Source organism: Mucilaginibacter mali, from assembly GCF_013283875.1.
Lineage (GTDB): Bacteria > Bacteroidota > Bacteroidia > Sphingobacteriales > Sphingobacteriaceae > Mucilaginibacter > Mucilaginibacter mali.
In genome coordinates, this window is sequence record NZ_CP054139.1 from 2,359,379 (window position 1) to 2,417,049 (window position 57,671).

The 57,671-nt window shown below is 44.6% G+C and carries 47 protein-coding genes (2 of these 47 running past the window's edge); 12 read left to right on the forward strand and 35 right to left on the reverse strand.

Translation table 11 applies throughout. The features are described from left to right. Both HQ865_RS09970 and serC read right to left on the reverse strand, forming a co-directional pair. Positions 1-367, reverse strand: the 5' end (the start) of a protein-coding gene (locus tag HQ865_RS09970) for a D-2-hydroxyacid dehydrogenase (protein ID WP_173414760.1). It extends 587 nt beyond the left edge of the window; only the first 367 of its 954 coding nucleotides appear in the window; the start codon lies at positions 365-367; its stop codon lies beyond the left edge, outside the window. A gap of 81 nt (positions 368-448) precedes the next feature. Beyond that, on the reverse strand, positions 449-1,516 hold the full coding sequence (gene serC, locus HQ865_RS09975) for a 3-phosphoserine/phosphohydroxythreonine transaminase (RefSeq protein ID WP_173414761.1): 1,068 nt from the start codon (positions 1,514-1,516) through the stop codon (positions 449-451). A gap of 292 nt (positions 1,517-1,808) precedes the next feature. Here serC and HQ865_RS09980 point away from each other — a divergent pair, with 292 nt between their 5' ends. Next, positions 1,809-3,011 carry an MFS transporter gene (locus HQ865_RS09980; protein WP_173414762.1) on the forward strand — a complete coding sequence of 401 codons (1,203 nt, stop codon included), beginning with the start codon at positions 1,809-1,811 and terminating at the stop codon, positions 3,009-3,011. Between the two features lie 59 nt (positions 3,012-3,070). Here HQ865_RS09980 and gldC read toward each other — a convergent pair whose 3' ends face one another. From gldC to HQ865_RS10010, 6 genes are all read right to left on the reverse strand, one after another. After that, on the reverse strand, positions 3,071-3,400 hold the full coding sequence (gldC, locus tag HQ865_RS09985) for a gliding motility protein GldC (protein ID WP_173414763.1): 330 nt from the start codon (positions 3,398-3,400) through the stop codon (positions 3,071-3,073). 4 nt (positions 3,401-3,404) lie between these two features. Further along, positions 3,405-3,680, reverse strand: a complete 276-nt coding sequence (locus HQ865_RS09990) for a hypothetical protein (protein WP_173414764.1) — start codon at positions 3,678-3,680, stop codon at positions 3,405-3,407. Between the two features lie 14 nt (positions 3,681-3,694). Continuing rightward, complete coding sequence (locus tag HQ865_RS09995) at positions 3,695-5,038, reverse strand: DEAD/DEAH box helicase (protein ID WP_173414765.1); 1,344 nt, start codon at positions 5,036-5,038, stop codon at positions 3,695-3,697. A gap of 118 nt (positions 5,039-5,156) precedes the next feature. Then, a complete protein-coding gene (locus HQ865_RS10000; RefSeq protein ID WP_173414766.1) occupies positions 5,157-5,606 on the reverse strand; it encodes a DUF3592 domain-containing protein in 450 nt (149 codons plus the stop codon). An 84-nt stretch (positions 5,607-5,690) separates the two neighbouring features. Then, the gene (locus HQ865_RS10005) at positions 5,691-7,319 is read right to left on the reverse strand and encodes an acyl-CoA carboxylase subunit beta (protein WP_173414767.1); all 1,629 of its coding nucleotides are present in this window, start codon (positions 7,317-7,319) and stop codon (positions 5,691-5,693) included. 470 nt (positions 7,320-7,789) lie between these two features. After that, positions 7,790-8,374 carry an LOG family protein gene (locus tag HQ865_RS10010; RefSeq protein WP_173414768.1) on the reverse strand — a complete coding sequence of 195 codons (585 nt, stop codon included), beginning with the start codon at positions 8,372-8,374 and terminating at the stop codon, positions 7,790-7,792. A gap of 165 nt (positions 8,375-8,539) precedes the next feature. Here HQ865_RS10010 and HQ865_RS10015 point away from each other — a divergent pair, with 165 nt between their 5' ends. Further along, positions 8,540-8,911, forward strand: coding sequence for a PH domain-containing protein (locus tag HQ865_RS10015; RefSeq protein WP_173414769.1), 372 nt, complete (start codon positions 8,540-8,542; stop codon positions 8,909-8,911). Positions 8,912-9,033: 122 nt separating this feature from the next. On the opposite strand, the gene guaB is transcribed toward HQ865_RS10015, so the two are convergent. The 5 genes from guaB to HQ865_RS10040 form a co-directional block, all read right to left on the reverse strand. Next, positions 9,034-10,506, reverse strand: a complete 1,473-nt coding sequence (guaB, locus tag HQ865_RS10020; protein ID WP_173414770.1) for an IMP dehydrogenase — start codon at positions 10,504-10,506, stop codon at positions 9,034-9,036. Positions 10,507-10,611: 105 nt separating this feature from the next. Beyond that, the gene (locus tag HQ865_RS10025) at positions 10,612-11,010 is read right to left on the reverse strand and encodes a type II toxin-antitoxin system VapC family toxin (protein ID WP_173414771.1); all 399 of its coding nucleotides are present in this window, start codon (positions 11,008-11,010) and stop codon (positions 10,612-10,614) included. Beyond that, positions 11,007-11,243 carry a type II toxin-antitoxin system Phd/YefM family antitoxin gene (locus tag HQ865_RS10030; RefSeq protein WP_237073784.1) on the reverse strand — a complete coding sequence of 79 codons (237 nt, stop codon included), beginning with the start codon at positions 11,241-11,243 and terminating at the stop codon, positions 11,007-11,009. The genes HQ865_RS10025 and HQ865_RS10030 overlap by 4 nt, the downstream gene beginning before the upstream one ends. A gap of 63 nt (positions 11,244-11,306) precedes the next feature. Then, positions 11,307-12,584: a M16 family metallopeptidase gene (locus tag HQ865_RS10035; RefSeq protein WP_173414772.1), complete on the reverse strand. Its 1,278-nt coding sequence runs from the start codon at positions 12,582-12,584 to the stop codon at positions 11,307-11,309. Positions 12,585-12,638: 54 nt separating this feature from the next. Then, on the reverse strand, positions 12,639-13,901 hold the full coding sequence (locus HQ865_RS10040) for a M16 family metallopeptidase (RefSeq protein ID WP_173414773.1): 1,263 nt from the start codon (positions 13,899-13,901) through the stop codon (positions 12,639-12,641). Between the two features lie 133 nt (positions 13,902-14,034). On the opposite strand from HQ865_RS10040, the gene HQ865_RS10045 reads away from it, so the two are divergent. Further along, on the forward strand, positions 14,035-14,604 hold the full coding sequence (locus HQ865_RS10045; RefSeq protein ID WP_173414774.1) for a hypothetical protein: 570 nt from the start codon (positions 14,035-14,037) through the stop codon (positions 14,602-14,604). 35 nt (positions 14,605-14,639) lie between these two features. On the opposite strand, the gene HQ865_RS10050 is transcribed toward HQ865_RS10045, so the two are convergent. The 12 genes from HQ865_RS10050 to HQ865_RS10105 all read right to left on the reverse strand — a co-directional run bounded on the left by HQ865_RS10050 (position 14,640) and on the right by HQ865_RS10105 (position 39,561). After that, entirely contained in the window at positions 14,640-14,984 is a 345-nt protein-coding gene (locus HQ865_RS10050) for a phosphoribosylpyrophosphate synthetase (RefSeq protein ID WP_173414775.1), read from the reverse strand. 64 nt (positions 14,985-15,048) lie between these two features. Continuing rightward, the gene (locus HQ865_RS10055; protein ID WP_173414776.1) at positions 15,049-17,331 is read right to left on the reverse strand and encodes an ABC transporter permease; all 2,283 of its coding nucleotides are present in this window, start codon (positions 17,329-17,331) and stop codon (positions 15,049-15,051) included. A 101-nt stretch (positions 17,332-17,432) separates the two neighbouring features. Beyond that, a complete protein-coding gene (locus HQ865_RS10060; protein WP_173414777.1) occupies positions 17,433-19,889 on the reverse strand; it encodes an ABC transporter permease in 2,457 nt (818 codons plus the stop codon). 82 nt (positions 19,890-19,971) lie between these two features. Then, entirely contained in the window at positions 19,972-22,362 is a 2,391-nt protein-coding gene (locus HQ865_RS10065; RefSeq protein ID WP_173414778.1) for an ABC transporter permease, read from the reverse strand. Positions 22,363-22,463: 101 nt separating this feature from the next. Then, positions 22,464-24,839, reverse strand: coding sequence for an ABC transporter permease (locus HQ865_RS10070; RefSeq protein ID WP_173414779.1), 2,376 nt, complete (start codon positions 24,837-24,839; stop codon positions 22,464-22,466). A gap of 99 nt (positions 24,840-24,938) precedes the next feature. Further along, the gene (locus tag HQ865_RS10075) at positions 24,939-27,416 is read right to left on the reverse strand and encodes an ABC transporter permease (RefSeq protein WP_173414780.1); all 2,478 of its coding nucleotides are present in this window, start codon (positions 27,414-27,416) and stop codon (positions 24,939-24,941) included. A gap of 162 nt (positions 27,417-27,578) precedes the next feature. Next, positions 27,579-29,957 carry an ABC transporter permease gene (locus HQ865_RS10080; RefSeq protein WP_173414781.1) on the reverse strand — a complete coding sequence of 793 codons (2,379 nt, stop codon included), beginning with the start codon at positions 29,955-29,957 and terminating at the stop codon, positions 27,579-27,581. A gap of 108 nt (positions 29,958-30,065) precedes the next feature. Further along, entirely contained in the window at positions 30,066-32,435 is a 2,370-nt protein-coding gene (locus HQ865_RS10085) for an ABC transporter permease (protein WP_173414782.1), read from the reverse strand. Between the two features lie 108 nt (positions 32,436-32,543). Beyond that, positions 32,544-34,913: an ABC transporter permease gene (locus HQ865_RS10090; protein ID WP_173414783.1), complete on the reverse strand. Its 2,370-nt coding sequence runs from the start codon at positions 34,911-34,913 to the stop codon at positions 32,544-32,546. 99 nt (positions 34,914-35,012) lie between these two features. After that, positions 35,013-37,382: an ABC transporter permease gene (locus tag HQ865_RS10095; protein ID WP_173414784.1), complete on the reverse strand. Its 2,370-nt coding sequence runs from the start codon at positions 37,380-37,382 to the stop codon at positions 35,013-35,015. 101 nt (positions 37,383-37,483) lie between these two features. Then, positions 37,484-38,161, reverse strand: a complete 678-nt coding sequence (locus HQ865_RS10100; RefSeq protein ID WP_173414785.1) for an ABC transporter ATP-binding protein — start codon at positions 38,159-38,161, stop codon at positions 37,484-37,486. 149 nt (positions 38,162-38,310) lie between these two features. Beyond that, the gene (locus HQ865_RS10105; protein ID WP_173414786.1) at positions 38,311-39,561 is read right to left on the reverse strand and encodes an efflux RND transporter periplasmic adaptor subunit; all 1,251 of its coding nucleotides are present in this window, start codon (positions 39,559-39,561) and stop codon (positions 38,311-38,313) included. A 410-nt stretch (positions 39,562-39,971) separates the two neighbouring features. Between HQ865_RS10105 and HQ865_RS10110 the strand changes: the two genes are divergently transcribed. The 4 genes from HQ865_RS10110 to HQ865_RS10125 all read left to right on the forward strand — a co-directional run bounded on the left by HQ865_RS10110 (position 39,972) and on the right by HQ865_RS10125 (position 43,541). Beyond that, a complete protein-coding gene (locus HQ865_RS10110; RefSeq protein ID WP_173414787.1) occupies positions 39,972-41,327 on the forward strand; it encodes a sigma-54-dependent transcriptional regulator in 1,356 nt (451 codons plus the stop codon). Further along, a complete protein-coding gene (locus HQ865_RS10115; protein ID WP_173414788.1) occupies positions 41,317-42,666 on the forward strand; it encodes a sensor histidine kinase in 1,350 nt (449 codons plus the stop codon). The genes HQ865_RS10110 and HQ865_RS10115 overlap by 11 nt, the downstream gene beginning before the upstream one ends. A gap of 125 nt (positions 42,667-42,791) precedes the next feature. Further along, positions 42,792-43,319 (forward strand): NADPH-dependent FMN reductase, encoded by a 528-nt coding sequence (locus tag HQ865_RS10120; protein ID WP_173414789.1) that lies wholly within the window; start codon positions 42,792-42,794, stop codon positions 43,317-43,319. A 9-nt stretch (positions 43,320-43,328) separates the two neighbouring features. Then, on the forward strand, positions 43,329-43,541 hold the full coding sequence (locus tag HQ865_RS10125) for a VF530 family protein (RefSeq protein WP_173414790.1): 213 nt from the start codon (positions 43,329-43,331) through the stop codon (positions 43,539-43,541). Positions 43,542-43,544: 3 nt separating this feature from the next. Here HQ865_RS10125 and HQ865_RS10130 read toward each other — a convergent pair whose 3' ends face one another. Beyond that, complete coding sequence (locus HQ865_RS10130; protein ID WP_173414791.1) at positions 43,545-44,036, reverse strand: hypothetical protein; 492 nt, start codon at positions 44,034-44,036, stop codon at positions 43,545-43,547. A gap of 321 nt (positions 44,037-44,357) precedes the next feature. After that, the gene (locus tag HQ865_RS10135; protein WP_173414792.1) at positions 44,358-45,140 is read right to left on the reverse strand and encodes a hypothetical protein; all 783 of its coding nucleotides are present in this window, start codon (positions 45,138-45,140) and stop codon (positions 44,358-44,360) included. 141 nt (positions 45,141-45,281) lie between these two features. Between HQ865_RS10135 and htpG the strand changes: the two genes are divergently transcribed. Then, positions 45,282-47,171: a molecular chaperone HtpG gene (gene htpG / locus HQ865_RS10140; RefSeq protein ID WP_173414793.1), complete on the forward strand. Its 1,890-nt coding sequence runs from the start codon at positions 45,282-45,284 to the stop codon at positions 47,169-47,171. Between the two features lie 186 nt (positions 47,172-47,357). Continuing rightward, on the forward strand, positions 47,358-47,861 hold the full coding sequence (locus HQ865_RS10145) for a DUF4251 domain-containing protein (RefSeq protein ID WP_173414794.1): 504 nt from the start codon (positions 47,358-47,360) through the stop codon (positions 47,859-47,861). Positions 47,862-47,867: 6 nt separating this feature from the next. On the opposite strand, the gene HQ865_RS10150 is transcribed toward HQ865_RS10145, so the two are convergent. From HQ865_RS10150 to HQ865_RS10185, 8 genes are all read right to left on the reverse strand, one after another. Further along, entirely contained in the window at positions 47,868-48,488 is a 621-nt protein-coding gene (locus HQ865_RS10150) for an ATP-binding cassette domain-containing protein (protein ID WP_173414795.1), read from the reverse strand. After that, complete coding sequence (gene modB / locus HQ865_RS10155; protein WP_173414796.1) at positions 48,485-49,156, reverse strand: molybdate ABC transporter permease subunit; 672 nt, start codon at positions 49,154-49,156, stop codon at positions 48,485-48,487. Before modB ends, HQ865_RS10150 begins: the two co-directional genes overlap by 4 nt. Positions 49,157-49,161: 5 nt before the next feature. Next, the gene (gene modA / locus HQ865_RS10160; RefSeq protein WP_173414797.1) at positions 49,162-49,914 is read right to left on the reverse strand and encodes a molybdate ABC transporter substrate-binding protein; all 753 of its coding nucleotides are present in this window, start codon (positions 49,912-49,914) and stop codon (positions 49,162-49,164) included. Positions 49,915-50,156: 242 nt separating this feature from the next. Continuing rightward, complete coding sequence (locus HQ865_RS10165) at positions 50,157-52,469, reverse strand: FdhF/YdeP family oxidoreductase (RefSeq protein ID WP_173414798.1); 2,313 nt, start codon at positions 52,467-52,469, stop codon at positions 50,157-50,159. Beyond that, on the reverse strand, positions 52,462-52,821 hold the full coding sequence (locus HQ865_RS10170; protein WP_173414799.1) for a DUF7009 family protein: 360 nt from the start codon (positions 52,819-52,821) through the stop codon (positions 52,462-52,464). Before HQ865_RS10170 ends, HQ865_RS10165 begins: the two co-directional genes overlap by 8 nt. Positions 52,822-52,828: 7 nt before the next feature. Beyond that, the gene (gene fdhD / locus HQ865_RS10175; protein ID WP_173414800.1) at positions 52,829-53,674 is read right to left on the reverse strand and encodes a formate dehydrogenase accessory sulfurtransferase FdhD; all 846 of its coding nucleotides are present in this window, start codon (positions 53,672-53,674) and stop codon (positions 52,829-52,831) included. A gap of 233 nt (positions 53,675-53,907) precedes the next feature. Next, complete coding sequence (locus HQ865_RS10180; RefSeq protein ID WP_173414801.1) at positions 53,908-54,408, reverse strand: FKBP-type peptidyl-prolyl cis-trans isomerase; 501 nt, start codon at positions 54,406-54,408, stop codon at positions 53,908-53,910. A gap of 33 nt (positions 54,409-54,441) precedes the next feature. Continuing rightward, positions 54,442-56,445 carry a thioredoxin domain-containing protein gene (locus HQ865_RS10185; protein ID WP_173414802.1) on the reverse strand — a complete coding sequence of 668 codons (2,004 nt, stop codon included), beginning with the start codon at positions 56,443-56,445 and terminating at the stop codon, positions 54,442-54,444. A gap of 112 nt (positions 56,446-56,557) precedes the next feature. Here HQ865_RS10185 and HQ865_RS10190 point away from each other — a divergent pair, with 112 nt between their 5' ends. The 3 genes from HQ865_RS10190 to HQ865_RS10200 form a co-directional block, all read left to right on the forward strand. Next, positions 56,558-56,839, forward strand: coding sequence for a type II toxin-antitoxin system RelE/ParE family toxin (locus HQ865_RS10190; RefSeq protein WP_173414803.1), 282 nt, complete (start codon positions 56,558-56,560; stop codon positions 56,837-56,839). Position 56,840: 1 nt separating this feature from the next. Next, entirely contained in the window at positions 56,841-57,134 is a 294-nt protein-coding gene (locus tag HQ865_RS10195; protein ID WP_173414804.1) for a HigA family addiction module antitoxin, read from the forward strand. 89 nt (positions 57,135-57,223) lie between these two features. After that, on the forward strand, positions 57,224-57,671 hold the start of the coding sequence (locus HQ865_RS10200; RefSeq protein WP_173414805.1) for a M1 family metallopeptidase. The gene runs 1,523 nt beyond the window's last position; 448 of the gene's 1,971 nt are visible here — the first part of the coding sequence; the start codon lies at positions 57,224-57,226; its stop codon lies beyond the right edge, outside the window.

Consider the following 57,671-nt stretch of genomic DNA (forward strand, 5'->3'; position numbering starts at 1 on the left):
GCATTTTGCGGTTGCTGTCCTGTAAAAAGCGGATCCCGGTGAACAGGTGCGCGAACACCAGCTCGGCTACGGATAATGATGATGAAGCCGGGGTATTATAAGTAGGGATGCCTTTTTCTTTAGCATACTCCACATCAATATTATCAACACCTACACCACCACGACCGATAACTTTCAGGTTAGGGGTAGCATCAATCAGGGCTTTACGCACTTTAGTAGCGCTGCGTACGGTAATTACATCGTACTCGTTTAAACGTGCAGGCAGTTCATCCTGCGGGATATTGTTGGTATCAACAGTAAAACCTGCTTCTTCCAGCAGTTTTTTACCAATCGGGTCAATACCGTCGTTAGCTAATATTTTGATCATTTCATTCCAGTTATTAGAGATTAGAGATTAGAGATCAGGCTGAAACCTACTAATCTCTAATCTCTAATCTCTGGTCTCTAATTACTTATTCTTCTCTGCAAATTCCTGCATGGCTTCAACCAGTACGTATACGCTGGTAATTGGCAACGCGTTGTAAATGGATGCACGGAACCCGCCTGCGCTGCGGTGGCCTTTAATGCCCTCAATACCGCGTTCTTCGGCAAATTTCAGGAATGGCTTTTCGTGCTCAGGGTTTTCTACCAGGAAACAAACGTTCATGTGCGAACGGTCTTCTGGTACGCAAACACCTTTGAATAATGGGTTACGGTCAATTTCTTCGTAAAGTACGCGGGCTTTTTCCTCGTTCTCTTTTTGTATGGCCTCAACACCACCTTTAGCTTTTAACCACCGCAGGGTAAGCATCGATACATAGATGGCAAACACCGGCGGGGTGTTATACATCGAGCCACCATCGATCTGTGCCTGGTAATTAAACATCGATGGTATCTTACGGTCAGCTTTGCCCAGTAATTCGTCTTTAACTATCACCAAAGTAGTACCGGCAGGGCCCATATTTTTCTGCGCGCCGGCGTAGATCAAACCAAAATCGGCAACGTTAACCTTGCGGCTGAAAATATCCGACGACATATCGCAAACCACCGGTATCGGCGATGCAGGGAACTCCTGTAACTGCGTACCGTAGATGGTATTGTTTGATGTAAGGTGCAGGTAAGCGGCATCGGCAGGTACGGTAAAATCTTTAGGGATATAAGTAAAGTTTTTATCCTTAGCAGTCGCGATAACTTCTACATCGCCAAAGTATTTAGCTTCTTTTAGCGCCTTGTTGGCCCATACGCCGCTTTCTACATAGGCCGCCTTGCCGCCTTCCGGCAACAGGTTGTATGGTACCATAGCAAACTGGGTGCTGGCACCACCCTGTAAAAACAGTACAGAATAACCTTCCGGCACGCCTAATTCTTCTTTAACAAGTTTAACAGCTTCGTTTAAAACACCCTCAAACTCCGGCGATCGGTGCGATATTTCAAGGATAGATAAACCAATTCCGTTGAAATCCAGCACGCCGGCGGCGGCTTGTTTTAATACCTCTTGTGGTAGGATGCCCGGTCCGGCACCAAAATTATGTTTCATGTTATAATTGATTAAATGATACCCCTATTTTAGCCATAGGGTTTCAAGACGCCCCGAAGTTAAATAATTGTAATATAATTTTGATGATAAAATATCCTATTTGTTGCAAAAAAATCAGAAATGTGGATAATTTTATAAGTCTTTCATAATTTAACATCAAAATACCCACTATTCCAGTCGGCATTATCGAATATTTTGCCATATTGATAATTTTTTCCACATCGGGGTTATTCCTTCACAAACAACATTCAAATGATATATCAAAAGGGCGGTAAACCTATCTTTGTTTCAGATGTTATCCCCTATCCAATTATATAAGCAAGCATATTCCGGTCTTTCCATTAATAGCTGGTACTTGTCGCTGGTTATCCTTATTAACCGAAGCGGCACCATGGTTATCCCTTTCATGACCATTTATTGTACACAGCAGTTACATTTCACAATTGTACAAGCCGGTTACATTTTGGGGATATTCGGCTTAGGTTCCATCAGCGGCGCTTTTTTAGGCGGTAAGCTCACCGATAAATATGGTTTTTATGATGTGCAGGTAGGCGCCTTGCTATTAGGCGGCTTGTTGTTTATTACTTTAGGATTCCAGCGTACATTTCCTACACTGGCTGCCTTCACCTTTATTCTAAGTCTTTGTAACGAAGCTTTTCGGCCGGCAAATTCTACGGCTATCGCCTATCACAGTTCGCCTGAGAATAAAACGCGGTCCTACTCGCTTAACCGCTTGGCTATTAATCTGGGATGGTCGGTTGGTGGCGCAATCGGCGGCTTCCTGGCATCAATCAATTATCATTTGTTGTTTTGGGTTGATGGCTGCACCAATATACTGGCGGCCATATTTCTATTGAAGCTATTGCCACGCTCTGGCTTTACAAAAACCACCAAAGTGGTATCCGGCGAAAATATCCCCACATCGGCCTATCGGGATAAAATATACCTGGCCTTTATAGCCATGGCCATATTATACGCCACCTGCTTTTTCCAGCTGTTTACTATACAACCCTTATTTTACAAAACCGAGTGGCACTACAGCGAACGCTTTATTGGCGGGTTGATGGCATTGAACGGGATATTAATAGCCTTGTTCGAGATGGTGATCATCAGCAACCTTGAAGGGAAAAGGCATCCGCTGCGTTATATTATTATAGGTGTTATGGTTACCGGGATAGCTTTTTTAAGCCTTAATTTATTACCGCCAGTCGTATGGTCTGGCATAGTGGTATTGGTAGTAATTACCGTTGGGGAGATGATGAGCATGCCATTTATGAACGCCTTTTGGATAGTCCGCACATCCGAGCATAACCGTGGGCAATACGCGGCGCTATATTCTATGTGCTGGTCTATGGCACAGATACTGGCGCCTACGGTTGGCAGCCAGATCATTCTTTATGGGCATTTTACTGCGCTTTGGTGGGTGCTGGCCAGTATGTGTTTGATCTCGGCCTGTGGGTTTACGGTATTGTATCGATATATTGATAAGTCTTAAGTTAGTAGTCTAAAGTCCTAAGTCAAAAGACTTAAAACTTTAGACTCCCGACTTAGAACTTACCGGGTAATTTCCATTTTATCAGCAAAGTGGGCGCAATAATCGCGCAAGTCTTCGATGATATTTGTTTCGCCTGTAGCCTTCAGGAAGCTATCGCCCAGGGTTAACAGGGTTTCGTGGAAGAAGCGTTTCATCTCATCAACCGGCATGTCTTTGGTCCACAGGTTAATGTGCATGGTGTTTTTGTAGTTATGGTCCCACACAGCCAGGTTCATGGCTTTTACAGGGACAGCATCTTCGTTATTTCCATCGGTTGATTGCCAGGTGATCTGCTCGGGCATATTCTGATCATCAAGCGTTACAAGTAATTTTATTTCAGCAGTTTTCATTCGTTTATTTTCGTACAAGTAAAAATATAATAACAGCCAGGGCCATAAAGCTTAGCTCTATCACCCAAACCTTTTTAGTATCAGGGAAAAAGTTGCGGAACATCAGGTCCATCACAAATATCACAAAGGCAAACAGCAGAAAAATCCAAACGATCTGGTTGCCTAAATGCAACTGCTGATATTGAACACCGGCTATGCCTGCTCCGTACAACCATATATATACGGCCAGGAATACAAAAAACGCACTGGCAAAGTTTAACGGAGTAATTCTGAATTTCATTTTATGGTGATGGCTTAGCGTTTTTTCTTTTGTCGTTTTGCGGCTTTGGCGTGTGCGGTACGTGGATCAGCCTTTTTCTTAGCCTCGTCAAATTTCTTGCGTTGGTTTTGCGTCTTCTTCTCGTGAAAAGCCCCTTTAAAATCAGGATTTTCCTTACGCTTTTGCATATCTATCTCGCGGTCCTGGTTTTGTTTTTCCTCGTAAGGGGTTTGTTCAACAAATACACCATCCGGTATCGGGTAAACATCCACCGTTTGACGGATTAGTTTTTGGATCTTGCCCATATAATAAACCTCGGCCGGGTTGCAAAAGGTTATCGCCTCCCCGCTTTGCAACGCGCGACCGGTACGCCCGATACGGTGCACATAATCCTCGTAAACTACGGGCACATCAAAATTGATCACATGGCTCACGTTGCTTACATCTATCCCCCGCGATGCCACATCGGTTGCTACCAGTATCTTCACCTCATCCTCTTTAAAAGCATTGATGGAGTTAATACGGGTGTTTTGCCCCTTATTGGCATGCAATACCTTAACCTGTTTTTCATCGTACTTACGGGCCAGGTATTTGTAGATATCCTCGGCGACTGTGCGTGTTTTGCAAAATACAATTAGTTTGCTGATGGCGTTCTCCTCTGCATCAAGCAGGCTCCTCAGCACGTTGATCTTGGTTTTGATATTGGGAACGTAATACAGCTTTTGTGTGATGGTTTGCGCAGGGGTAGCCTGCGGTGTAACCTCTATCACGGTGGGGAATTCAAGAAAATTCCCGGCCAGTTGATGTACTTTATCAGACATGGTAGCCGAAAACAGCAGATTCTGCCGTTTACGGGGTACTATTTCCAGTATACGGTTAATTTGGGGCATAAAGCCCATATCCATCATTTTATCAGCTTCGTCAAGTACCAGCACCTGCAGGGTTTTGGTTACGATATTCCCGGCCAGGTAGATATCCATAAATCGGCCTGGAGTGGCGACGATAATATCGACACCTTTTTTGATATTCTCAATTTGCGTTTTTGGGCCGAGGCCACCGTATAGCACAACAGTACGCAGGTCGGTATATTTAGAATAAGCCTTGATGTTTTCCTCGATCTGCATAGCCAACTCACGTGTTGGCGATACTATCAAAGCGCGCGGATGTTCGCCCTGGGCATATTTCAGCTTCATGATGATGGGTAACACGTAGGCCGCCGTTTTACCGGTACCAGTTTGCGCAATACCCATTACATCCTGCCCGTTCAATATCGACGGGATGGCTTTTTGCTGCACAGGGGTTGGTTCGGTATAGCCGGCATCGGCTATGGCGTTTAATACCTGCTTATTAAACTTAAAATCATCAAAGGCTGCTGCCATAGGCGGCAAAGATAGGGTTTTTGATTGAGGTGAACGGTAAAAGCTGAAAGGTGGAAGGGTTTACTCTTGTTTTTATGAGGATTAGTTGACAGTAAATTTCAATTCCAACATAAATTCTTTAACCCAATCTGTACTCCCCTTCATAATGCATGTCGGGGTTATTAGTATATATGGCTAATAAACTCAGTGCAAGCATTACTATTCCAATAATCAAACAAAATAAAAATATATAGGGTATTTTTTCCTGATTATAAATGATACAATTTTCTGGATCGCGGGGATCATATATCACATTAACGGTATCAGCCGTAGTATACTTTGCACCATCGGGCGCAATAATATTTGTCTCTTTGATTATTTGTCGGCAATCACCAGTTGTAAACTTTACTACAAGAAACATTTTTTCACCGATGTCTTCTCCGCCATCCCGCTTAACTAAATCGCAAATGTTGCCCTTTATCCTGATGCCCGATTTTTTTAACTTAACAAACCTCGTCAATTGATAAAGTCCGGCGCATAAAAACAGAGTGCCAATTATTAAAACAAGATAATCAGTATCTATACCCATTTGATAATAAACATTATTGTAAATATGGCCTTAATATAATCGTTATCAATTATAAGATGGATGTCAAAATAATCGCAGCCATAATTACGTCTGAATTATCCCCACATTAAAAGCCTTTTCTATCGGTGCATGATCGGCCGCTTCTATCCCCATCGATATCACCTTGCGCGTTTCCAGCGGATCGATAATACCATCTACCCAAAGCCTTGCAGCGGCGTAATATGGCGTGGTTTGTGAATTATAACGTTCGGTGGTTTGTTTCAGCAGTTCATCTTCCTTCTGCTGATCGATCCCTTCGCCTTTGGCCTTTAAACCGGCCGACTGCATTTGTACCAATACTTTGGCCGCCTGCGTGCCACCCATTACCGCTATTTTTGCCGATGGCCAGGCATAGATCAGCCGCGGATCGTAAGCTTTGCCGCACATGGCGTAATTGCCCGCCCCGTACGAGTTGCCTACCACAATGGTAAACTTGGGCACTACCGAATTAGCCACCGCGTTCACCATTTTGGCGCCATCTTTAATAATGCCGCCCTGTTCGCTGCGGCTGCCTACCATAAAGCCAGTAACATCCTGCAAAAATACCAGCGGGATCTTCTTTTGGTTACAGTTCATAATAAAGCGGGTAGCCTTATCGGCCGAATCGGAATAGATAACACCACCAAACTGCATCTCCCCTTTTTTAGATTTCAGCACCTTACGCTGGTTGGCCACGATGCCTACCGCCCAGCCATCTATCCGGCCCAGGCCACAAATAATTGATTGCCCATATCCTGCCTTATACTCCTCAAAGTCCGAATTATCCAGCAAGCGATAGATGATCTCCATCATATCATAAGGTTTCTCCCGGTTATCGGGCAGGATACCATAGATCTCTTTTTCATCTTTTGCCGGCGCGGCAGGCTTTATCCGGTCGAACCCGGCTTTAGGCGAATGCCCGGTCATGCTCATGATATTGCGGATGCTATCCAGGCACGCCTGGTCGTTGGGGTGTTTATAATCGGTAACACCCGATATTTCGCAATGGGTGGTAGCGCCGCCCAGGGTTTCGTTATCCACATCCTCGCCAATAGCCGATTTTACAAGGTACGAACCTGCCAGGAACACCGATCCGGTTTTATCAACTATCATGGCTTCGTCGCTCATGATAGGCAGATAAGCCCCACCTGCCACACACGAACCCATAATGGCCGAGATCTGGACGATACCCATGCTGCTCATCTGTGCGTTATTGCGAAAGATACGGCCAAAGTGCTCTTTATCCGGAAATATCTCGTCCTGCAAAGGCAGATAAACTCCCGCCGAATCGACCAGGTAAATGATTGGCAAGCGGTTCTCCATCGCTATTTCCTGCGCACGCAGATTTTTCTTGGCGGTGATGGGAAACCAGGCGCCGGCCTTTACCGTAGCATCATTAGCCACTACCACACACTGCCTGCCCGATACATAACCAATACCGCATACTACCCCTCCTGATGGACAGCCACCATGCTCGGCATACATGCCGTCGGCTACAAAAGCACCAATTTCAAGCCAGGGTTTATCTTTATCAAGCAGGTAGGTAATGCGTTCGCGGGCCAGCATCTTGCCTTTTTCTTTTTGCTTGGCCGCGGCCTTCTCGCCGCCGCCTTTGTATATCTGCTTTAAACGTGTACTTACATCAAAAGAAAGGTGCTTATTAACGTCTTCGTTCTTGTTGAATTCGATATCCATAATTGGTTTTTAGCTTGCCCAATGTTAAACAAAATATCGCAAACAAATACTATGCACGCATAGTATTTGTTTGCGATCGGATTTAATTTTCAATTAATTTTTTATTTTGTATAAAACCTGTTACATTTGTTATATACTCATCCTGCCGAAAAGCAATCATTTATTTTTTTTTAGAATGTAACGCGTTGCAAGCCTACGGCTTGTTTGGCATAACATTTGAAAAAAGGTAACGTATAAAAGGGACTAATTGATTAAACTATAAATAAAGATTGCGATGATTATTTTAACTGTGATGTATTTGTGCAAGCGATTTAACCTGATCAGGTTCTTCAAAAAGGCCCCAATTGTGGCTACTGTTTAAACTCCATTTTTTATTATTGTCATTCTGAATATAGTGAAGAGTCTTACCTGTACAGGTTTATAATGCATAAAATAGATTCTTCACTTTGTTCCGGAATGACAAGCAATATCTAAGTCAAATTCCTGTCCCTGAACCAAACTTCGTCTGGTTTAGCTATAAAGTTGCTCATTAAGCTTACTAATTCCACCGGATCGGCCGAAGTGATAACCAGGTCGCGGTTAGCTTGTTTTAGGAATCGTTGCTCAACCATTACGTCCATTTGCTTCAATAGGTTATCATAGAAACCATTTACGTTCAGCACACCAACGGGATGTTGATGCAGGCCCAATTGCAGCCAGGTCAGTACTTCAAAAAATTCTTCAAGTGTACCAAAGCCGCCGGGCAGCATAATAATGCCATCGCACAAGTCGTTCATCATCTGTTTGCGCTGGTGCATATTTTCCACAATATGTAACTCGGTGAGGCCGGTATGCCCCACTTCTTTGTCCATTAAAAATTGCGGGATCACGCCGATGGTCTTACCACCATTAGCAATCATAGTATCGGCAATTAAACCCATTACCCCCACTTTGCCGCCGCCAAATACCAGGGCAATATCACGGGCAGCCATTACTGTAGCCAGTTGTTCAACAGCTTCTTTTAATACCGGGTCGCCATTAAAGTTGGCGCCGCAAAAAACACATATCGCTTTCATATAAATTTCCTCATCTGTAATACTTACAACTCCTGTAAATATAATTTTTTGAATAAGAAATCGGGGTGATTTCTTTTAACAAACAGTGGTATTAAATATTTAAGTATATGGCTGTAACTATTACCATACTGCTATCTCTAAATAAAAAACATATATCTGAATATTATGAAAAAGTCAATATTACTGGGCCTGTTATTTTCAGGCCTTTCTATAGCATCATTCGCGCAAACAAAACCGAAAGCTAAAACAAAAGCTACCGATTCTGTTGCTGTTATATCCCAACCGTTAAAAGATCTATTCGGAGAGGCTGGTATGATGGGCATGATGAATTCGTTTGGCCCTATGGTTTCTAACATGGCCAAATCTATGATGGACGCGCAACTGGAGTATTATAAGCAGCCGGGTAAGCTGGAAGAAATTGCCAAACTAAACAAGCAATATTTTGATGCGCTTGTAAAAGAGGGTTTTACTGCCGATCAGGCGTTGAAGATCGTTACATCCGACAGCTTTTTACCCAAAGGCAATGGAGTGAAGTAAGGTGTTAGAGATTGGAGACCGGAAGTTGGAGATTAGTTAATATTTCCTGATAACAAAAACGGCGATGAGTATTCATCGCCGTTTTTTATTAATACTTAATCTCTAATCTTTTATGCTAATCACTAACGCGTATAATTAGGCGCCTCTTTAGTAATGGTAATATCATGCGGATGGCTTTCGCGGATACCCGAAGCGGTGATGCGCACAAATTGGGCCTGCTGCAATGCTTCGATATCTTTAGCACCGCAATAACCCATACTGGCACGTAAGCCGCCAACGTATTGGTACATTACCTCGGCCAGGGTACCTTTGTATGGTACGCGGCCAACTATACCTTCGGGAACCAGTTTTTTAATATCGTCCTCTACATCCTGGAAGTAACGGTCTTTAGAACCCTGCTCCATCGCTTCGATTGATCCCATACCACGATACGATTTAAAACGGCGGCCTTCGTAAATAATCGTTTCGCCCGGTGATTCCTCTACACCTGCAAATAACGAACCTGCCATAATAGTGCTTGCACCCGCGGCAATAGCCTTGGCAATATCACCGGTATGTTTAATGCCACCATCAGCAATTACCGGGATGCCGGTACCTTTCAATGCCTGGGCACATTCGTATACGGCGTATAGCTGCGGTACGCCTACACCGGCAATAATACGGGTGGTGCAGATAGAACCGGGGCCGATACCTACCTTAACCGCGTCGGCACCTGCTTGTGCCAATGCGCGGGCAGCATCACCAGTGGCTATATTACCGGCAATAACCTGCAGATCGGGATATTTGGCTTTTACTTCTTTTAATTGATTGATAACGCCTTTAGAATGCCCGTGAGCGGTATCTATAGCGATCACGTCGACACCTGCCTTTACCAGCGCGTCTACCCTATCCATAGTATCAGCTGTAACGCCAACAGCTGCTCCCACACGCAGGCGGCCATGCTCGTCTTTACAAGCGGTTGGGTAGTTTTTTAATTTTTGAATATCGCGGTATGTGATCAGGCCTATTAGTTTGCCTGCTTCATCCACCACCGGTAATTTTTCAATTTTATGGCTTTGCAGTATTTCTTGTGCTTGCGGCAAGGTGGTGCCTTTGGGCGCGGTGATCAAATTTTGGCTGGTCATCACACCACTGATGGCCAAAGTCATATCTTTTTGAAAGCGCATATCGCGGTTGGTGATAATGCCCTTCAATTTGCCGTTATCGTCAACCACGGGGATACCACCAATGCTATGATCGCGCATAATTTTAAGCGCATCGGCCACAACGGCGCTTTCGTGCAAGGTAACGGGATCCTGGATCATACCGCTTTCCGAACGTTTTACCTTACGCACTTCCTCGGCTTGCGCTTTAATGGTCATGTTTTTGTGTAGCATGCCAATACCACCCCCTTGTGCTATAGCAATAGCCATTTTAGATTCGGTTACAGTATCCATTGCCGCAGATATGATGGGCACGTTTAACCTGATCTTTTTAGTAAGTTGTGATTGGGTATTTACCTCGCGCGGTAAAACTTCTGAATACGCCGGAATAAGCAATACGTCATCGTACGTTAAACCTTCGGCAACAAATTTTGAGGAATCTGGTGGGTGCATAGCAAATAATTTGAGATTGATTACTTGCCGGGCAAAGGTAGGATTTTATTTTGGATTTCGGAATTTCGATCTCGAATTTATGGGATATGACAATGGATTGATGAATTACCAAATAACTTTCAATCCCGCAGACTTGTACTGGCCTATACTTCTGTCCTTGCTTACCAAAATCAGGTTTTGTTGTATTGCTTGCCACATCAGCATCCCGTCAAACGGATCGCGATGCCCGGTTGCTGTAAATTGATGGTAGGTAGCGCTTTCTGCCGGAGATAAAGAGACTAATTTAAAACCAATTTCTGTAGCGAGCCCGGGCAATTGATCGGGCAAGAATCCCGTAATATTTAGCTTTCCGATTGAGTACTTCAACGATACTTCCCAAAAACTAATCGCACTTACAAAAATGTTATTCCTTCCGTTTTCAAGTATTTCTATTACAGTGTCTGATAGTTTGTCTTTTTCGGTTATTGCCCAAAGCAATACATGGGTATCTATCAGATAATTCACGACCTTAAAAACTCGTCTTCACTCATCTTAAAATCATCAGCAAAAGTCACACTTGCTTTACCCTCTAAAATTCCCAATTTACGTTTAGCAGATATTTGTTGTAAATCTCCTGAAAAATAGCCTACAACCTCTTTGCTTTTACCGAAGGTTACCTCTATTTTCTCACCAGCTTTTACCTGGTCTATTACTTCAGAAAAATGAGTTTTAAACTCGGCAACTGTCATACTTTTCATCCTTTGTTTATTTGCTTATATAAAGATAAAAAATACTTGTCAAGTTGTCAAGAAAGAGTGCTATTAATATTTCCCAGCCACTGTTTTATAAAATTTATCGTAATCCAAATATTGATTAGCCAGTTTCAATAACTGTTCGGCGGTGATGGTTTTTATGGTTTGGGTATAGTATTCATAATAATCGTAACCAAGGCCAGAGAAGTAGATATTTTTAAATTTATCGGCATGCGACATGACATTCTCCAAACTTCCCAACAGCGAACCCAGCATGTAGTTACGTACCAATGCCAGTTCTTCTTCGGCAATCAGTTCAGTTTTAAGCAGGTTTACTTCCTTTTCAATTTCGGCAATGGCGGCTTTACATACATCAGCCCCAACTTCTGTAGCGATAAAAATGGCACCGGTTTGCTTAAACGATGACATGGCCGAACCAATGCCATAAGTATAGCCCTTATCCTCACGAATATTGGCCATCAGTCTTGAGCCGAAGTAGCCCCCCAATACAGTATTTAAAACTTGCAAAGCCGGAAAATCTGCATGCGTGCGGTTAATGGCCGGCATGCCCATCCTAATGGCTGATTGCAGGGCGTCCGGTTTTTCAATAAAGTAAAAACGTTCATCCGCAGGCCTAATAAATGGCTGCGATGTATCGGCCTTGGCCTGATTGTCCTGCCAGTTAGCGTCAAATGTATCGCTCATTAAACCAAGCAAAGTATCATCAACCTTACCCGCAACAATAATTGTACAGTTTGATGGCTGATACATTTGCTTAAAATGCGCCAGCATATCATTGCGGTCAAGCGCTTGATAATCGGTTATTTCAGTGCTGTAACCATACAAGGTAGCGCCATATAAAGCCCTGTTAAACGCCCGGCGGGCCAATACATCATTTTTCTTAAGGCCCACCTGTAGTTTTTGCTGCTGCGTTTTTTTAAACGTGGCTACTTCCTTTTCAGGAAAGGAGGCGTTGTTTAAAATATCGTATACAACAGGCAGTGTTTTATCCAGATGCTTATTTAGAGTGTATAGTGTCAGGTTTGAGTTGTCATACCCATAATCAACCTGCAAAAAGGCACCGTAATAATCTACCTTATCGGCTATTTGCGCCGCCGTCAATGTAGTAGTACCCTCGGCAAGCATCGAATTAACCGCTAAATTTAATATTGGTTTTTCGGGGTTAAAGCGCAGGTTACCGAATATCCATTCTATCCGCACCAACTCCTGGTCGCCGGAATTAAAGTGAAACAAGTTGCAGCCATTGTTATATTTAACATGGCCGGGTTTTATTAAATTAATATGATCTACCTGTTTAAAATCAGGCGCTGTAGTTCTGTCGAGCATTGTATTTCTTTAGTCCGGAATTCCGCGTAAGTCGGAAAGTCCGAAAGATGTTCCTTAATTAACTAATTCCTCTATCGGACTTTCTTCCGCCAGATAGATCATCGTTGATGAATTTTCCCTCCTGAATAACTTATTGGCCTGTTGTTGCACTTGCTGAGCGGTGACCTTTGTATAACGCTCAGCTTCGTGATTCATCAGTTCGGCGTCGCCAAGCAGTTCAAAAAAGGCCAGGTTCATGGCCTTATCCAGCAGGCTCATTTCACTAAATACCAGGGTCGATTCGGTTTTGTTCTTCACCTTGGTTAGTTCTTCGGCAGGTACCGGGTTGTTTTTCAGCAACTCCAGTTGTTCCCAAATGGCAGCTTCCGCCTCTTCGGTGCTTACCCCTTCTATTGGCTTACCCTCTACAACAAACATCGCTTTATCAATACTACCTGATGAATAGGCGCTGATCTCGCTGAATAACTGCCGTTCCTTTATCAGCGTACGATGTAAGCGGGATGAATTACCACGGGCAAGTATATCTGACAGCAGATCGGTAACATAATAACTATCCGATGCGCGCTCATCGGCCTGGAAGGCTACATAAACCGAGTTTAACGGTACTTTACCGGTAACTACCTCACGACGTTCGTCGGTTTGTTCGGGTTCCTGTGGCAAGTCGCGGTGGTACTTCTCGCCGGCAGGTATCGGGCCGAACCATTTTTCGGCCATTTGCTTTATATCTTCGGTTTTGATGTTACCCCCTACTACCATAATGGCATTTTGCGGGTTATAATGCTTTTTAAAGAAGGCTTTTACAGCATCGATCTGTGCATCTTCAATATGTTCCAGCTTTTCGCCGATGGTGGCCCAGCGGTACGGGTGTTTTTTATAAACCAGCGGACGCAACTTCAGCCAAACATCGCCATAAGGCTGATTAAGGTAGCGCTGCTTAAACTCCTCCATCACCACGTTGCGTTGCACCTCAAGGCTTTTCTCGCTAAAGGCCAGGCTCAGCATGCGGTCGCTTTCCAGCCAAAAAGCGGTTTCCAGGTTCTCGGCGGGCAGGGTGATGTAGTAGTTGGTAATATCGTTACTGGTAAAAGCGTTGTTCTCGCCCCCTACACGTTGCAAAGGTTCATCATAACTGGGGATGTTGACCGATCCGCCGAACATCAAATGCTCGAACAAATGCGCAAAGCCGGTTTGTTCCGGTTCTTCATCGCGGGCGCCCACATCATATAATATATTCAGTACAGCCATCGGCGTGGTATCATCTTCATGAACCAGTACACGCAGGCCGTTATTTAGTGTAAATCGGTTGAATTTAACCATGTATCTGTGTTAAAAAATAGTGAACAAATGTAAGGAAAGTAGGCAAGTACACAAGTTTATAAAGGAATAAAGGAAAGTGAAATGACAACGGGATACGATACCGGAATATCCTTATGTATATTGCAATAAAAATATGGATAATACCGAACTGATAGAGAAACTGGCAAACACCATGGGCAAAACCAAAGTGCTGAAGCTAAGCAATATGCTGGCCGAAGATAACTTCGATATCGCGCAGTTGATAGGCCTTACCTTTCATCCCGAAAAAGTGATCGGTTTCCGTGCTGCCTGGTTGTTAGAAAATATGTATCCGCAAGATCAGGATAGTTTTATTCCGCACATCCCTTTGCTCGTCAGCAAGTTTAAAGAAGTTACAAACCCCAGTTGCCAGCGGCATTATGCTAAAATACTAATGCAGTTAACAGATCGTAAAGCCCCTAAAACCATTAAGGAAAAAATAGCGGAAACAAACCTTGAACCGGCAATTGAACAATGCTTTGACTGGCTAATAGATCCTGAAGTATTGGTTGCCGTAAAGGTACATGCGGCTGAAGCTTTATTTAACGTACGCATGCGTTACACATGGATAAATGACGAACTACCCGAGCAATTGCAATTCCTGATGCGCGACGGTACTATGGCCATACAAACAAGGGGCAAACGCCTGTTAAGTCAACTGAAGCCTGTAAAAAAGGCCTGGTAATCAACAGGTGTTTGCCCTTCTCTTATCGGCTAAAATTAAGCCGTGGGCCTGTCAGACCCGTGCAAATTTTTACTTACCTGGTAATGATGCAATTTGGCTTGCACGGCCGAATCGCTATCATCGGCATAAGTACCGTAGGCGTTTACTAACGCTCCTTTAAGATTATACTTTGGCGATGATATGGCATACAGGATAGACATATCCGAGGGATTGCTTGCCCCCTCAAAACGGTAAAATTCATCTATTTCAAAATCCTCGGCACCCATATGTACGTCGGCCGATTTATCGTCGATGGTATTACCGTCCATACTTAAATTGGCGGTATACCCTCTTTTATTCAGGTCGTTTAAAGCATCGACCAATGTTTCGTAGTTTTTCATGGCTCTGATATTTTAGGTTAATAGATGTTTCTATTTAATTAACCTTTTTACAGGGCCTGTTGTTTTAATAAATAGTCATTGCATACCAGGCAATGGGTAGCGAAATGATAGCAGCAACCAGTACTAACTTTAAAAAATCCTTTGATAATTCTAACACGATTTGTGGCACGCTGGCACCTAATACCTTACGTACACCTATCTCCTTAAAACGTTGCGAAATAGTAAAGGCCGATAAGCCGAACAAGCCTAAGCAGGCGATAAATATGGCTATGCAGGCAAATATGGTGAAAAGGCTGCCCTGCAATTGTTCGCTGTTATAAAGCTGTTCAAACTTTTTATCCATAAACGTATAATCAAAGGGCACCTCAGGCAGGTAATGATGCCAGGTGGTTTCGATGGTGCTGATGGCCGACCGCATATTGTTACCATCGACCTTGATGGACAGGTTATTATAATAGCCCTGTGCCGGCAAGGTAAGCAACAGCGGGATAATTTTTTGATGCAGGGATTCGAAGTGAAAATCGTTCATCACCCCTATTACCTTACCTTTAACGCGCCCATACATCATATCCTTACCTATAGCATTTTGCGCGTTTTTCCAGCCCAGCATTTGCACCGCGGCTTCGTTAATTATAAAGTTTGAAGTATCGCTTACATAGCTACGCGAGAAATTGCGTCCGGCATCAATATGGATACCATACGCCGGGATAAAACCATAGTCGGCGGTAACATATTTCAAATCGAGTTTGATAGGTTGCAGGGAATCGCCCTGCATTACAGAAGCGTTCTGATCATCCAGCAAGCGCCCGGAGGGTACGCGCGATGACCGGCCAGCCTCTTTTATAGCAGGGTTCTTGAGCAGTTCATCCCTGAAGGAATCGAAAGATGGATTTAAACTGCGATAGTAACCCATATTCAACACATAATCCTTATTAAAGCCAAGCGATTTGTTTTGGATAAACTGCAATTGCTGAAATACAACCGTAGTGGCCACAATAAGTACAATGGAAATAGAAAACTGCAATACCACCAGTACTTTACGGAATGACAAGCCGCCGGCCCCGGTTTTTATCAGCCCCTTTAATACGCGTACCGGTTTAAACGACGACATGAACATGGCCGGGTATATCCCACTAATTAAACCAACGATAAATGGCATGGCGATGATAAATCCTAATATCTTCCAGTTCAGCAAACTAAATATCGACAGTGTTAAGCCAGATACCTTATTAATGTATGGCAAAGTCAATGCCGATATAATTATGGCCAATACTAAAGCTATCCAGGTGATGAGTACAGACTCGCTTAAAAACTGCCGGATGATCTCCTTCTGTTGCGCGCCGACCACTTTCCGGATGCCGATCTCCTTAGCGCGCAGCATAGAGCGGGCAGTCGACAGGTTCATGTAGTTGATACAGGCGATCAGTAATATAAACAGGGCGATGACCGAAAAGATATATACCCGGGTGATATCTCCGTTGTTTTCGATCTCATCATCCAGGTGCGAGCGCAGGTGTATATCGGTCAGTTTTTGCAGGGTAAGCTGGGTAACATTTGATGTTTTGATGTTGGGCGGCATCCCGTTAAAGTGTACATACTTATCAAGAAACCAGCTTAACTGCGAGCCGACTCTTTCGGCATTGGCCCCCTTTGGAAAAAGCAGGTAAGTATAAAAGGAATTATTACCGAAGTTGGTGCGTAACTGCTTTTCGCCATACACTAACGAATCTTTTAAAGTGTTGAACGAGATCAGTATTTCGGGATGCATGTGCGCATTGACCGGGAAAGGTTTAAATACGCCGGTAACCTTATACTCGTGCTTATTGTTATCCAGCGCTATGGTTTTATCGATTGGATCAGCATCGCCAAAGTACTTATGGGCCATGGCTTCGGTCAGCATCACGGTGTAAGGCTCATTCAGCGCTGTGCGTGAGTCGCCTTTGGTTACATCAAGACTGAATACACTGGTAAAGTTCTCATCGGCGCAAAAGGCATTATTCTCATTAAATACCTTTTCCTTATAGTGCACCACGGTAGATCCGTTAGGCAGCACCCGCGTCATCTTCTCTATATCGGGAAATGCAGTTTGCAACAAAGGCCCGAAAGGTGGCGCCACCGCACTCAGGTGCAGCGATTCTACTCCTTGCTGCGTATAGAATATCCGGGTAACACGATAGGTACGATCAGCCTTTTCGTTGAATTTATCGTAGCTTAATTCGTTAAAAATATAGGTAATGATCAGCAGGCAACAAGCCAGGCCAACCGTTAAACCAAAGATATTAATGAACGATATAAACTTATGCCTCGTGATATTTCGCCAGGCACTGCGCAGGTAATTTTTGATCATATATCCCTCCTAACCTCCCCTTTGTGGAGGAATTTAAATTGTTAATGATAAATACAATACCCTCTATTTCTATCCCTCCCCAAAGGGGAGGTTAGGAGGGGTTATTCGCTCCGCAAACTCTTTACCGGATTCGCTACCGCCGCCTTAACGGTCTGAAAACTCAATGTAAACAGCGTGGCCACCACCATTACCCCGCCACCTAAAATAAATATCCACCAACTGATGGACGTATGATCGGCAAAGTTTTGCATCCATTTGTGCATGGCATAATAGGCCACGGGGCTAACTAATACAAAAGCAAGAAGGATCAGCCATAATAACTCGGCCGATAGCAAAGCTACAATTTGCGTTACCGACGCACCCAGCACCTTGCGCACTCCTATCTCCTTGGTGCGTTGGCCAGTGGTATATATTGCCAGGCCCAGCATCCCAAGGCAACTGATCAGGATGGAAAGACCCGTAGCCCATGATAGCAACGTGGATGTTTGTTGTTCGCTCTCATAAAAACGAGCAATGCTTTCATCAAAAAAATGATATTCAAAATCGTCTTCAGGGTAAACGCTTTTCCAGGCTTTTTCTAAGCCGGCAATCGCTGTCTTCCATTCGTTACCTCCAGCGGTTTGCGGCTTTAGGGCAATGTGAAAGGTACGGTTCCAAAACTTCCGCTCTCCCGGGTGTAAAATGGCGAGCGGTTTTATCACCGAGCGTAAGGACTTTTGATGAAAATCTGCCACTACACCTACGATCTCCTTCTGCTTTTCAAAATGCAATATCCGTTTACCAACAGCATCGTTTGGATTGCGGAAGCCTAATAGTTTAGCATATGTATTATTGATTATTAAACCGGTAGAACTGTCCTGATCGGCCAAATTATGCCCGGCCAATAGTTTCAGGTGATAAACCTTCAGGTAATTTGCATCACCATATTTTTGTTCGAGATCCATCTTGATCTCCTTTTTGCCATCGTTATAAACCGCCACAGTACTTTGCGCGCCGCCAGACGATGGCGGGTTCCCACCAACGCTGATCATTTCAATCTGCGGTAGTTGCCGCACTAAATCCATAAACACCGGCTGCTTATTGGTAAGCATTAGTTTGGTTGGCGTAGACAGGTAAACAATAGCATCTTTTTTAAAGCCCAGATCCTTGTTCAGCATGTAATGGATCTGTTTGCTTACCAGAATGGTGGCCATGATAAAAAACTGGGCGATAACAAACTGGGTTACCGTTAACGATTTTCGCAACACCGCGTTACGCGTTTTGTTGCTATTGCTTTGCGCCTGGTTTTTTAATACACTCACCGGTTTATATCCTGATAATATTAACGATGGATAAAAGCCTGATAATAAACTAACCACAAGTGTTAACAATAGCAGAAATACAATTAAATTAGGTTGCTGCAACAGGCTAAACTCCACACCCGGCGGAATAAAACCTGCAAACAGCTTCAAAATAACAGGCGTTAACCCAACTGATATGATAACCGCAAAAAGGGTGATCAGGAAAGTTTCGCTAAGAAACTGGAAGATGAGTTGACGGCGATTACTGCCCAAAGTTTTGCGGATGCCTATTTCCTTTGCCCTTTGCGATGCCTGTGCTGTGGTAAGGTTAATAAAATTGATACAGCCCAGTAACAACAGGAACACGGCTATACCTAATAAGCCATAAAGTGTTGTCTTATCTGCCGATCGAACATTATCAAAATTGTAATACTTGTTATCAAAATGCAGGTCGCTTAGTTTTTCAAGCATCAGGTCTTCGCTATTACCCGGGCGGGGCTTATCGTGCTTGTGCAGCATCGTGGTAAGTGCCTTGTTTACAGCAGCAGGTTCAGCGGCTTCACCCAGCTTTACAAACAATTGCGATTGCGAGTTCACATTGTTCCATTGCATCCTGAAGTTATCCTTCAAAATACTGTTGGTTAACCCGGTATTGTACGAGATGAAATCGTGAAAAACAAAATCGCTATGCTCTTTAAAAGGTTCAACAATACCGGTTACGGTGGTTTTTATCGAATCATCGTATATCACCTGGCGGCCGATAACCTGATCGTAAGATAGTTTGGGGAAATATCCTTTAGCCTGGTTGGTAGTTAATACCACCTGGTTGGGTTGATTAAGCGATGTTTTAGCCGAGCCTTTTAACCATGTATAGTTAAACATGGCAAAATACCTTTCATCGGCACAGATCATTTGCCCATCGTTCTTAATGGTTTTTGGCGCGTTAAATTCATTGTTAACAACAACCTTGGTATCGTACATGGTAAAAAACGGTGCGGACATAACTATACCCGGCACTTCTTTTATCACAGCATCACCGGCAGGCGTGGGCACACCACTATTGTAACCCGGTTCGCCCTGAAACGAGAAATTGGTAACGATACGATAGATCCTGTCGCCATCCTTATGAAACTTATCGAAAGTAAGGTCAAAATGCGCGATCAGGTAGATCACTATCGAGGCACTGATACCTATTGATAAACCAATTATATTAATAAACGTAAATAGCTTATGCCTCCAAAAGCTGCGAAATGCTGTTTTAAAATAGTTTTTTATCATTTATTGGGTCATTGGTCAATAATCATTAATCATTGGTCTAAGCATTTACACTAATCACCATTGACCAATGACTAATTACAGGTTATTCACTTCTTAAACTTCTCACCGGGTTAGCTATCGCCGCTTTAATTGATTGGAAACTAATAGTAACAAAGGCTATTAAAACTGCCACACCGCCAGCTACTGCCAGTATCCACCATTGCATATTTACCCGGTATGCAAAATCCTGCAGCCATTTTTGCATTACAAACCAGGCAATTGGTGATGCGATCAATATGGCGATGAGCACCAGCTTTATAAATTCCATCGACAGCATATTTACAATGGTTGATACGCTGGCGCCTAAAACCTTACGGATACCGATCTCTTTATTACGTTGCTCGGCAGCATAGGCAGCCAACCCGAACAATCCTAAACAGGCAATTAAAATAGCCAGCGTGCTGAACGATATGAATAGTTGCCCTACACGCTGCTCCGACCGGTAAGTGGCATCAAAATCCTCGTCCATAAATGAATAAGTGAACTGCTGATTGGGCGAAAGGCCTTTCCACTTATCCTTCATCTGTGCCATCAGGGCGGTCAAATTAGCTGTTTTTATTTTGGCGGTTATGGCGCCCCTGTCTTCGTTATAAACCAAAGCAACAGGCTTGATGGTATTCTTTAACGAACTGTAGTTAAAATCCTTAACCACACCTACAATATGATAAGCCTGCAGGCCAAAGCTAAACCGATAAACGGTTTTATTCAACGAATCTTTAAAACCAAAGCGTTTTACAAAAGCCTCGTTCACAATAATGGCCGATGAATCTGTAGCCAGCTGATCTGAAAAATTACGACCTGCAATCAGTTTTATGCCCAAGGTATTGATATAATCAGCATCTACAGGCCAAAAGTCTGAAAGCACATCTTGTTTAATATCAATTGGCAGTTGCGGAAACAGGCCCGTAATATTGCGTTCGTCGCCTGTTGGCAAATAGGTCGACATGGTGGCGTTGATGACACCAGGCAATTGCTTTATTTCTTGTTTTAACAATTTTGCCTGCTTGCCCAACGCATTGGTGTTTTTGATCACCAGCATCTGGTCGCGGTTAAAGCCCAGGTTTTTGTTTTGAATATAATGTAGTTGGTTGTAAATAACCAGCGTACCCACTATCAGGAAGATAGATATCGAAAACTGGAAGACCACCAGGAAACTACGCAAAAATCCGCCTTTAAACCCGGCAGATAATTTACCTTTCAACACTTCAATTGGCTGAAATGCCGACAGGAAAAACGCCGGGTACGAACCGGCCAGTAAACCAATTACCAGTACCATTACTATTAATGATGGCATCAGCCACAGCATTGTGCCGGTGGTAAATGCCAGGTTCTTAAACGCCACCTGGTTAAACAGTGGCATTAATAACCAGGCAAGTACAAGGGCAATAATTGTTGATATTAGTGTAACAAGGATGGATTCGGTTAAAAACTGGGCCATTAAATATTTACGGGCTGAACCTAATACTTTGCGCACCCCAACTTCTTTGGCACGGGTTGATGACCGGGCAGTAGACAGGTTCATAAAATTAACGCAGGCTATAAGTAATATAAAGGCGGCTATCAGCGAAAAAATGTACACGTATTGCATACTGCCACGCTCCATTAGGTCGTACTGGCTATTGCTGCGCAAATGCAGATCGAGCAGAGGTGTTAAGGTATAAAACAGGTAATTACCGTTGGTATGCATCGATGCAGGGTAGTTCTTATAGGCGATGGCCTGCATCTGATCCTGTATACTTTTCAGGTTCGCGCCAGGTTTTAATAATACGTAGGTATGCACACCACCGTAACCCCATCCCCCGGCTTTGTATTCGGGGATGGATGAATAGGATAAAAATATGTCGTAGTTAAAGTGCGATTGCGCCGGAACATCCTTTATCACAGCGGTAATTTTATACTGGCTGGTATCATTAATGGTTAAAATCTTACCAACGGCATCTGCATTATTGAAATATTTTTTGGCGATGCCTTCACTAATTACAGCAGTGTGCGGTTCATTCAAGTCGGGTTTGCCGCTTATGACCGGCAGCGTAAACACATCAAAAGTGGACGATTGGGTATAAACGATCTTTTTCTCCTGCACATTATTCAACCCCTTCCGTACAAAAAACTTTTGCGGCGACAAGAACAATGAGTTTACCGGGATAAAACTCGCGGTTTTTTCCACCTCGGGGAAGTTACTCATCAACTGCATCCATGGTTTCTCTGCACCGGCGAACGATTGCAGGTTAGCGTTCAGGTTGGCTGTTGATGTAATGCGAAATATTCTGCCGGCTTTGGTATTGTATTTATCGTAGCTTAATTCATCGGCCACATAAAATACAATTAACAAACAGGTGGCAATGCCAACCGACAGGCCCAAAATGTTGATAGCCGTAAAGCCCTTATTCCTTTTAAGGTTACGGTAAGCTGTTTTGATGTAGTTTTTGATCATTACACTTCGTTTTAGTCCGGAAGTCGGTAAAGACCGAAAGTCCGGAAGAATATAGCCTGGTATCTTCCGGACTTTCGGTCTTTACCGACTTCCGGACTTTCTTACTCACTCCTTAAACTCTTAATCGGGTTGGCCATGGCCGCTTTAAGCGATTGATAGCCGATGGTAACAAAGGCGATAATACCGGTTAATGCCGCCGCCAGTACAAATATCCACCAGCTGATATCTACCTTGTAGGCAAAGCTTTGCAACCATTGGTGCATGCAATAATATCCCAGCGGCATGGCTATCAGTGTGGCAATCAATACCGGTTTCAACAGATCTTTAGCCAACAGCAGTACCACGTTAGGTACAGATGATCCCAAAACTTTGCGCACCCCTATCTCTTTGGTACGTTTGGCTGCTGTGAACGATGCCAGGCCGAACAGACCTAAACAGGCAATAAATATGGCCAGGCCCGAGAATATACTGAGGATGGTTTGCTGGCGGATATCTGCCTTATACATATCGCCAAACTTTTGATCGAGGAAGGTATACTCGCACGGGTACACCGGCGCTACAGATCGGTAAGCGCTTTTAACCGCGGCTATACCCTGGTTTAACTGGCCGGCTTTTAGCTTGATGACCACTACCCTGTTATCTTCAGCAGGCGAAACTACCAGCGCGTCCATATTTTCTTTAAGCGACAGGAAGTTGAAGTCTTCCAGCACACCTACAACCCGACGTTTAATGCTATCCCTGAACTTATTTTGCACCCATTTGCCTACGGCTTGCTCTGGAGTGAATCCCAGTTTGGTGGCCGCGGTACGGTTGATCAGTACCGATTGCGCGGTATCCGTTTTAAACTCAGAAGAAAAATTGCGGCCGGCAATTATCTTCAGGCCAAGGGTTTTTACATAATCAAAATCAGCAAATTCGGTACGTGGTCTGAATGGTTCACGCTGACCCTCGGCATCGAAAACAAAAATATCAAAGAAGCCCCCCGGCTCGCCCGACATCATGGATACCGAAGCGATACTGCTGTTATTTTGCAGCATGGTTTTAAACGTGTTCCGGTGATTGTAGATATCGTTATTGTCGATGGGGATCACCAGCACCTGTTCTTTATCATAGCCCATTTGCTTGTTCTTCACATAACTCATCTGGTTCATGATAACAATGGTACCGATAATGAGTAATACCGAAATGCTAAACTGCACCACCACCAGTGATTCCCTGAACAGCGTACCGCCCTTGCCCAGTTTCAGCTTACCCTTTAAAGCCTGCACCGGCGAAAAAGCCGACAGGAAGAACGCCGGGTAACTTCCAGCCAAAAAGCCTACAACCAATATCACGCCTACTAAAAACAGGTAAATAGGCAAAGCATTCCACGATACGGTTAAGCTGTAGCCTAACAACTGGTTGTAGTAAGGCATCAGTAGTAATAACAAGCCAAGTGATAACACACAGGATATCAGCGTGAGCAAAAGCGATTCGCCAATGAATTGCATCACCAGGTGGTCGCGCAGGGCGCCCATTACTTTACGCAAACCCACTTCTTTAGAACGCTCTACCGCGCGGATAGTGGCCAGATTAGTAAAGTTGATACAGGCGATCAGCATGATGAGTATCGCGATGGAAATGAAGATATAAACCACCGTTTTGTCGCCATGGCGCACATTATCAAAAGCGCCATGCGGCTCAAAATAAATATCGGTGAGCGGGGTGAGCGAAAGGGTGAATTTGAAGCCAAACTTCTTCATATCATCGCCCATATATTTTTCCATAAACGGCCCGAACTGGCTTTCAAGGTGTTTGGTGTCAGTATGTTCGTTCAGCAACACATAAACAAACATGCTGTTGTTTACCCATCTTTTAAAACCATCATTATTAATATTATGCGTAATGGGTATCACCATATCAAAATCAAGGTGCGTGTTTGATGGCAGGTTTTTAGCTATACCGGTCACCTTTACACGCATGCCCTTATCCAATTGCACTACCTTGCCCATCGCATTTTCAGGCGTGCCAAAATATTTCTTAGCTGTTTTTTCGGTTAGCACGATGCTGTTAGGGTTAACCAACACATCCGCCGGATTACCCTTTAACAGCGGGTATGAGAAAAGTGTAAAAAAGCCCGGATCTACATCATACACCTTACGCTCCGAAAAAGCCTTATCATCAAACGATACCAGGTAATTGTTCACCTGCACCCGTACGGCGCTTTTGATATCATTAGGAAAATCATTCAGCAAAGCCGGCGCGTATGGCCCCGAAACGTAAGGGACGCTCATTTTCTGCTTATCAAAATAGCGCATCACCCGGTAGATCTGCTTTCCGTTCTTGTGGTATTTATCCACGCTGAACTCGTTCATGATATACAGGAAGATCATCATGCATACAGTGATGCCGATGGTTAGTCCAAGTATATGGATCAGCGAGAATGCTTTACGCTTGTAAAGGTTACGCCAGGCGATTTTGATGTAGTTTTTGATCATTGCCCCCTCCTAACCTCCCCAAAGGGGAGGAATTAAAATTGATAATTATATATACCCTCATATTCCAGATCCTCCCCTTCGGGGAGGCCGGGAGGGATTTTACTCACTCCTTAAACTTTTAACCGGGTTAGCCACAGCGGCTTTTACCGATTGGAAACTTACTGTCAGCAGGGCTATCACTACCGTCAACCCGCCAGCCAATGCGAATACCCACCAGCTGATCGCGGTACGGTAGGCAAAATCCTGCAGCCACATATTCATAGCATACCAGGCCAGCGGGAACGCGATAACCGATGCGATGATGACCAGCTTCAAAAAATCTTTCGACAGCATTTGTACTACGTTTTGTACCGACGCGCCCAATACCTTCCGGATGCCGATCTCTTTGGTACGACGTTCTGCTGTATAAATGGCCAGCCCTAACAGACCTAAGCAGGCAACTGTTAACGATAAAAAGGTAAATACGCTAAATACCTTGCCCATAGTTTGGTCGGCGCGGTAAAGGGCATCAAATTCGGCATCAAGGAAGCTGTATTCAAATGGAGTATCCGGCAAAAAGCTTTTCCATTTGCTTTGCAGTTGATTTAAAGTTGCCGAATAATTATCGGGCTTTACCTTGATTAGGATATAAGACGAACGGATGCGATACGTTTTTGATGTAGTGTAGAACAAGGCGAACGGGGTTACCTCAGCATGCAGGGACTCGGTATTAAAATCCTTCACTACGCCTACCACCGTGAATTTCTGGTTAGCATTGCCGGGATACACCAAAGTTTTACCGATGGCGTTCTTCCACCCTGTTTGTTTAACCGCAGCTTCGTTTAAAACTACTGATGCTGAATCGGCGTAATTTTTAGAGAATGCCCTCCCGTCAACTATCCTCATACCCAATGTTGGCATAAAAGACTCGTCAACCAGGTATGATGACAATGGAAGTGTATTTTCACTTCGTTTAATGTTTCCGGGATCGATTTCCGGTGTATAAAAATCACCAAACGAACCACCCGATGGGATCCCGGTAGTTATGGTAGCGTTCACAATACCCGGCATCTTTAAAATTTCCTGGCGCATGCTCTCTTCACTTTGGCCTAAGCGGTCGGCGTTGTTGATGATCACAACATTCTGCCTGTCGAGCCCGATATCCAGCGTGTGGCTGTACATTAATTGCTTATAAACTACAATGGTGCAGATGATTAGGAACGTAGAAACCATAAATTGGAACACCACCAGCGAGTTGCGTGCCAGGAAGTTACCACCCGTTGTTTTAAACAACCCGCTTCCCTTAAGCACCTGGACAGGATTGAACGACGTGAGGAAAAATGCGGGATAACTACCTGCCAGTAAACCTGTTATGGCAATTACCAAAAGCAGGCTTGCCCAGGTAGATAAGTTATAGAAAACGCTCAGATCAAGCGCTTTACCTGATAGCTGATTGAATGCCGGTAAAGCCATGATCACGATGCCCAGTGCAAGCACGGCGGCAAATGCGGTATAAACCAGTGCTTCTGCAAAAAATTGGCTGATGAGTTGCCCGCGCGGCGAACCAAGCACCTTACGGATACCAACCTCCTTGCCCCGCTTACCCGATTGCGCGGTAGACAAATTCATGAAGTTAACACAGGCCAACAGCATGATAAACACAGCCACTGCCGAAAATATGTATACATTCTTGATATCGCCCTGCTCGAAGTAGCGCGTAAAAATATTGCCCGAATACAGGTGAACATCCTTTAAAGGCTGCAGGTGCAGATCCCAATGGTTGCCCTTCTTCTTCATTTCATCCAAAGGCTGGCCTACACGGATAAACGCGCTCGCGGCCTGCTCCTGCATCATAGCCGGAAATTTAGCTTCGAGGCGTTTAATATCGGCTATTTCGTGAGGGACGCCTGCCTTTAGTTTAACGTAGGTACCCATCTGCAGCCACACCCAACTCCATGAAAATCTTTTGATTGGCGGCATACCAACGTTAGATTGCAACACATCAAATTGCAAAGACGATTGCGTAGGAATATCCTGCAAAACGCCGGTAATTTTAAATGGCTGTTTGTATTCATCAAAAACCAATGTTTTGCCCATTGGGTCGGCATCACCAAAGTATTTTTTTGCGGCCTTTTGCGTAAGTACTAAGGCGTTGGGATCTTGTAAACAAGTAGCGGCATTGCCGGCCAATAATTTATAATCAAAAAATTGCAGGAAGTTGCTGTCTACCGATAGCAGCTTTTTTTCGGTAAGCGAGTTCTTTTGGCCTTTTATGGTGAAGTGAATTACCTCGTCGCCAGGCCTAAAAATACGGGTATAGCTTTCAATCTCCGGAAACGTTTTTGTTAACGCGGCGCCGGCAGGCGGCGGCGTATGGCCGGCCACCGCCTGGTCATTACCCACCTTTACATCAAGATTAACGCGATAAATGCGGTCGGTATCTTTAAAAAAGCGATCGTAGCTAAACTCATCCTTAATGTACAGGCCTATCAGTATCACGCTGGCCAAACCGATGGCCAGGCCGCTGATATTGATCATGCTGCTTACCTTATTACGCGTTAAATTTCGCCAGGCTATTTTGATGTAGTTCCGTATCATGCCGATATGTTTATAAGACTGTATTACAAATATTTTGGTTACATCAAATTACTACAGAATAATACCAAACAATTAACTATCTATATTTCAACACATTATATCTATTTATAATAATAAACCTGTACGCTTATGTACAGCAACCGTTCGGTTATGATACAGTAATTACTCGCTACGCAAACTCTTAACAGGGTTGGTAGTGGCTGACAACATGGCCCTGTATCCTACTGTTATTGCCGCTATAGCAAATGTTGAGGCAATGGATATCAGGAATATGCCCGGGCCGATATGGATGCGATAATGGAAATCCTGCAAATAATTATGCATTACGTACCAGGCTATGGGCGCGGCTATTACAAAGGCGATCAGCAGCAAACGGGTAAACTCTTTACCAAACAACCATAATACACTTATTAAATTAGCGCCCAGCACCTTGCGCACACCAATTTCTTTGGTTTTACGCACAGCCATAAACGATACCAGGCCGTATAAACCTAAACAACCAATAATGATGGCAATTGCCGCGAACGCCTCCACCAGGCTGAGCAAAATATTGTCCTGATCGTAAAACTTGGCTATACTGTCGCTCAGGAAGTTGTAAGAGTATAACTCTTCGGGGAAAGTACTGCTCCAGGTTTTTTGTATGGATGCCAGTGTTGTTTTGGCAGTACGCATATTGATCTTTACCGCGCAGTTTGAATAATTTTTAACCGCGGGCATAATGCATATCGGCGCTATTTCCGTATGGAACGAATAATTGTAGAAATCCTTTACTACACCTACTATCGGCCCGTGCGATGTTTTGCCATTCACTGCCAGGTTTTTACCTATTACATCCTGTGGTTTTAAGCCCAGTTTGCGGCAAAATGTCTCATTCACTAAAAACTCGCGGGTGGTATCCGATGCGAACAAGTTACGACCGGCAACCAGTTTGATATTAAAGGTGGAAAGGTAATTGGCATCGGCAAACTTCATATTAATGCCCCAATGCTCTGGCTCGGGGCGGTTATCATAATTAACGCCGGTGGTACTGTTTGACCCTGATGCGGGCGGCGCGTAGCAGAATGATACGTTTTCAATACCCGGAATTTCGCCGAGCTGCGCCTTCATGCTGCTAACGGTAGCCTTATCATTTTTAGGCATCGGGAACATCACAATTGCGTTTTTATTAAAGCCCAGGTCGGTATTTTGCGAATAGCGCAGTTGCGATATCACGATGATAGATCCGATGATCATGATCTGTGATATGGCAAACTGCGTAACAACCAATACCCGGCGCAAAGAGAAACCACCGATATCCTTTTGCGATAACTTACTTTTCAAAGCCAATATTGGCTGGAAGCGGGCCAGGACTAAGCCGGGGTACGATCCTGATAGGAAGACCACAATCACCGCTGTAACCGTAATAAACAAACTCAGCTCCATCCAATGAAACTGCATTTCGGAATGGAATAGCCCATTGAGCAGCGGCAGTGTCAATTCAGCTAATACCCCCGCTAAAACTACAGCAACAAAAGTAATGATAGCGGTTTCGGCAATAAACTGCCAGAATAAATGACGTGGCAAACTCCCCATTACCTTACGAATGCCCACCTCCTTCGACCGGTTTAATGCCTGAGCCGTAGCCAGGTTAACAAAGTTTACACAAGCGGTAATGATCAGGAATAAACCAATAAAGAACAGCGCCCAAAGGTATTTTTTATCAGCATAACCATCCAGCTCCGCATTAAAGTGGATATCATTAAGTGGCTGCAATTTAAATTGCCATACTTTTTGATCGCGACCTTTAAAATTCTTATTTCTTAGCTGGGCCAGCGCTGCTTCGGCCTGTGCCTTGCTTACCCCTGTTTTTAACAAAATAAATGCTTCGCTGCCGCTGTACACGCCGCCCCAGTTATCTTCAAGGCCGCCACCTGTATAGGTTTTAAAATCGGCATACGAAAGGTAGATCTCTTGTTTGCGGTCGGTATTGATAGGCAAATTCTTCAGTATGCCGGTAATGGTAAAACTAACCTGGTTATCCAGCCTGATCACCTTGCCCATAGCATCCTCTTTACCAAAGTATTTTTCGGCCAGTTTTTGGGTGATGATGGCTTGTCCCGGCTGCTTCAAAACGGTATTCTTATCACCTTTTATCAGCGGGAAGTTAAGAATATCAAAGTATTGCGGCTCGGTAAAGGCCACGCCATTTTCCTCTCGGAACTTTTTCACTTCCTTACCATCGTTAAAGGTGATTAGCGTCCGTTCGTAACTAACCGTACGCCCCACCTTTTCGCCCAGCGTAAAATTGGAGCGGAATGCCTTTGCAACCGGCACCGGTACCGCGCTCGATTTATCCACCTGTTCGTCGTGCCATTCGGTCACAAAACGATAGATACGGTCGGGGCTGTGATGAAAATTATCGAAACTTAAATGGTAGGTAACCAGCGTGAATATCAATATCCCGCAGGCCATGCCAAGGGCCAGGCCAATTACGCTGATGCTTGCATAAGCCTTGTTGCGCTTCAGGTTGCGCCAGGCAATTTTGATGTAGTTTTTAATCATTTCGCTTCGCTTTAGTCCGGAAGTCCGCATAAGTCGGAAAGTCCGAAAGATGTAAGTTTTTATATTTATTCTTCCGGACTTTCGGTCTTCCCGACTTCCGGACTATTTTTACTCATTCCTTAAACTCTTTACCGGGTTAGCCACGGCTGCTTTTATGGTTTGGAAGCTGATGGTGATCAACGCTATGCCGATGGCAATGATGCCGGCCAGCACAAACACCCATACGTTCACATCAACCTTATATACAAAGCTTTGCAGCCACTTATTCACCGCCCACCAGGCTATTGGTGATGCCAGTACAATGGCGAACAACACCAGCTTTAAAAAGTCCCTTGAGACCAGGCTGATGATGCCGCTTACACTTGCACCCAGCACTTTACGGATGCCGATCTCCTTGGTCATCAATTGCGCGGTATAGGTAGCCAAACCAAACAGGCCGAGGCATGAAATTACGATAGCGATCACCGAAAAAATATTGAACAACAGGCCACTCCGCTGATCGGTACGGTATAGGTTATCATACTCCTCATCCATAAAAGTATACTCGAAAGGGAAGCCTGGATTATATTTATCCCATTGGCGGCCGGCTACTGCTATAGCAGTAGCCGCATTTTTGCCGGTGGTTTTTACATATAGCGAGTTGCCGGCAGGTTCGTAATAAATAACCGCAGGTTCAATGCGTTCTTTAAACGAAGCGGCGTTAAAATCCTTCACCACGCCAATGATCGTCCCCTCCGTTTCCTGGTATTTAAAACGCTTGCCGATGGGGTTTTTAATGCCGGTCATTGCTACCGCGGTTTCATTCAGGATGAAATGGGTAGAATCGGCTTTGGTGCCCGTAAAATTATGCCCGGCAAGCATTTTCATCTTCATCATCGGGATAAACTTTTCGTCCATGCCAAAATGATGGATCACAAACATGGTGTTTACATCCTTACCATCCCAATCAACCCCGCCGGTGGTATGGCCGTTGTTCACCAACCGGTTATCTGATGTACTGACCGCTATAATACCCGGCTGGCTCCTTAGTTCGGCCATCACGGCATCTAAATGGCTACGCATTTGCCCTACCCTGAACGAGAACACCTGCGAACGGTCATAACCCGGATCCTTTTCCCTGATATACTTCAACTGCCTACCGATAACAAGCGTTATAATGATCAGCAACACCGAAAAGGTGAACTGCGTAACCACCAACACTTTACGAAACGAAGCATTTACTATACCCAAGGATAACTTGCCTTTTAACGCCTTCAATGGCTCGAACGATGACAGCAGTAAAGACGGGTAGATTGACGAAACAATAAGTGTTCCGACAAAGGTGATGCCTACCACCTTCCATAGCCGCAGGTCCATCAAATCTAAGTGCAGGTGCTTGCCCGATATTAAATTATAGTATGGCAACAATATTGCCATCAGCAAAAAGGCAAAAACTAAAGACAGGCAAAAGAATACCACCGATTCGACAATAAACTGTATAAACAATTGCTGCTTCTGCGCGCCGACGATCTTGCGGATGCTTACCTCCTTTGCGCGGAGCATAGACCGCGCAGTTGACAGGTTGACATAGTTGATACAGGCAATTAACAGCGTAATAATGCCGACCATTAAAAATATCCGAACAGTTTGCATCCCTGTCGAACTGCCATCAGCAGCGTACAAGTGGATGTTTGATATATTTTGTAGTTGATAAGCATTCTCCTTTACGTTCACCTTAATATGCGGCGCGTTCTTCATTTGTATCAGCAGCAGCTTCTCGCCTACCTGCTTTAAATTGGTGCCGGGCTGTATATCAAGATAAGTAGTGTAACCAAAATTCCCCCAATCGGTATCCAGCGACTTCCAGAAATCCTTACCGGTATACCATTTGGCGCAGATATTCATAGAGAACAACATATTGTAGTTAATGCTGGAGTTATCCGGGAAATCGGCAATTACACCACTCACGGTATAGTTGTCCTTATGATTTTCCTGCAACACCTTACCCATTGGGTCTTCATCGCCAAAATATTTACGCGCGGTGCTTTGGGTAATAATAACCGACTGATCGTTAGGGAAGGGATCGTTCCGGTCGCCCGCCAGCAGTTTAAAGTCAAACATCTTAAAAAACGACGGATCGGTATAAGCCGCATTATCTTCTTTAAGTTGCTTATCCTTATAATTATAGATATTACCGCTGTTGGATGTAATGCGCACCGCGGCTCTAATCCCAGGTACTTCTTTCAAGGCATACGGTGCGATTGAGCCCTGAGTAGTATTCCAGATCCTACGGCTTTGGCCGGTGCCTAAAAACGAGTTTACCCTGTAGATAGTGTTTGCCTTACTGTGAAATTTGTTAAAGCTAACCTCATCCTGCACCCATAACAATATCAGCATACCAATGGCTAAGCCAAGGGTTAGCCCTGCGATGTTCACCACCGAATAGTACTTGCTTTTCAGCAAATTACGCCAGGCAATTTTGATGTAGTTTTTTATCATTTCGCTTCGCTTTAGTCCGGAAGTCCGCATAAGTCGGGAAGTCCGAAAGATGTAAGTTTTTATATTTATTCGTCCGGACTTTTGGTCTTCCCGACTTCCGGACTATTTTTACTCACTCCTTAAACTCTTAACCGGGTTGGCAATAGCCGCTTTTATAGATTGAAAGCTAATGGTTACGAACGCGATCAGTACCGCCGCTAAACCCGAAAGTGCGAACATCCACCATTGCATTTCAACTTTGTATACAAAATCTTGCAGGTATTTGGTCATTGCATACCAGGCCAGCGGCACTGCTACTACAATGGATATGATAACCAATAGCAGGAAATCCTTTGATAGCATAGCCGTAATATTGGTTACGCTTGCGCCCAAAACCTTGCGTATACCTATCTCTTTAGCTTTTACCTGCGCCGTATACGTAGCCAGGCCGAATAAGCCCAGGCATGATATCAGAATAGCCACGGTGGTAAATATGCTGAACAGCGATGCCGAACGCTGATCGGACTTGTACATGCTATCGAAGATATCATCCATAAAATCATACTCGAACGGAAAATCGGGATTGTACTTCTTCCATTCGGCCTTTACCGATGCAAGGGCCTTGCCAGCTTCCGCTCCTGTAGTTTTTACAAACATCAGGTAGGGCGCTTCGCGATAAGCAAATATCATTGGCTCTATTCTTTCCTTAAACGATGCAAAGTGGAAATCCTTTACCACGCCGATTATAGTACCCTGTTTATCGTGCAGCGAAAAATGTTTACCTATCGGATCTTTTATACCAGCCTCACGAATGGCAGTTTCGTTAAGAATGTAATGCGCCGAATCGGCACCTTCGCCCCGGAAGCTCTCACCAGCAGCCATTTTTAATTTAAAGAAGCTGAAGAAACGTCCGTCCACATTCAACGGGTGGATCAGGAACTGGCGGTCCTTGTCTTTGCCGTCCCACTGGGTATCGCCGGTGGTATTACCCATGTTCAAGATATAATCATTAGCGCCGGTGATGCCATGTATGCCCGGGCTATTCAGTAATTCGGAGCGAACACCGTTATAATTTTTGTGCATATCGCGCATGTTGAACGAGAATACATGCGTGCGATCATAACCCAGATCGTGCTCGTGTATATAACTAAGTTGCTTGTTGATAATGAGCGTAGAGATGATCAATCCAACCGAGAACACAAACTGGCAAACCACCAGCGCCTTGCGGAACGCGGCGTTGCCAATACCCATAGAAAGCTTACCCTTTAAGGCATTGATAGGTTTAAATGATGACAGTAATAATGCCGGGTAAATACTAGCAGCAGCCAGCGTGGCGATCACCGTTATGGCTATTACCTCCCAAACACCTGCATCAAACATACTAAACTGGATCTGCTTGCCGGCCAGGTTATTGTACGATGGCATTAGCACCTTGATAGCGATAAACGCGATAGCCAAAGCAATGGTAAAAAACAACGCCGTTTCAACAATAAACTGCATAAACAGCTGTAAGCGGGCTGCACCGATGATCTTACGTACGCTAACCTCTTTTGAGCGCAGCATAGCCCTTGCCGTTGAAAGATTGATATAATTGATACAGGCGATCACCAATATCAGCACTGCCACAATAAGGAATACGCGAACAGTTTGGATGCCCGCATCAGCGCCATCGGCAGCATACAGGTGTACTTTTGTTAAGGGCTGTACCAGGTAATGCCCATCTTTTAATGTGGTGCCCTCCTGGTGTTTGATGTGGATTTGGGTTAGTTTGTCCCCAACTACTTCGGCCGATGTACCGGGTTGCAATTGCAGGTAGGTAGTGGCATAATAGTTACCCCAATCTGCATCCATCGATGGCCAGTAGTCGGTTTTTGAATATTGCTTTTTGCGAACTTCTATCGAGAAAAGCATATCAAACTGCAGGCTCGAATTGCCGGGCATATCCTTCACTACGCCATTCACCACATAGTTATCCTTGTTATCGCAATTGATCACTTTACCCATTGGGTCATCGCTGCCGAAAAACTTTTCGGCCATGCTTTGGGTAATGATCACCGAATTATCGTTGGCGAAAGGTTTATTGCCATCTCCCTTCAGCATCACGATGTCGAACATTTTAAAAAGGGGCGGATCGGCATACCAGGTGCCGTTCTTGCCGCCTTTTAAAACCTTATCGCTATACTTAAAGGTCGAATAATAATTTTGCACCACACGGGCGGCGTTCTTAATGCCGGGCACTTCCTTTAAAGCAAACGGAGCAATAGGCCCCTGCACCCCACGCCATATCTGTTTAGTATCGCCCGTGTTCATCAGGGCGCTCATTCTGTACAGATTATCGGCATTTTTATTGAATTTATCGAAACTCAATTCATCCTGTACCCAAAGCAGGATCAGGATACCCACTATCAACCCGGTAGTTAAACCGATGATATTGATGGATGAATAAAACTTGTTGCTGAGGATATTACGCCAGGCAACCTTTAAATAGTTTTTGATCATTGACCCCTCCTAACCTCCCAAAGGGGAGAAATTAAAATTGATAATTATATATGCCCCATATTCCAACACCTCCCTTTTGGGGAGGCCGGGAGAGGTGCATTACTCACTCCTTAAACTCTTAACCGGGTTGGCCACAGCTGCTTTTATCGATTGGAAGCTGATAGTAACCAACGCTATAAATACGGCAGTTAAGCCGGCAATTACAAATACCGATAAATGGATCTCGGTGCGGTAGCGGAATTGCACCAGCCATTTATTCATTACCCAATACGCCAGCGGGAATGCCAGCACGCAGGATAAGAATACCAGTTGCAGAAAATCCTTTGATAAAAGGGTTGCCAGCCCGGATACGCTTGCGCCCAATACTTTGCGGATGCCGATCTCCTTGGTGCGGCGTTCGGCAGTGTAAGCGGCCAGGCCAAATAAGCCCAAACAAGATATAATGATAGCCAGTGATGCAAACACGCGCGACAGTTTGCTGATCAGCGTTTCGCCGCTGAACAGGCGGTTAAATTCATCATCAACAAAACGATAATCGAACGGAAAGGCCGGGTTATCCTTTTTCATAATGGTTTGGATGGATGCCACCACTTTTTCTACATCGCTGCCCGGTTTATAGCGGATATACAGGTAATTGGCACGTTCTAAAGGTAATCCTAAGAACACCACCGGGTCTGATTTGCCATACATATTACCATATACATAATCTTCAACCACGCCTACAACCCTGTTTGCAGTACCGTTACCCTCGTGCCTGATGATCTTACCGATGGCGCTGCCCTTGCCCATCATTTTTTCCAGCGAACGGGTGATCATTACATCCGAATTATTGGCGGTATCCAGGTTAGTCAGATTATGGCCCTCGGCTATCTTCATGCCCAGCGTATGCAGGTATTCGGTAGAAATATAACGGCGCGAAATCAGCACATCGGCTTTGGTTTCCTTACCCTCCCAGGTGTAACCGGCCGTATTGTTGCCATCGTACAAGGTAGAATGGTTGGTCATTGCCGCATCGTCAACATAACCGGTACTGAGCAGGTCCTGCTTTATTTGTGTAAAGCTTTTTACAATCTCGCCCTGCGCGTCCATCACAATAAGGTTGTTACGGTCGAAGCCAAAATTGCGGCTTTTGATATGCTGGATCTGCTGATAAACAACAATGGTACAGATGATCAGTACAATAGAAACCGTAAACTGTGTAACCACCAATCCCTTACGGATAAATGCCGCGCCGCTATCCTTCAGTTTAATACCCTTTAATACCGATACCGGGTTAAACGATGACAGGTACAGCGACGGATAACTCCCGGTCACTAAACCACAAATAAGGGCGATGGATAACAGGCCCAGCAAATGCACCGGCTTATCCAAACCAATAACTAATTGCTTTTGTACCAATAAATTAAACTGCGGTAGCAAAAGCGCTACTATAATAGCGGCGATGACTGCCGACAACAAAGCCATAAACAATGCCTCGCCAATAAACTGGCCGATCAGCATTTTTTTACCGGCGCCTAATACTTTGCGTACGCCAACTTCACGGGCGCGCTTTTCGCTGCGGGCAGTGGCCAGGTTCATGAAGTTGATGCAGGCAATAAACAGGATGATCCAGGCGATGATACTGAACAAGCGGACGTTTTGGATCCGGCCCTCGCCGGTTTGCTTGCCATTCATAAACACATTGCGCAGGCGCCAGTCCTTCATCCCGAAAAGGAAGACGTGGCTGATATTGCCGGGTAATTTTTTATCAATAAAACTATAAAGTTGCTTGTTTACCGTTTCCTCGCTAACACCAGGTTTTAACTCTATATAAGTATGCAGGGAGTTGTTTCCCCAGCTTTTCAGCCATGGCGATTGATCAAAAAACACCTGGAACGGCATTACCCATTCAAATCCTACCGATGTATTGGCCGGGAAATCTTTGATCACACCACCTATCACATAATCCTGTTTATTATCTACACGGATAGTTTTGCCCAACACGTTAGCCTCATTACCGAAGAATTTTTTAGCGGCGGCCTGCGTAATTACCAGCGAGTGCACCTGTGATAAAGCTGTAGCCGCGTTACCTTCCACAAAAGGCATGGTAAACATACTGAACAATGATGGCTCGGCGTAGATGCCCGATGCGTAAACGCCTTTACTTCCCTGCCCGAACAGGAACACCTGTTCTTCCGAAGTACGGCAGGTATTGGCCACGCCCGGGACTTCAGCTTTAACGGCAGGCCCAAATAAGCCGGGGGTTGATGAATGCGTGAAGATATGATCTACATATTGCTGATTCTCTTTAGCAATATAGATCCTGTCCATCTTTACGTTTACCGAATCGTAGTTCAACTCGTCCTCTACCCATAAAAAAATGAATGCCGCGCAGGCAATGCCTATGGCCAGGCCAAAAATATTCAGGAAGCTGTAAGTCCGGTTTTTAAGCAGGCTGCGAAACGCGGTTTTGATGTAATTTTTAAGCATAGGTATGGCCGTTTATCCAACATTTGGCTCTCTTCCTCGGGGAAGAGAGCCGCTGATGGCACATTAATTAACTGATATATATTATATAGTTCGGCTGTATATTATATCATGATGTTCTCCACCACGGTCTGCCCGTCTAACAGGCGGATAATGCGGTGGCTGTAGCGGGCATCATGTTCAGAGTGGGTTACCATTACGATGGTTGTGCCCTGTTCGTTCAGGTCGGTTAGTAGTTCCATTACATCGTTACCGTTGCTGCTGTCCAGGTTACCGGTAGGCTCATCTGCCAGTATCAGTTTAGGTTTGTTAACCACCGCGCGGGCAATAGCCACACGCTGTTGCTGACCACCCGATAATTGCTGCGGATAGTGGTTGCGGCGATGCATGATCTGCATTTTATCCAGTACTTCCTCTACCCTTTTCACGCGTTCGGCGGCCGGTACACCGGTATAGATCAACGGAAGTTCTACATTTTCAAATACAGTCAGCTCGTCGATCAGGTTAAAGCTTTGGAATACGAAGCCGATGTTATGCTTGCGCAGGTCGGCCCGCTTGCGCTCGTTAAAGCCGGCCACCTCAATATCATTAAACATGTAGCTGCCGCCATCCGGGTCGTCAAGCAAACCCAAAATGTTCAGTAAAGTTGATTTACCGCAACCCGATGGGCCCATGATGGCCACAAATTCACCCTTTTTAACTTCCATCGATAAGTGGTTCAATGCGATGGTCTCTACTTCCTCGGTGCGGTAGAATTTTTCAAGATTTGTAATTTTTATCATTTGGCCTCCCAAAGCCTTTTCGGCTTATTTAGTTTTTTATTGTGATTGTTTGAATTCTTATCGTTTTTAGCCTCACCCCAACCCCTCTCCAGTGGAGAGGGGCTTTAGGATGCTTTCTGCTTTCGCCTTTCAGCTTTTACCTTTTTTTCCTATTTCAACACCAACTCCTGTATATCCCCATAGGTTTCATAACTACTGGTAATTACTTTATCACCCGGCTTCAAGCCTTGCAATACCTCGTAATAATCAGGGTTCATACGGCTTAGCTGAATATCGGCGCGATAGGCTGTTTTACCATCGGCACTTACCTTAAATATCCAGTTACCACCTGTTTGGTTATAAAAACCACCGCGCGGAACTAATACGGCCTGTGTTTCATCGCTCAGCGCCAGGGTAACCTGTAAGGTTTGTCCGCGGCGTATGCCGTCAGGTACCTTGCCAACAAATTGCATATCAACCTGGAATTTATTATTTGTAACCTGGGTATACACCTTTTTTACCACCAGCTTATAGGTTTTATCACCCAAAGCAAAAGTGCCCGGCGTGCCTGCGTAAACCTGCGATATATAATGCTCGTCGATATCCACACGTACCTTATAGCCGGTAATTACGTCTATCTGCCCAAGATTAGCACCTTTAGCCTTGTTCTGACCGATCTCGGCATCCAGTGATGTCAACTGACCATCAACCGGGGCTACAATGGTAAGCCCCTGCACCTTTTTACGCATCAGTTCTAAAGTACTTTTCATGTGCGCGTATTGCTCTTTGGCCTGCTGATCCTGCTGCTTGCTTAAAGCGGTATCCTGCTGTAGTATCTGGCGGGTAAGTTTTTGACGGTGTAACTGATAATTATAATCGTTCTCCGCTTTTCTAAACTCCTGTGCGCCTATGGCTTTTTGCTCAAACAAATGCTTATCTAATTTATAGATCCTTTCGGCTTCTTTAAACGCGTTGTCTACATCGGCCATTTGGTTTAATTTACCAATGGTGCCCTGCAAAGCGTTGGTATGCGAGATCTGCATTTGGGTCAATTCGGCAAATACCGAGGTTTCCTGGTTGGCCAGGGTAAGTTCCAGATCGGTGTTTGATAGTTTTAATATTGGCTCGCCCTTTTTCATCATGGCACCGTCTTCAACAAATTTCTTTTCTACACGGCCACCTTCGGCAGCATCAACATAAATGGTGGTGATGGGCAATACAATACCATTTTCGGGGATGGTAACCTGGAACGGGCCTTTGTGTACCTCGCTAATGGTAATGCGCTCTAAATCAACATTCAGTTTACTTTTACCCATGCCCGAACGCACAGCGAAGAATATTAATACAGCTATAGCAACCGTACCGCAAACGATCATGATCCGTTTGCTGTTCCATGTCTTTTTCTCAATTTTTCTGTCCACGTAATTATATATATTTTGGTATAGGCTAATACAATCCCATGCCACAAATTAATTTATTGTTTATCAATACATTATACAAATTCAACTACTGTACGCCGTACGCTTCTGTTACATCAGGTGTACGGTTATGATACAGTGTTTTTAGCGCCCTGTGCCTAAAAATACTGTTTATCAGCAAGTTGGCAATATGGGTATTAAATTAGCTATTTATGGCATAGGTACAAGTATGTTATGCCGATGATTTAACCACAAAGAACACAAAGAAAAGAGTCACAGAGAACACAGAGTTATATGACTTAATTTCTTTGTGACCTTTGTGAAAGCCTTAGTGCACTTTGTGGTTAAATTTTCAGCCCTACACTTAACCAAACATTTTTAACTACTTTAACGGTTTCAATCTATCGTATAAAATGATACTTAAAAAAGCGAACGTTTTAATTGTTGATGACGACACCGACGTACTTACGGCCGTAAAGCTATTGCTAAAAACCGAAGCCCAGGAAGTGATCACCGAGAAAAACCCGGAGAACCTGAACTGGCTGCTGCAGCGTAACCAAATAGATTTGGTATTGCTGGACATGAACTTTAACAGCGCCATTAACACCGGCAACGAGGGTATTTACTGGTTACGTAAGATTAAAGAATGGAAGCCCAACGTTTGCGTGATCATGATCACCGCTTATGGCGATATCGACCTGGCAGTGCGTTCGTTGAAAGAGGGTGCAAATGATTTTATTGTAAAGCCATGGCACAATGAAAAGCTGATTGAAACCATAAAAGACCTGCTGGATAAGCAAGAAGGCGTAAAAACGGTTAAGTCGCCCGCTAAAAGCACGGCTGGTTCTACCTCGATACTGGGTGAATCGGACGCGATGCAGGATATTTTTCATAAGGTAAATAAGATAGCCCCTACCGATGCCAATATATTGATATTGGGCGAAAACGGAACTGGTAAGGATTTGATGGCGAAGGCCATACACGAACGATCGATGCGGGCCAATAAACCTTTTATTAAGGTGGATGTAGGCGCGCTGACCGATACCTTGTTTGAAAGTGAATTGTTCGGCCATAAAAAAGGCGCTTTTACTGATGCCCGCGAAGACCGCCCCGGCCGCTTTGAGGATGCACATGGCGGCACGCTTTTTTTAGATGAGATTGGCAACATCAGCCTGCAACAGCAAGCCAAACTGCTTACCGTGTTGCAAAATCGACAGGTTACACGTTTAGGTACCAATAAGCCGATAGATATCGATATCCGCCTGATCTGCGCTACTAACGTGCCCTTACAGGAATTGGCTAACGAAAACCGCTTCCGTAAGGATCTGATCTACCGTATCAACACGGTAGAGATCACCATGCCGCCTTTGCGCAAACGTAATAACGATATTGTACTGCTGGCCCGTCATTTTGCTAAATTGTATGCATCTAAATATGCAAAGCCGACCATGGATTTTGAGCCGGCAGCCCTCACCAAACTAAAGCAATATAACTATCCCGGCAATGTGCGTGAGTTGCAATACTCGATAGAGCGTGCAGTGATTATGGCCGATGACCATATCCTTAAAACCGACGACCTGATCTTTTCATCGCTGGAAACTGCCGTAGAGACTGTGGAGATAGATGATAATATCCCGCTGAGCGAAATGGAGAAGAACGCTATTTTACGCGTGATTGATAAGCATAACGGCAACATTACCCGCGCCGCCAAGGAACTTGGCCTTACCCGTACCGCCCTTTACCGCAGATTGAGTAAATATGATATATAAACGATACGAGTGGCGCTTTTTGGTGCGTGTATTCGCACTGTTTATTACCTTAACGGCAGCGGCGTTTTTGGTTGTTGGGGGGCTTTTTATTTACCTGGTATTCGCGGTACCATTGATCGTTTATCAAATGGTAGACCTGATCCGCTTTCAGAAAAAAGCGCAGGATGAGGTAAGTCAGTTTGTGGAATCGATACACTATCGTGATTTTTCACGCCATTTTGATGAGCGCCGCGCCCCTACAGAGTTGAAGCCACTGCGCAAGGGGTTTAACGAGATCAACAGCACCTTTAAACTTATCAGCCGCGAACGCGAGACCCAATATCATTACCTGCAAAAAGTGTTGGAACTGGTGGATACCGGCATCCTGTCGTACGATTCGGAAACCGGTGAAACTGGCTGGATCAACGAATCGTTTAAAAAGCTGATGACAGTCCCTTATTTAAAAACTATCCATTCGCTGGAAAAAAGGGAGCCGGCGCTGTATGCCGAGGTGATTAACCTGAAGCCTGGCGACAGTAAAGTGGTATCCATGACCCGCAATCAGCAACTAATAAAGGTATTGGTTACAGCCAGTGTGTTGCGTAGCGATGACCGTTTGTATAAATTACTCGCCTTCCAAAACGTAAGCGAAGCGCTGGACGAAACTGAATCGAAGGCATGGCAAAAGCTGCTGAACGTAATGACGCACGAGATCATGAACTCGGTAGCGCCTATCTCATCACTGGCCGATACGTTAAAAAACCGGCTACAAAGTCCGGAGATTGCCAACAGCGCGGTAAGCAGCGAACTGGAGGACTTGGAATTAGGTATCGATACCATTAAGCGCCGCAGCGAAGGCCTGCTGAAGTTTACCGAAAGCTACCGTAATTTAAATAAGATCACCAAGCTTGATCTTAAAAAGGTGTTGGTCCGTAATCTTTTCGAGAACCTGAGTAACCTGATGCAACCAACGCTTGAAAAGAAGCATATCGAACTGGAGATCATTCTGCGCGACCCGATGCTGGCCATCGAAGCGGATATTAACCTGTTGGAGCAGGTAGTGATCAATCTGCTGGTAAACGCAATTGAAGCGGTGAAGGACCGTGAAGAGCCACGCATCACCCTATCGGCCGAGTTACAGGCAAATAATAAGACGATTGTAAAAATTGCCGATAACGGCGTCGGTATGCCGCCCGAGCTTTTGGATAAGATATTTATTCCGTTTTTTAGCACCCGCAAAACGGGCAGCGGTATTGGGCTTAGCTTATGTAAACAGATCATGCTACTGCATAAGGGCAATATCCAGGTGCAATCGGTAGAGGGAAAAGGATCGGCATTTTTGCTACAGTTTGCGCCGTAAGTCATTCATAAAAATCACGTCATTGCGAAGAGTGAAACGACGTGGCAATCCCCGGTATGCAAAGCCGCTCTGCATTTTGGGAATTGCCACGCTACCGCTCGCAACGACGTACTTTATATAAGCAAATGAGTAAAACAATATTAGCCATATCGGGCAGTTTGCGCGATCGCTCATCAAATACGCAAATATTAAAACTCATCGGTACCTGGTTACCTGCGGATATCAGCTATGATATTTACGATGGCATGGGCGACCTGCCCCACTTTATTCCGGCGGCCGAGGATGAAGCATTTCCGAAAGCGGTACAAAGCTTGCACAACCAATTAGATGAAGCCGACGCTGTGATCATCTGTACACCCGAATATGCCTTCGGCTTGCCGGGTTCACTAAAAAACCTGCTCGACTGGACAGTCGCCACCGGAAACTTTGTAGATAAGCCGGTAGCGGTCATTACTGCTTCATCGCAGGGCAGCTACGCGCACCCATCGCTATTAACAACGCTTGGCGCATTATCTGCAAACATAGTTGATGACGCGACTTTGCTTATCCCCTTTATCCGCGCTAAAATGGATACAAACGGGAATATTACTGATGAAGCTACAGAACGGGAGCTACACACAGTAATTGATAATTTATTACAAGCCATTACGTAAATTTGCCACATGGCCGAACAACCCAATAACCCGCTGCATGGCAAAACGCTGGAAGCTATCCTAACCTTCCTGGTAGAAAAATATGGCTGGCCCGAACTGGGTTACCGCATCCGTATCAATTGCTTTTTAAGCGACCCGAGCATTAAATCGAGCCTGAAGTTTTTACGTAAAACGGATTGGGCACGGAAGAAAGTAGAAGAACTTTTCCTGGAATCGATATAAAGTTTATTTCTTACACTCAACCGGCATAAAGCGGAACTTGCTTTTTGAAAAATCTATAGGCGTTTTAGGGTCGAAGTAAGTGCGGCCTAAATATTCGTAAATCCGTCCGCGGCCCATCACTAAGGTATCGCCCTTGTGTAATAAGGCAACCGGGTTGGCATACTTTTCCTTACCGGTTTTGCCGCTCTTAAAGCTATAATCAGCAAACAGTGTATCACCCCTAAATTCGCCCTTGATCAGATCCCCCGCCGTATTTTCGCGCGAAGCTACGGCGCTGTCGGCTTTTTGGTAGTTGATGTTCAACTGTCCTTTTATACTACCATACTTATCAATGTCAAACGTTAATGTGGCCGAATCGCCTTCTAACGCAGCTACATAACAATGTTTGCCTTCTGATAAATGGCCCATATTTATCGCGTTGCTTTTTTTACCCTGGCCACAACTAAAAAGGAATATTGAAGCAACAAACGCTAAGGTGTATATTGGTGTTTTCATACAGTAAAACTAACTATATAGTTTTAAATATACTAATATTTATAAAATGCATAGGTTTGGGGGCATCACCATGTGTGTACCGGTTTTACATATACATATTTGTTCAATATGCTCCGGCAATAAAAGCATACTACCCTGCTTTGGCTAACAGTGGGTTTGTGCTTTGTAGTAAGTATCCTTACACGCGATGTGATTGGCCAGTTGCTGGCAGGTATTTTTATGGAGTACGGCTATAATCACCTGACTAATGGTTTTTGTGGGGGTGTTAATTGTGATGTTTGGATATCGGGAAAAGGTTATTAAAACGGTTTAAATTTAAGGCTATTGCCACCAGATGCGCTGCTCTTCTTTTCTTGCTTTGATGGATATTGGCTTTTCGGAATTTGCATCACGTAAGGTTTGCCATCCAAACGGCAGATATTTTTCATTAGGCGAGAACTCCCCTGCTCCAACATCTAAATTTCCTGAATTGGGTACTCTATAATCACCCCAATTACATATTTTAATCGATTTCGTTTTATTATCTGTCCATATACCTACAAATTCATTATTAGTATAACCATCGGCATCCATTTCAGTATTATCGTAGTGCACCCTATTATCTTTAGTTAAATAAAAATCAGTCTTAAATACACCGCTAAATACCCCCGAAAAGGGTTCTGCATTATCTTCAATTAAAATATACTCGCCAATTATGGTATAATTACCAACAATACCTTTGCTTTTATACTCATTATCTACACCGTAACTTATGGATTTGTATTTTCTGACGTTTGAAACAACAATACTTCCTTTAAAGGAACATTTGTTATTGCCAACCATCGATTTACCATAAACCGCATAGCTACCAGCACTATCTTTAGTTACATTGATAAACTTTATACGTATGCGCCGATAGTTATCACCAATAAATCCATACACAAATTTATTTTCCGTTTTAGTCCACAATTGCGAAAAATCATTATCGGTAAACTTGCCTTTCAATTCGACAGTCGAAAGGTGCACATTTTTTAATTTCGATGATTTAAACTTTTGTGATTCGGGTTGACAGAAACTTAATTTTGATAACAATATCAAAACCAGCAAAGGCATATTGATTTTCATTGATAGCAATATAGAAATTTTAGCAATAACATTTCTATATTAATCAATCTGCCAATTTGACAAGCCCCCACCCTTTGGTACACGCATTGATATTGCACTGTTATACAATCAAAAAACAACAATCAAAAAAATATAACAGATATGACGCAAGAAAAAGGCACCATTTCGATACACACCGAGAACATCTTCCCTATCATTAAAAAATTCCTTTACTCAGATAACGAGATCTTTCTGCGCGAACTGGTATCAAACGCGGTTGATGCTACCCAAAAAGTAAAACGTCTGGCATCATTAGGCCAATACAATGGCGAACTGGGCGAACTGCAGGTTGAAGTAGCTTTCGATGAAAATGCAAAGACCATTACCATCTCCGATAACGGTTTAGGTATGACCGCCGACGAGATCAAGAAGTATATCAACCAGATCGCATTCTCGGGCGCTACCGAGTTTATGGAGAAGTTTAAGGAAGCCAAGGATGCGAACGAGATCATCGGTCGCTTTGGTTTGGGCTTCTACTCTGCCTTTATGGTGGCCGACCGTGTAGAGATACAGACCCTAAGCTACCAGGAAGGCGCTGAACCCGCCCATTGGACTTGCGATGGTAGCACCGAGTTTGAAATTGGCGAAGGTACCCGCACTACCCGCGGTACCGATGTGATATTACACATAAATGCCGAAAGCGAAGAGTTTCTGAGCAAATACAAATTACAGGAGATACTGGATAAATACGCCAAATTCCTGCCTGTCCCCATAAAGTTCGGTACCAATACCGAGCAGGAGCCTGATGGCGAAGATGCCGATGGCAAGCCAAAAACAAAGGATGTGGAGGTTGATAACATTATTAACGATACCAACCCCATCTGGACCAAGCAACCATCTGAATTAAAGGATGAGGACTACCTGAATTTCTATAAGGAATTGTATCCGTTCAGCGAAGAACCTTTGTTCTGGATCCACCTGAATGTGGACTATCCGTTTAACCTCACGGGTGTATTGTACTTCCCTAAGGTGAAGAACGATTTTGAGATGACCAAAAACAAGATCAAACTGTTCTCGCGCCAGGTATTTATTACTGATGAGGTGAAGGATATCGTTCCGGAGTTTTTGATGTTGCTGCACGGGGTTATCGATTCACCGGATATCCCGCTAAACGTATCGCGCAGCTTCCTGCAGGCCGATAGCAACGTGAAGAAGATCAACAGCTATATCACTAAGAAAGTAGCTGACAAACTTTCAGACCTGTTTAAAGCCGACCGTGCCGCTTACGAAGAAAAATGGAGCGATATTGGCCTGTTTGTAAAATACGGTATCATTAGCGAAGAGAAATTTTACGACAAAGCCAAAGATTTTGTATTGCTGACCAGCACCGAGGACAAAAAGAACTATACCCTTAACGAATATAAAGATAAGGTGGCCGATGCACAGACCGATAAGGACGGTCAGCTGATCTATATCTACACCAACGATCCGGCCAAGCAGGATGCGTTTATCCAATCGGCCAATAAAAAAGGTTATGATGTGTTGCTGATGAACTCACCGATTGATAACCACTTTATCAGTCACCTGGAGCAGAAGCTGGAAAAAACATCGCTGAAACGTGTTGATGCTGATGTGGCCGATAAACTGATCAAAAAAGATGATGCCCCGGCACACATCCTAACTGAAGAGCAAAGTGGACAGGTGAAAACCATCTTCGACAGCGCTATTAACAAACCGGCCTTTAAAGTTGAACTGGAAAGCCTTAACCCCGATGAACTACCGGTAACCGTAACCATGGACGAGTTTATGCGCCGTATGAAGGATATGGCAGCTATGGGTGGTGGCATGGGCTTTTACGGCAACATGCCCGATAATTATAAAGTGGTAGTGAACGGTAACCATAAACTGATCACCCGTATATTGCAAACCGAAGATACAGCCGAGCAAAGCCGCTTAGCCAAACAGGCATTTGACCTGGCATTATTGTCACAAGGTTTATTGACCGGTGCAGATTTAACCGAGTTTGTGAACCGTAGTGTGAGCATGATATAAAGAACCTCACCTAAACCCTCTCCAACGGAGAGGGCTTACAAAAGCCACCCGCCATAAACCGGGTGGCTTTTTGTTTGTTTAAACTATTACAGGTAAATTAGTTCTAATAATATATTGGTAAATATTTCTTTTACGTTTTATGGAATATGGCTACGCCTTACATCATACGATAAAAATTATATGATCATGAAAATATTAAAGACCACATTACTTGCGCTGACCATTGCACTGGCCGGCACAAGTGTAAGCCAGGCACAAAGCCGGAAGGATAAAGTGGCTGCAAAGGAAGCCGCGATGCAAAAAATCTTAGAAAGCAAAAACTTCACATTTACCGCACAAACGGCAAACCCCATGCGTGGCGGTAACGTCAATTTAACAGCGGAATATGATGTGCGCATAACGGGCGACAGCGTAATATCATACCTGCCGTACTATGGCCGCGCCTATGTGGCGCCGATGAACCCGACACAGAACGACATGCAATTTACGTCCACAAAATTTACTTACGCCAGTACCGCCAAAAAGGGTGGCTACGAGATTGTTATTAAACCCACAGATACTAAGGATGTAAGGCAAATGATATTGAATGTATCTAACAACGGCTACGGCACCTTAAGCGTAACCAACCTTAACCGCGACCCGATATCGTTTTATGGATTTATAGAAGAAAACAAAAAACCAAAGCAGTAAGCTGATTTAGCTTTCGATATAAAGTTCGCCGGTAGCAATGCCGGCCAACTCCTGCAGATTGTGGCTTACAATGATTACCGTAGTTTGCAGTTTATCCCAAAGTTGTTTAAGGTCGGCTAGTAAGCCGGCCTTTGTTTTTGCGTCGAGGGCAGAGAAGGGCTCGTCCATCAGCAGTAAAGCCGGTTTATTGGCCATGGCCCGCAAAATAGCCAGGCGTTGCTGCTGCCCGCCCGATAGGTAATCGGGTTTACGGTCGGCCAATCCATCCAGGCCACCTATTTTTAGCAGTTCAGTTATCCATAATGCATCACTTGTGGCATATTCCAAATGGCGGCGGACGGTCATATTGGGAAACAGCGCGTAGTTTTGAAATACAAAGCCGGCTTTGCGCTGTTGCGGCAACAGGTTGATCCCGTTTGCTGTATCCAGCCAAACCTGATCGTCGATTACAACAAGGCCCTGATTCGCATGGGTCAATCCGGCAATAATTTTCAGGAAGGTTGTTTTACCTGCTCCTGACGGGCCGTGTATAACCGTGATACTGCCTTTTTCGGCCTGCAATTTCACTTGCAGGTCAACTTGCCCATGGCCGGCCGTTAGTTTTTTATGGATCTCGGCTACTATCATTCCAGTGGACTTTTGGCTTTGTTACGATTAAAAATAAATACGGCGGTTACGATAATAAACGTAAAAGCAAATAACAGCAGCGAGTAATTATTGGCCAGATGGTAATCCATACTCTCCACCGAATCGTAAATGGCGATGGATGCCACTTTAGTAACGCCGGGGATATTGCCGCCAATCATCAGCACCACGCCAAACTCGCCCATGGTATGCGCGAAGGTCATGACCATGGCCGTTAATACCGATGCTTTGATATTAGGCAGCAAGACCTGCAAAAAGGTTTCGCGTTCGCTTTTACCCAGCGTGTACGATGCCTGCGCCCATGAATGCGGCAAATGCTGTAAAGCCGATTTGATAGGCCCGATCATAAAAGGTAAGCTGTAAATAACAGAAGCGAGTATCAATCCCGGGAACGAGAACACAAACTGAATATTAAACGTATCATGCAGCCACTTCCCCACCCCATGCTGCGGACTAAAAGCGATCAGCAAGTAAAACCCCAATACCGATGGCGGCAATACCAGCGGCATGGTAATCAGTGCTTCAAGCAACACACGCAATACCGAACGGCCTTTGCTTAACCAATAAGCCAGCGGCAAACCGATAAGCAGCAGCAACAAGGTGGTGATACTTGCCAGCTTTACAGATAACCATATGGGCGACCAGTCCATGTTAGTTAGGGTATGATATAACCATATTTTTTTAGGATGCTTTTGGCAGGAGCGCTTAACGTGTATTTATAAAATTTTTCGGCATTGACTTTATTGGTCGCTTTTTTAAGCAGTACCATGCCTTGCTGTATCGGCGCGTAAGTTTTAGTGTCGATACGCTGCCAGTTGATTTTGGTGGTATTGGCCGGATCCATCACCAGCGACTGTGTGGTGAAACCTACCGAAGCCACTCCTGTAGTAATGTAGGTATTCACCTGCGATATGCTTTCGCCGTAAACAAGTTTCGGTTTTACTTTATCCAGCAGGTTCAGTTTGGTCAGGGTCTCTTCCGCCGCGCGGCCGTAGGGGGCTATCGCCGCATTGGCTATAGCTATTTTGCCCACCTGATCGGTAGTAATCAGTTTATCCCAATTTTTAAGACTGATGTTTTGTGTGGTACAAATGATCAGGCTGCCCAGGGCATAAACTACCGGGGCTTGTTCGGTAAGTCCCGCATCCGATAATTTCTGCGAAAATTCCATATCTGCCGAAAGAAAAACATCGTAAGGCGCGCCGTTGGCGATCTGCGCTACCAGTTTGCCCGATGAACCGACGATAGGTTCGATAGTAACACCGCTGCGCTTTTTAAAATCATCGCCCAGTACTTTTATTACCGATTGCAGGTTGGCCGCGACTGCCACTTTAATGGTTTGGCCAAAGGTATTTATACTGACAATCAGCGCAATGACCGATACAAGAATATGTTTCCGGCTTGTCATTATATTGAGTGGTTTGCAGCACTAAGGTAAGGTTTTAATGATCGGCTTCAAAGCCATGGTGAATGCATCCTTAACGGAGGATAAAAAGAGTCCGAAAAAAGGTTAACACAATGTAACACAATTTGGGTAATTTTTTAATTCAAAACACTGATTATCAAATAGTTAAATAAAAAAGCAATCAAAAACATGTTACACGGATATTTATGCTGTTTTAAACACAGTAAAAATGGATGATCCCCCATTCACGCCCCATGTTTCCTGATCTTGATATAAACCAATTTACTTGTAGGCGTATTGCTACCCTCAGCTACGCTGTCTATCGGTACCAGCACGTTTGCTTCGGGAAAATAGGTAGCCGTATTACGTTCAGGGATATTGTAAGATACAATAACGAATAAGCGCGCAACCCGCTCCTTGCCTTTAAAATAGCTGTACAAGTCTACCTTATCGCCAGCCGTAAAACCGGCTGAAGCAATATCCTTAGGATTCATAAATATTACCCGGCGTTCCTGGTGAATGCCGCGGTAGCGGTCGTCCAGTCCATAAATGGTCGTATTAAACTGGTCGTGGCTGCGGATAGTGGTCATGGCGTATTCGTCATCGGCCATATTGTTTTGGGGCAGTTCGTTTACAGTAAATGCAGCCTTATCGCCATATTTTGCCGTCTTAAATTTACCATCGCGGGCCGCATTGGGCAGGTAAAAGCCCCCGGGTTCGCGGATGCGTTTATTATAATCCTTAAATCCCGGGATCACCTCTTCAATATCTGTCCTGATATGGTCGTAGTTTGAAGCATACTTGTCCCAATCTACCACCGACTTATCGCCCAGCGTGGCTTTTGCCATCCGGCAAACGATATCCGTTTCGCTTAAAAATTGATCGGACACCGGCTTCAGCATTCCCTGGGATTGCTGCATCACCCCCATCGAGTTTTCGCAACTGACGATCTGGTCTATACCGCCTGTGGTGTCCTTATCGCTCCGGGCAAAGGTGGGTAGTATCAGTGTTTCTTCGCCATGCACCAGGTGCGCGCGGTTTAACTTGGTTGATACGTGCACTGTCAGTTTCAGTTTACGCATAGCTTCGGCAGTGTAAGTGGTATCCGGCGTAGCCGACAAGAAATTACCGCCCATACTGAAAAAGAACTTTAGTTTACCTTCGTGCATGGCCTTAATGGCTTCCACTACATCATAACCGGGTTTACGCGGGGGGTCGAAACCAAAAAAGTTTTTTAGTTTATCCAGCTGCTCTTTTTTGGGTTTGTCCCATATCAGCATGGTGCGGTTGCCCTGCACATTGCTATGTCCACGTACCGGGCAAAGCCCTGCGCCTGATTTACCGATGGCCCCTTTCAATAAGGCCAGGTTTACTATCTCCTTAATAGTGGCCACACCATTAACATGCTGTGTGATACCCATTGCCCAGCAGATGATCATCTTACCGGCATGGCTTATCATGTTTGCCGCTTCCTGTAGCTGACTTAAGGGCACTCCGGCCTCATTTGCCAGATCTGCAACTTTATATTGGTGCCAGCTATTGACAAGTTCGAGGTAACCAACCGTATTTTCTTCGATAAACTTTTTATCGAACACCGTTCCCGGGTTTTCCTGCTCAGCTTTATATAGTAGTATCTCCAAAGCCTTAAGCAGGGCCATGTCACCGTTTATTTTTACCTGCAGGTACAGATCTGCCAGCGGCGTACTGATACCTAACAAGCCTTTTACCGTCTGCGGATTTTTAAAGGCGGTCAAACCGGCTTCGTGCAGAGGATTTATGGCGATGATCTTTGTCCCCCGCTTTTTGGCCTTTTCCAGCGCGGTAAGCATCCTCGGGTGATTGGTACCCGGGTTTTGCCCCATAATAATGATGATATCCGTATCGTAAAAATCATTCAGCGTAACAGTGCCCTTGCCAATGCCGATCACTTCGGCCAGGCCGACGCCCGTAGATTCGTGGCACATATTAGAGCAATCGGGCATATTATTGGTACCAAACTCGCGCGCAAACAACTGGTAAACAAACGAAGCCTCGTTACTGGTACGCCCCGATGTATAAAATGCGGCCTCATCGGGAGATGACAAGCCATTAAGGTTCGCAGCTATCTTTTTAAAAGCATCATCCCAACTGATGGGCTGGTAATGTGTACCACCTTGGGGCAGGTAAACAGGCTGCGCAATGCGGCCGGTCTTGCCCATTTCAAAATCATTCATCCGGGCCAGATCGGCGATGGAGTTTTTAGCGAAGAATTCGGGCGTAAGCTTTTTATTAGTGGCCTCCCAGGCAAGCGCCTTGGCGCCATTCTCGCAATATTCGGCTATGGGCGAGCGGTCATCATCCGGATCGGGCCAGGCACAGCTTGAGCAGTCGAAGCCTGCTTTTTGGTTCATGTGCAGTAAGGCGCGCATACCGCGCACAGGATTTTCTTCCTCCAGTACATCCTTAAAGGCAGCCAGCACAGCAGGGATACCCGCGGCCCATTCCTTAGGCTCGGTAACCTTTAACCCGGTTAATTCTTCGGGGTTTTCGGCGTTGGGCTGCTCTTTAACTTTACTCATGGTTATGTACCGCTAATGGATTGGGGTAATTATCGCTCTGATCCTCGGCCACATTATCCAAACACTGGAAATCCTTTTCAATAAACAGGCTCAACTCGCCGGATACATTTTCAAAGCCTACTCTATCGCTAAGCGTCCATTCGGTAGCCATGTTTTGGGGCATCAGCAGCGTGATGGTATCATCCTCAAAGCTGGCCGTAATATTTTCGGCATCGGTTTTCTGCAATACATAGCTTAATACCTTATTACCAAAGTGGGTTGCTTCTTTAATCATACCATCGATACCAAAACGCTCCACCTCCGACCGGGTTAAACGGTAGCGTATGCTGTTTCCTTTAATGCGAATCTTCATATACAGGTTAGGTTAATACAATGCGGTGCGGCGATGTATAAATATTAAAGCGGTGCCCGCGTAAAAAACCGCAAAGGGTAATATCAAACTCCTCGGCCAGTTGTACCGCCAGTGTGGATGGTGCACCAATGGCTGCAATAATATTTATCCCGGCCATAGCTGCCTTTTGCACCAGTTCAAAACTGGCGCGGCCGCTTAGCAGCAGCACCTTATCGTTTAGCGGCAACAGGTCTTCGTTTAGCGCGGCACCAATTAGTTTGTCTAAAGCGTTGTGCCTGCCCACATCCTCGCGCACTAACAGCAACTCACCATACGATGAGAACAAGGCCGAGGCATGCAAGCCGCCGGTCTGCGCGAATATTTCCTGTTGCTCGTGCAATTGCTCGGGCATATCATAAAGCGTGGTAGCACTAACACAATTATTATCATCGGCACCGTCATATTGGTTTACCGTGCGGATGGAATTGATAGACGATTTACCGCAAACCCCGCAACTGGATGTGGTGTAAAAATTCCGGTCGGCAGTATTTAAGTTGGGGACGATGTTTGATCGCAGCGATACCTGGATCACATTCTGCCGGTTCTCGTTACAGGCAAAGTTATGCCGGGCAAACAACACCTCGCTTACTGAACGGATGATGCCTTCGGTAAACAGGAAGCCAACGGCCAGTTCGGCATCATTACCGGGCGTACGCATAGTAACCGAAATATTCTTCACCTCGCGATGGAAATCAGGGCCGTGTTCCAGGCGGATCTCCAAAGGTTCCTCGGCAGCTAATTCGTCGGTGGTATCGGCGCATTCCATAGCGCGCACTTTAATAACCGGTATCTCGTCTATCATGTGTATTGGCATAATAAATATACAAACAAAATACAGGGTTTGTTTAGATTTTTGACGGCGACCTTTGTGGTATTTAACCACAAAGGACACAAAGAACAGAAACACTAAGATCACAAAGTAATTTCAGTATCCGCTAAAATATAAAGGCCACAAAGACCCTGTTTTACAACAAGATCTTTGCGGCCTTTGTGGCTTTTCCTTTGTGACCTTTATGGTTAAATTGCCACTTATCAGTCTATCACTAATTAATGATGGTGATGACCATCCGGCCCATGCGCGTGGCCGTGCGCCAGTTCTTCCGGAGTTGCCGGGCGAACGTTTACGATATTGCCTTTAAAGTGTAGCGCCTGGCCGGCCATTGGGTGGTTCAAGTCTACGATCACGCCGTCTTCGGCAATTGATACTACCTGGCCCTGGAAGTGATTGCCCTGGTTATCCTGCAAAGGTAATATGCTGCCAATTTCAGGCAGGTCCTGGCCCTGGAACATTTCCTTTGGCAGGTTAGCAACGGCTTCTTCATTAATTTCGCCGTAAGCATCTTCAGCAGATAAACGAAAATCGTAAGCATCGCCGGTTGATAGGGTGCTCAGGTTTTCTTCAAACTTAGGCAGCATTTGGCCTGCGCCGAATAAAAAGGTAAGGGGTTGTTCAAGGGTGGCGCTTTCTACCAGTTCCTCGGTACCCTGATCATTATTAACATACAGATCGTAGGTTAAAGACACTACGTGTTGGGCTTCAATCTTCATAATTGTGGGTTATGTTTTACTAATATAATAGCCTTAGCGGCCTATTTGTTTTAGTGCTTCATCCACCGTTTCCGATGGTAATCCGCAGGTTTTATCTTTACAAATAAAGATACGCGTTTGCACGCCTACCCTGTTTTGCAGCAAAGGTAAGTTTTCTACGTTACCGCCCAACATTATTTTATTGGGAATGTAGTTTTGTTCCAGTTGTTTACGTACAGCTGATACATCGGCCCCTGTAACAGCTATTTCATTAATGCCCAATACCTCCTCCTGCAATAAAATGGCCCAGTTTGAGTAAGACGAACCATACTTGGCGATCAGCGGGAAGATGTTCCTGAGCAGTTGCGATGATATCTCAGCATACCGCTCATCATCAAAAAACAGCGACAGTTTTTTAAGGTTACGCGCCATTACCGAGTTTGAAGATGGGATCACCCCATCCATGATCTCCGATTTACGGGCGATCAGTTGCTCATCGCCATCGCCGGTATAAAAGAAGATGCCGTTAGCTTCATCATAAAAGTCGGCGATGGTGATATTGGTTAGGTCTTTTGCGCGGGTTAACCATTGCACATCAAAAGTAACTTCATAAAGCGCTATGAATGCGTCGATCACATTAGCATAGTCATCTAAAAATGCAATGCCTTCGGCGGAGCCTTTTTTATAAACACGTATCAGTTTATTATCTGATGTGATAAGATCTTGGGTGATAAACTCCGCATTCTTCAATGCCAATTCCAAATATTCCGGGATATCAAAAACACGATAAGCATCGCACAAACCCTTCAGCATTAATCCATTCCACGAAGCCAGTATTTTATTATCCAGTCCGGGCCGTATACGCTTGCTTCTTTCAGTCAACACCTTTGCTTTAGCACGATGAATGATGGCCTGCAGATCGGCCGTACATAATCCCAATTTTTCGGCCAGCAGGTCATCATCATTATTCCGGAAGAATACGTTGGTCTCCTCTTCTTCCCAGTTGCCGTGTTCGGTTACATTATAATAGATGCAGAAGACATCGGCATCTTCACCTAAAAGATCAACCAATTCGGCTTTGCTGAAGCTGTAGAACTTACCCTCTACCCCCTCGCTATCCGCATCTAAAGCCGAGTAGAAGCCATATTCGGGCGACATCAGTTCGCGCTCGGTAAAGGCAATGGTCTCGGCGACAATGTGTTTGTATAGCTGATCGGGCTGCCAGGTGTAGGCTTCGGCATAAACGCTTATTAGCTGTGCATTATCATACAGCATTTTCTCAAAATGCGGGATGTGCCAGCGCCTGTCTACTGAATAACGGGCAAAGCCGCCACCAACATGATCATAAATACCCCCATAGGCCATCTTCCTTAGCGTGAGCTTTACAATGTCGGTAACCTTTCCATCGCCCATTAAATAAGCGTACCGCATCAAAAACAGCCAGTTATTGGGCATCGGGAATTTTGGTTCGCTACCCATGCCGCCCTCAAGGGTATCGAAATAGCGCATCCAGTTGCTTACTATCTTCTCCAAATCGACTGTTGTGTATGCCGCCTGTTCCTTCACAAAACTTACTGATTCATATTGCTTAATGCCCGCAGTTAGCTTATCGGCATACTCGGCTGCCTCAGCAGGTTTGTTCCTGTAAAAATCGGCCAGGTTAAACAGCAGGCTTGTCCAGTCGTTCTTGCGGAAATAGGTGCCACCATATATCGGCCGCTGATCGGGCAGGCAGATACAGTTCAAAGGCCAACCGCCTCTGCCGGTCATGAGTTGTACGGCGCTCATATAGATCTGGTCAACGTCGGGGCGTTCTTCCCTATCTACCTTAATACACACAAAATACTCGTTCATTACGGCCGCTACGCTTTCATCTTCAAAACTTTCGTGCTCCATTACATGGCACCAATGGCAGGCCGAGTAGCCGATACTCACCAGGATCAATTTATTTTCGTCCCTGGCCTTTTGCAATGCCTCTGGCCCCCAGGGATACCAATCTACCGGGTTGTTGGCATGCTGTAATAAATATGGCGATGACGAATTAGCGAGATGGTTCATTGATTTTTATATTGTAGATGTACCTTTGTGCAAATGTGCAGATTATTTTAAGAAGCAGATAAAATTTCGGCTTTAATAATTACCTTTGACGTTAGTAACGTATTGCAATACTATGATTACTTCTTTTGGCTCTAAAGACACAGAAAAAATATGGAATGGTGTCAGAGTGGTTAAACTACCTATTGAAATACAAACAATCGGTAGAAGAAAGCTTAGAATGATCAATAACTCGCAAAACATTCAGGATTTAACTATTCCGCCATCAAATAAGTTGGAAAAGAAAAAGGGTGATCTAAAAGATTATTACAGCATTAGGATTAACGATCAATGGCGGATTATTTTTAAATGGAATAACGGAAATGCCAGTGATGTAGAAATAATAGATTATCACTAAAATGGAAAAACTACCTAACATCCACCCCGGAGAAATTTTAAGCGAGGAGTTTTTAATCCCGCTGAATATAACGGCTTACAGGCTGGCTAAGGAAACCAAGATACCACAAACCCGGGTATCAGAAATTATTAAAGGCAACAGAAGAATTACCGCCGATACCGCTCTGCGGCTAAGTAAGTTTTTCGGCAACTCGGCGAAGTTTTGGCTGGGTTTACAAGATGATTTTGATTTGGAAAACGAACTCAACCAAAATAACGAGGTTTTACAACTGATAAAGCAGCACGTGGCCGCCTAATAATTAAAACTTATTATTTTAAGAATAATAAGCCGCCTGATCATAATTGTTATTTTGCTTACCTTGCGCAAAACAAAAACAAACTGATCATGCGTTTTCAAAAACTAAACACCATTGCGGGTGCTTGTTGTTTGCTGCTATCGGCAACAAATATACACGCCCAATCCAAACCCGATTCGACCAAATACAATAATTACGAACTTTTTGGCCCTATCACCTGGCCCTCAAACGGTTCGGAAATGCGTTCGCCGGCGGGTAAACCCGGGCCCAAATACTGGCAAAACCGCGCCGATTACGTAATTCACGCTACCATTAACGAGCTGGCAAAGGATACCACCATCAGCGGACAGGTAACGGTAAACTATACCAATAACAGCCCGGATAAAATGGATCACCTGTGGATGCAGTTAGATCAGAACATGTTTGAAAAAGGTTCGCGCGGCGATGCGACTACCCCTATCGAGGGTAACCGCTTCGGTCAGCCTTATCCACGCGGTGGTTATCATATCGGTACCGTAACCGTTACTTACAAAGGCC

Bases quoted from the DNA above. Each gene is read 5' to 3' on its own strand.
- HQ865_RS10110 (WP_173414787.1), top strand. From the start codon at position 39,972: ATGATACTTAAAAAAGCGAACGTTTTAATTGTTGATGACGACACCGAC.
- HQ865_RS10055 (WP_173414776.1), bottom strand. From the start codon at position 17,331: ATGATCAAAAATTACCTGCGCAGTGCCTGGCGAAATATCACGAGGCAT.
- HQ865_RS10180 (WP_173414801.1), bottom strand. From the start codon at position 54,408: ATGAAGATTGAAGCCCAACACGTAGTGTCTTTAACCTACGATCTGTAT.
- serC (WP_173414761.1), bottom strand. From the start codon at position 1,516: ATGAAACATAATTTTGGTGCCGGACCGGGCATCCTACCACAAGAGGTA.
- HQ865_RS10065 (WP_173414778.1), bottom strand. From the start codon at position 22,362: ATGATCAAAAACTACATCAAAACAGCTTACCGTAACCTTAAAAGGAAT.
- HQ865_RS10130 (WP_173414791.1), bottom strand. From the start codon at position 44,036: ATGAAAACACCAATATACACCTTAGCGTTTGTTGCTTCAATATTCCTT.
- HQ865_RS10100 (WP_173414785.1), bottom strand. From the start codon at position 38,161: ATGATAAAAATTACAAATCTTGAAAAATTCTACCGCACCGAGGAAGTA.
- HQ865_RS09990 (WP_173414764.1), bottom strand. From the start codon at position 3,680: ATGAAATTCAGAATTACTCCGTTAAACTTTGCCAGTGCGTTTTTTGTA.
- HQ865_RS10035 (WP_173414772.1), bottom strand. From the start codon at position 12,584: ATGCTCGACAGAACTACAGCGCCTGATTTTAAACAGGTAGATCATATT.
- guaB (WP_173414770.1), bottom strand. From the start codon at position 10,506: ATGCACCCACCAGATTCCTCAAAATTTGTTGCCGAAGGTTTAACGTAC.
- HQ865_RS10000 (WP_173414766.1), bottom strand. From the start codon at position 5,606: ATGGGTATAGATACTGATTATCTTGTTTTAATAATTGGCACTCTGTTT.
- HQ865_RS10005 (WP_173414767.1), bottom strand. From the start codon at position 7,319: ATGGATATCGAATTCAACAAGAACGAAGACGTTAATAAGCACCTTTCT.
- HQ865_RS10190 (WP_173414803.1), top strand. From the start codon at position 56,558: ATGATTACTTCTTTTGGCTCTAAAGACACAGAAAAAATATGGAATGGT.
- HQ865_RS10060 (WP_173414777.1), bottom strand. From the start codon at position 19,889: ATGATAAAAAACTATTTTAAAACAGCATTTCGCAGCTTTTGGAGGCAT.
- HQ865_RS10185 (WP_173414802.1), bottom strand. From the start codon at position 56,445: ATGAACCATCTCGCTAATTCGTCATCGCCATATTTATTACAGCATGCC.
- HQ865_RS10080 (WP_173414781.1), bottom strand. From the start codon at position 29,957: ATGATTAAAAACTACATCAAAATTGCCTGGCGCAACCTGAAGCGCAAC.
- HQ865_RS10135 (WP_173414792.1), bottom strand. From the start codon at position 45,140: ATGAAAATCAATATGCCTTTGCTGGTTTTGATATTGTTATCAAAATTA.
- HQ865_RS10030 (WP_237073784.1), bottom strand. From the start codon at position 11,243: ATGAAAAGTATGACAGTTGCCGAGTTTAAAACTCATTTTTCTGAAGTA.
- HQ865_RS10070 (WP_173414779.1), bottom strand. From the start codon at position 24,839: ATGATCAAAAACTACATCAAAATCGCCTGGCGTAACCTTTACAAGCGT.
- HQ865_RS10075 (WP_173414780.1), bottom strand. From the start codon at position 27,416: ATGATACGGAACTACATCAAAATAGCCTGGCGAAATTTAACGCGTAAT.
- HQ865_RS10115 (WP_173414788.1), top strand. From the start codon at position 41,317: ATGATATATAAACGATACGAGTGGCGCTTTTTGGTGCGTGTATTCGCA.
- modB (WP_173414796.1), bottom strand. From the start codon at position 49,156: ATGGACTGGTCGCCCATATGGTTATCTGTAAAGCTGGCAAGTATCACC.
- HQ865_RS10125 (WP_173414790.1), top strand. From the start codon at position 43,329: ATGGCCGAACAACCCAATAACCCGCTGCATGGCAAAACGCTGGAAGCT.
- HQ865_RS10195 (WP_173414804.1), top strand. From the start codon at position 56,841: ATGGAAAAACTACCTAACATCCACCCCGGAGAAATTTTAAGCGAGGAG.
- HQ865_RS09980 (WP_173414762.1), top strand. From the start codon at position 1,809: ATGTTATCCCCTATCCAATTATATAAGCAAGCATATTCCGGTCTTTCC.
- fdhD (WP_173414800.1), bottom strand. From the start codon at position 53,674: ATGCCAATACACATGATAGACGAGATACCGGTTATTAAAGTGCGCGCT.
- HQ865_RS10150 (WP_173414795.1), bottom strand. From the start codon at position 48,488: ATGATAGTAGCCGAGATCCATAAAAAACTAACGGCCGGCCATGGGCAA.
- htpG (WP_173414793.1), top strand. From the start codon at position 45,282: ATGACGCAAGAAAAAGGCACCATTTCGATACACACCGAGAACATCTTC.
- HQ865_RS10045 (WP_173414774.1), top strand. From the start codon at position 14,035: ATGGATAATACCGAACTGATAGAGAAACTGGCAAACACCATGGGCAAA.
- HQ865_RS09995 (WP_173414765.1), bottom strand. From the start codon at position 5,038: ATGGCAGCAGCCTTTGATGATTTTAAGTTTAATAAGCAGGTATTAAAC.
- HQ865_RS10120 (WP_173414789.1), top strand. From the start codon at position 42,792: ATGAGTAAAACAATATTAGCCATATCGGGCAGTTTGCGCGATCGCTCA.
- HQ865_RS10170 (WP_173414799.1), bottom strand. From the start codon at position 52,821: ATGAAGATTCGCATTAAAGGAAACAGCATACGCTACCGTTTAACCCGG.
- gldC (WP_173414763.1), bottom strand. From the start codon at position 3,400: ATGAAAACTGCTGAAATAAAATTACTTGTAACGCTTGATGATCAGAAT.
- HQ865_RS10090 (WP_173414783.1), bottom strand. From the start codon at position 34,913: ATGATCAAAAACTATTTAAAGGTTGCCTGGCGTAATATCCTCAGCAAC.
- HQ865_RS10095 (WP_173414784.1), bottom strand. From the start codon at position 37,382: ATGCTTAAAAATTACATCAAAACCGCGTTTCGCAGCCTGCTTAAAAAC.
- HQ865_RS10145 (WP_173414794.1), top strand. From the start codon at position 47,358: ATGAAAATATTAAAGACCACATTACTTGCGCTGACCATTGCACTGGCC.
- HQ865_RS10050 (WP_173414775.1), bottom strand. From the start codon at position 14,984: ATGAAAAACTACGAAACATTGGTCGATGCTTTAAACGACCTGAATAAA.
- HQ865_RS10165 (WP_173414798.1), bottom strand. From the start codon at position 52,469: ATGAGTAAAGTTAAAGAGCAGCCCAACGCCGAAAACCCCGAAGAATTA.
- modA (WP_173414797.1), bottom strand. From the start codon at position 49,914: ATGACAAGCCGGAAACATATTCTTGTATCGGTCATTGCGCTGATTGTC.
- HQ865_RS10040 (WP_173414773.1), bottom strand. From the start codon at position 13,901: ATGGTTAAATTCAACCGATTTACACTAAATAACGGCCTGCGTGTACTG.
- HQ865_RS10015 (WP_173414769.1), top strand. From the start codon at position 8,540: ATGAAAAAGTCAATATTACTGGGCCTGTTATTTTCAGGCCTTTCTATA.
- HQ865_RS10085 (WP_173414782.1), bottom strand. From the start codon at position 32,435: ATGATAAAAAACTACATCAAAATTGCCTGGCGTAATTTGCTGAAAAGC.
- HQ865_RS10010 (WP_173414768.1), bottom strand. From the start codon at position 8,374: ATGAAAGCGATATGTGTTTTTTGCGGCGCCAACTTTAATGGCGACCCG.